This window comes from Pseudomonas sp. AP19, from assembly GCF_001728855.1.
Taxonomy (GTDB): domain Bacteria; phylum Pseudomonadota; class Gammaproteobacteria; order Pseudomonadales; family Pseudomonadaceae; genus Aquipseudomonas; species Aquipseudomonas fluorescens.
This window is the reverse complement of sequence record NZ_LXJP01000048.1, coordinates 1-56,464: the sequence shown is the minus strand read 5'-3', so window position 1 is coordinate 56,464 and position 56,464 is coordinate 1. Positions and strand designations below refer to the sequence as shown.

The following is a 56,464-nucleotide window of genomic DNA, read 5'->3' as shown; positions in this document are numbered from 1 at the left end:
TCCCGCGCCGACCCGGCCAGCCTGGTGCTGCCGCCGATCATGGACCCGCAGTACGGCTACCTGTCGGTAAACGTCGAAACCCAGGCCCAGGACCCGCATTCGCTGCTGAACTGGACGCGCCGCATGTTGGCGGTGCGCAAACAGTCCAAAGCCTTTGGCCGCGGCAGCTTGAAAATGCTCTCGCCGAGCAACCGCCGCATTCTGGCGTATACCCGCGAATACACCGGGCCAGACGGGCGCAACGAGCTCATCCTGTGTGTGGCCAATGTGTCGCGCAGTGCCCAGGCGGCTGAGCTGGACCTGTCAGCCTTTGCGGGCATGGTGCCGGTGGAAATGCTCGGCGGTAACGCGTTTCCGCCCATCGGTCAGCTGAATTTCTTGCTGACCCTGGCGCCGTACGGGTTCTACTGGTTCGTGCTCGCCGCGGAAAACCAGATGCCGAGTTGGCACGTCGCGCCTGCCCAGAGCATCCCTGACTTCACCACCCTGGTATTGAAACAACGTATGGAAGAGTTACTCGAAGAACCGTGCCGCACCACGCTGGAGCACACCTCGCTACCGGCCTGGCTGCCCAAGCGGCGCTGGTTCGCCGGCAAGGACACGGCCATCGACAGCGTGCGGATTGCCTACGGTGTGCGCTTTGGCGATCCACAGCATCCGGTGCTGCTCAGTGAACTGGAGGTGAGCAGTGGCGGCCAGGTCAGCCGCTATCAGCTGCCGTTCGGCTTCCTGGGTGAAGACCAGTTCACCAGCGCGTTGCCCCAGCAATTGGCCCTGGCCCGTGTACGGCGCGCCCGCGAGGTCGGCCTGGTGACCGATGCGTTCAGTCTTGAGCACTTTATCCGCGCCGTGATCAAGGCCCTGCAGGCGGGCACGGTCTTGACGACCGACGACGGCGATTTGCGCTTTGAGGCCACTTCGCACCTGGCCAACCTGCCATTGAACGACGAGTCGCAAGTGCGCTACCTGGCCGCTGAGCAGTCCAACAGTTCGGTGGTGGTCGGCGAGAGTCTGGTGCTCAAACTGATCCGTAAAGTCAGCGCCGGGGTGCATCCGGAACTGGAAATGAGCGCTTACCTGACCGCCGCCGGGTATCCGAACATTTCGCCGCTGTTGGGCTCGATGATTCGCCACGACAACGCAGGGCAGGACAACCTGCTGATGATTGCCCAGGGCTATCTGAGCAACCAGGGCGACGCCTGGAGCTGGACCCAGAACAACCTCGAACGCGCGATTCGCGACGAACTCGCAGAGGCGATTTCCGAACAGGAACAGCACTACAACGCGTTGGGTGAACTGGCCGACTTCGCCGCGTTGCTCGGCCGGCGCCTGGGTGAAATGCACGGGGTATTGGCAGCGAAAACTGCCAATACAGACTTCAAGCCTGAAGTCACGACGGCCAAGGATACCCAGGCCTGGGCCAAGGATGTCGGGGCACAGATCGAGCGTGCGCTGCAATTGCTCAAGCTTCATCAAAACCAATTGAACCCTGCCGATCAGGCGCTGGTCAGTGAGTTGCTGGCACACAAAAAAGCCATTGGCAGTCACGTGCAGGCCCTGGCGAAAGCCACGGCCGGCGGGCTGCGGATTCGTGTCCACGGTGACTTGCACCTGGGCCAGGTACTGGTGGTCAAGGGCGATGCTTACCTGATCGACTTTGAAGGGGAACCGGCGCGGCCGTTGCATGAACGACGTGGCAAGCACAGCCCCTATAAAGATGTGAGTGGCGTGCTGCGCTCGTTTGATTACGCCGCGGCGATGGCCCTGAATGTGCAAGGGGTGGATCATTCGCCCGAGGCGGACACTGCCCGCAAGCGTGTGACGGATCGATACCTGAGTGAAGCGCGTGCGGCTTTTACGCAGGCTTATCATCAGGCTACGTCTACACTGGCGCATGACTGGCAGGAGGCCGACGGCCAGAGTGCCGCGCTGACGTTGTTCAGCCTGGAGAAGGCCGCGTACGAAGTGGCTTACGAAGCGGAAAACCGCCCGACCTGGTTGCCGGTGCCGCTACAAGGTTTACACGGCCTGCTCAGCGGGCTTACACCTATATCGAAAACTGCACGCGGTGGGGAGACGTCATGAGTTTTACACATAGAGAACCGCTGCAACCGAAATTGACTGCCATGCCGGCACCCAAGGACATTGAAGCCCTGGTACGCGCCGAGCACCACGATCCATTCTCGATTCTCGGCCCGCACGACGATGAGCAAAATGGCCAGTTCATTCGCGCCTTTTTGCCGGAGGCCTTGAGCGTCCAGGTATTGGCACGCGACAGCGGTGAGCCGATCGGCAGCCTGGATGCGACCCAGGTGCCGGGCTTGTTTGTCGGGCACTTCAACACCCGCCAGGACTACCTGCTGAAAATCCAGTGGGCCGGCGGTGAACAGATCACCGAAGACCCTTACAGCTTCAACCAGTTGCTCCTGGGTGAAATGGACCTGTACCTGTTTGCCGAAGGCAATCACCGCGACCTCAGCAGCTGCCTGGGTGCTCAGGTGACCAGTGTCGATGGCATACCGGGCGTGCGCTTTGCCGTCTGGGCGCCGAATGCCCGGCGTGTGTCGGTGGTGGGCGATTTCAATATCTGGGATGGTCGTCGCCACCCGATGCGCTTGCGTCACCCCTCCGGCGTGTGGGAAATCTTTATCCCGCGCCTGCAACCAGGCGCGGCCTACAAGTACGAAATCCTTGGCGCCAACGGGATTTTGCCGCTGAAGGCCGACCCGATGGCGCTGGCGACTCAACTGCCGCCGGACACCGCTTCGAAAGTCGCCGCGCCGTTGCAGGTGGATTGGCAAGACCATGCGTGGATGCAGGCGCGGGCCGACAAGCAAAAGCCCACTGCGCCGTTGTCGATCTACGAGTTGCACGTAGGCTCCTGGCAGTGCGAGCTGGATGAGGCCGGTGAAGTGTCCCGTCAGTACGGCTGGCGCGAACTCGCTGAACGCTTGATTCCGTATGTACAGCAATTGGGTTTCACCCATATCGAGCTGATGCCGATCATGGAGCACCCCTTTGGTGGCTCCTGGGGCTACCAGGCGTTGTCGCAATTCGCACCGACTGCGCGTTTCGGTTCGCCGGAAGACTTCGGGTTTTTCGTCAATGCCCTGCACCAGGCCGACATCGGCGTGATCCTCGACTGGGTGCCGGCGCATTTCCCCACCGATACCCATGGTCTGGCGCAGTTCGACGGCACCGCGCTGTACGAATACGCCAACCCGCTGGAAGGCTTTCACCAGGATTGGGACACGCTGATTTACAACCTCGGCCGCACTGAAGTTCACGGGTTCATGCTGGCCTCGGCGTTGCATTGGCTTAAACACTTCCATATCGATGGTTTGCGTGTGGATGCGGTGGCGTCGATGCTGTACCGCGACTATTCGCGCAAAGCCGGCGAGTGGGTGCCCAATCGCTATGGCGGTCGTGAGAACCTCGAAGCCATCGACTTCCTGCGTCATCTGAACGATGTGGTCGCCCTCGAAGCGCCGGGTGCGTTGGTGATTGCCGAAGAATCCACGGCATGGCCCGGTGTCAGCCAGAGCACCCAGCAAGGCGGGTTGGGCTTCAACTACAAGTGGAACATGGGCTGGATGCACGATTCGCTGCATTACATCCAGCAAGACCCGGTGTACCGCGCCCATCATCACAATGAGCTGAGCTTCGGCCTGGTCTATGCCTGGTCCGAGCGTTTTATCCTGCCGATCTCTCACGATGAAGTGGTGCACGGCAAACACTCGTTGATCGACAAGATGCCCGGTGATCGCTGGCAGAAGTTTGCTAACCTGCGCGCCTACCTGAGCTTCATGTGGATGCATCCGGGTAAAAAACTGCTGTTCATGGGCTGCGAATTCGGCCAATGGCGCGAGTGGAACCACGACCAGCAATTGGACTGGTACCTGCTGCAGTACCCCGAGCACCGGGGCGTGCAAAAGCTGGTGGGCGACCTCAACCGCCTCTACCGTGAAGAGCCCGCGCTGCACGAACAGGATGATGCGCCTCAAGGTTTCCAATGGCTGATTGGCGACGACGCAATCAACAGCGTTTATGCCTGGTTGCGGTGGAGCAAGGACGGCAAACCGGTGCTGGTGGTCGCCAACTTCACCCCGGTGCCGCGTGAGGCGTATTCGGTAGGGGTGCCGTTTGCCGGGCGCTGGAGCGAGGTGATCAACAGCGATGCCGACACGTACGCCGGCTCCAATTACGGCAATGGGGGAGAGGTGTTTACCCAGGATGAACCGCAGCATGGGCAGCCGGTATCGCTGTCGCTGAATTTGCCGCCATTGGGTGTGCTGATTTTGCGCCCGGAAGCGCTTTAAAGGCTCTAGCAACCGGATTCTGTTGTCCGGGGTACTGGCAGGGTGCCACAATGGCACCTTTGTTGCGGCAGTTGAAGCAGGCGTATTTCATGAATGGCCTTGGGCTTGGGCAGGACCAGGATTGTTTTATCGAAGAGCAGGTGCGAACTGACCGTTTGCACCAGCTGTTTCGCCAGTCGTTCGCTGCCATTTTCGGCAGTTACCTGGGCGCCGGCATGCTCTGCTGGCTGTGCTGGGACCGGTTTGATCACACGGTCATGCGCACCTGGCTGGTGGTGCTGGGGGTGACGTCACTGCTACGGCTGAAGATGTTCATGGACTGGTTTCGTTGCGCGAACAGTCTGCGTACGCCGGCGCGTTGGGAGCGCCGCTACTGGGTGACGTTGATGCTCTCCGCCGCGACCTGGGGCATTGGCGCATTGGCTGTCATGCCGCCGGACGACCGTGTGTCCCAAGTGTTGGTGATTCTATTTGCCGTGGGTATGTCGGTCAGCGCGGTCTCCTGTTATTCGGCCTACCGTTATATGACGTTGGGCTCCATGTCTCTGGTGTTATTGCCGAGCACGCTGTGGTTACTGTTTCAGCCCTCGCCCATGCAAGTGGGCGTGGCGATTGCTGTGCTGGTGTTCTCGACTTTCGTGGTCAGCGCCACGCGCAAACTGTCGGATGCCCTCGAAAAAGCGTTTCGCCTGACCCGGCAAATGGAGCGCGCCCACACCATTTCCACACGCGCCGCTCAGACTGACGAGCTCACCGGGTTGATGAATCGTCGCGCGTTTTTTGAACATGCCCACCTGTTGTATGCGCAGTGTCGCCAACACCGACAGCCGCTGAGCGCGCTGATGCTGGACATGGACCACTTCAAGGCCATCAACGATACCTACGGCCACCAGGCCGGCGACCAGGTTTTGCGCCAGGTTGGCGGGGTGATCAGCGCGTCGTTTCGCCAGGCCGACGTGTATGGTCGGCTTGGCGGCGAGGAATTTGCCGTGTTGTTGCCCAATACGACACTGGAGACTGCACAGGGCATTGCCGAACAATTGATCACGGCGATTGCCGGCCTGGCCTCCGAGCCGGTACAGGGGCTGACCGCGAGCCTGGGGGTGGCCACCACCCGCAACCCCGATCAGGACCTGCACAGCCTGATGAACAGCGCCGACAAAGCGCTGTATCGCGCCAAAGCCATGGGCCGCAATCAGGTCGTGGTGGCGGAGTAGGCGGGCTGAGTAGGGTTCAGTCTCGCCGCATCGACCTGGCCAGTACGCGCGCCACCTGGTCGGCCGAGTAGGGCTTTGCCAGGAAGTCGACGCCCTCGTAGGCGCTGTCGGCCAGCTCTTCGCTGTAGCCCGAGGTCAGTACCACCGGCAGGTTGGGGCGCCGTTGGCGCAGCAGCCTGGTCATTGCCACGCCGGTCATGCCGGGCATTACCACGTCCGAGAAAATCGCGTCGAACCCGCTCACGTCCGGACCGGCCAGCGCCAGTGCCTGTTCGGCGTCGGTTGCCCACGTGGTCTGGTAACCCAGGTCCTGCAGGATCTGGTTGGCGAAACGGCCCACTTCGAGGTTGTCTTCCACGATCAGGATATGCCGCAGTGTGGTGTCAAGCGCCGGGCTGGGGGCTTCCTCGGCTGGGCCGAGCTGCCCGGCCACAGGCTGCGCCTCGGGCAAATACAGGGTGAACACGCTGCCCTGGCCGAGGGTGCTGGTGACATCGACGTTGCCTCCGGACTGCTTGGCAAACCCGAACACCTGTGACAGCCCCAGGCCAGTGCCTTTACCCACGGCCTTGGTGGTAAAGAATGGTTCGAAAATACGCTCGACGGCGTCGGCTTCAATGCCGCTGCCGGTGTCGGCCAGCGCAATGCTTACAAACGGCTGGTGTGCGTGTGCATCGCCACGGATGCGCGGTAGCGCCGCCACACTCGCCACGCGCAGGGTCAGGGTGCCTTGACCCTCCATGGCATCGCGGGCATTGAGCGCGATATTGATCAGTGCGGTTTCAAATTGGCTGGAGTCGACGCACACATAGCAAGCCCGTTCCGGCAATTGGACCTGCACCTGAATGCGCGCACCGGTCACGCTTTCGAGCATCTCACCGATGTTCTTGACCCGCTGGCCAACGTCAAAGACTTCCGGGTTGAGCGGTTGCCGGCGGGCGAAGGCGAGCAGTTGGCTGGTGAGCTTGCTGGCGCGTTCGACGGTGTCTGACACGGCGCCCATGTAGCGTTGGCGGCGTTCTTCGGACAACCCCGGCTGGCGCAGGAAGTCCACCGAAGAGCGAATGATCGTCAGCAGGTTGTTGAAATCGTGGGCCACACCGCCGGTCAGCTGGCCGATGGCTTCGAGCTTCTGGGACTGGTGCAACGCGGCTTCGGCCTGGGTCAAGGCGCTGGTGCGTTCTTCAACGCGTTGCTCCAGGGTGGCGTTCAGTTCGGTGATGGCGGCCAGGCCCTCGCGTACGGCGGCGTCGGCGCGCACCCGTTCGATATGGGCCCAGGAGCGCTCGGTGACTTCACCCACCAGTGCCAGGTCATACGGCGACCACACGCGTGCGAATTTGTGGTGCACGGCCATCAGCGCGGTCAGGCGGCCGTTCTTGATCAGCGGGAAGCACGCAGTCGCCGTGACGCCCAGTGCCTGAAAGACAGCGGACACCTCGGCGGGCATTTCCAGGCGGTTGTCGCCAATCACAAACGGCTCACCTGCGCGCAGGCGGCTTACGGCCAGCTCGCCGAACGCTGCCAGGCTGTAACGGCCGACGATACTGGGCGAGCCCGGCGCCGACCAATTGTCGCGAATGGTGAAGCCGTCTTCATCGGCCTCCATATCGGCATAGGCGCAAATCGACACCTGCAGGTGTTCGGCCAACAGACGCGTGGTGGTGGTCATGATGGCTTCGGCATCGCTGCAGTGGGTCACGGCGCTGCCAATTGCATCCAATACGGCCAGGCGGCGAGAGAGGAATACGGTCGCGGTGTTTCGGTGACGGTGTCGAGCATGCCCACGACCCGGCCTTGCGGGTCACGCACAGGGCTGTAGCAAAACGTGAAGTACGCTTGCTCCGGGCCATTGCCACGCTCAACCACCAACGGGTAGTTTTCGATGTAGGTCGGGTGCCCCTCAAAGGCGGCGTTGGCGATAGGGCCGATGTCATCCCACGCCTCACGCCAGATTTCGCTGAACGCCCGCCCAAGCGAATCAGGTTTATCGCCAAGAATAGGAATAAACGCATCGTTGTAGAGCGTGATCAGGTGGGGGCCCCAGATGATGGACTGGGGGAAGCTTGAGGCAAAACACAGCGCAACCGTGGTTTTGAGTACGTCGGGCCATTGCTCCAGCTCGCCGAGCGGCGTACTGGCCCAATCATGCTGACGGACGCGCTCAGCCATCTCGCTGCTGCCTTGCAGCCAATTCATCATTGGGTGGATACCTTATTGCCACGGTCTTCAGGGGGAGCGCTGATTATATCAGCGCATCCAGCTACAGACCGGAATCCCTGCGGCCAGTTCAGCGGAATCAGCGCGGGGATGGCAATTTGATGTTCCACCCCATTGTACCGATCGACCTACCCGGCGCAGAGGCGCCCCCGGCCGGCTATTGCGTGCCGAACACTGCGGTCCAATAAATCCCCGCGTCACTCTTCGGGTCCATGGCATAGGCTGCCCCCAACTCGCGAAATTGCGGGTTCATCAGGTTGGCGCAATGGCCCGGGCTGGCCAGCCAGCCGTCCACGACCTTGCGTGGGGTATCGAGGCCGGCGGCAATGTTTTCGCCGATGTTCTTCGCGATATAACCGGACAGTTCCGCACGGTCGCCGGGTGTGCGGCCGTCATGGTCCAAGTGGTCGAAGAAATTGCCGTTGGCCATATTGCGTGTGTGGCTGTTGGCGGCATTGGCCAGCGCGTCGTTCCACGACAGCGGTGTGGTCGCGGTAAATGCCTGGGTGCCGCACTGGCGTGGTTGTTCCCGGGCGGCGTTGACCAGGTTGAGGATTTGCTTGCCTTCGGTCTGCCAATCCCCGAGTCCGCTGGACAGCAGCGGGCGGGCCAGCACGATGCGCCAATCCTGGCCGCTGTTACTCACGCCGATGTCGACAAATTGCGGGTCGAGCACCACGCGACAGAAACTTTCGCGCACCGCTTTCATGGCCGCGTCGGCGTTTTTGGGGCCGGAGAGGCTGATGGCTTGCACATTCACCATCGGGTACGCGGCCCGCGCCAGCGCTTGCTGCAAGTCGCCGACATTGGTCGCCGGCAGCACCAGCCGCGTGTCGCTGGCCAACGGTGGCAGTTCCTGGGAACCCTGGTTACCACAGCGCTGTACCTGGCTGCGGTATTCGTTGATCTGTTGCACTAACTGACTTTCTTCATTCGCCATCGCGCTGGCGCAGAACGCCAGACTGGCGGCCAGCGTCGTAAGACCCATCATCAATGACAGCACGCGCATGGACGTTACCCTTGAGCTTGAAAGTGCCCATGATGCGCGATGTAACCCGGTCTGGCGCAACGCCTTTTTTGTTTTTTTGCCTCAACGGACGTTCTGCGGGCAGTTCTCGGCGCTATTGCGGCGCCAGGCAAAGGTGCTCGCAGTGACGATCAGCGCGAGTGCCACGCCGAAGGTTACGTGCAGGCCATTAGCCACGGTTTGCGCGGTCGCATGGGTCACGTCGGGGCTGGCCCAGGCAAAGACTGCGCCCAGCGCCCAGGCACCGAAAATCAGCCCGAGGTTGCGTGACAGGTTCAACAGGCCGGAGACCGTGCCACGGCGTGCGGGCTCGACATCACTCATCACCGCGGTGTTGTTCGCGGCCTGGAACAGGCTGTAGCCCAGGGTCAGTAGAATCAGTGAGCCAAGGTAGGCGATCAAGCCCGAAGCCACCGCCAGCAACAGCGCGCCGAGCCCCATGACGCCCAAGCCCGCGCGAGTCATGCGCTGGCTGCCCAGCCGGTCGGTAAGCTGGCCTGCCGGTAGGCCATTGAGCGCCGACACACAAGGCCCGACGGCCATTGCCAGGCCCATCCAGGCAGCATCCAGCCCCAGACCACGGGATAGATAGAACGGCCCGACCACGAAGGTGCTCATGATCACCGCCGACACCAACGCACTCATTGCCAACCCTGCGCGCAACGCCGGGTCCTTCAATGGCCGCCAGAACCCATCGCCCGAGGTGGCCGCGGGGGCCTGCCGATCAGCCGGCAAATAATGAAAGGCGAGGGCCGCGGCCAACATGCCCAACGGTGCTCCCACCAGAAACAGCGCACGCCAGCCCCACAGGCTGAGCAGCATCCCGCCGACGCTGGGACCCATGGCGGTGCCGACGGCCGACATCGTGCCCAGCCAGCCCATCACGCGGCCGGTGCGCTCTCGGGAGACGGTTTCGCCGACCATCGCCAGTGTCATCGCCATCATCACCGCTGCACCCAAGCCTTGCAGGACCCGTGCGCCAATCAGCCAGGGCAATGACGGTGCGACAGCGCACAGCGCGCACGCAGCGGCGAACAGCAGCAAACCGCTGAGCAACAACTGACGGCGGCCGAGCCGATCCCCCAGGCGGCCGGCGTTGACGATAACTGCGGTGATCGCGAACAGGTACGCGAGCACCACCCACTGCACCGCGTGGAAGGATGCATTGAAGACGTGCGCTAGCGCCGGTAAGCCGACGTTGGCGATGCTGGTCCCCAGCGAGGCCAGCAACATGGACAGGGACAGGCAGACAAGACCGCCGCGAGAAGAGGTGTGCATGGAGGAATCCTTGAGTGAACGGTGCTGTCACAAATCTACGTCGTCGCCTAACATGGCGGAAGACGCATGGGTTACAGCCAATACCTGCAGCGAACGCCTGATAAGGAGCGCCAATGCCCGACCTGAACTTGCTGATTACCCTGGATGTGTTGCTCACCGAAGGCAGTGTCGCGCGGGCCGCCAAACGCCTGCGCTTGAGCCCGTCGGCCATGAGCCGTGCGCTGGCACGGCTGCGTGAAACCACCGGCGACCCGTTGTTGGTGCGTGCCGGGCGGGGTCTCGTGCCGACCCCGCGTGCGCTGGCGCTGCGTGAACAGGTCAGCCGCTTGGTTCAAGACGCTCAAGCGGTGCTGCGGCCCGCGCAATCCCTGGACATGCGCCAGGTGGTGCGTACCTTCACGCTGCGCTCCAGTGAAGAATTTGTCGAAAATCTTGGCCCGGCGTTGCTGGCGCGCATTGCCCAGGAGGCGCCCGGCGTGCGGCTGCGCTTCGTCAACAAGACGGACAAGGACAATGCCTTGCTGCGCGATGCCAGCGTAGACCTGGCCATCGGCGTGGTCGACGCCACGGCCAGCCCCGAGGTGCTGACCCAGGCGTTGTTTCGCGATCGCCTGGTCGGCGTAGTGCGCAGCGGTCATCCGCTGAGCCACGGCGCGGTCAGCGCCGAGCGTTTTGCCGAGGGCCAGCACGTCTACGTGTCACGGCGCGGGTTAGACCGTGGCGAGGTCGACGACGCGCTCGACGCCCAAGGCCTCAAGCGCCACATCAGCACCATCGTCGCCGGGTTTGCCACGGCCATCGCCCTTGCGCGCGACACCGACCTGATCGCCAGCGTGCCCGAGCGCTACACCACCAATCAGCGCGCGGGTCTGTATAGCTTCGCGTTGCCGCTGGCACTATCGACATTTACCCTGTCCATGCTCTGGCATCCACGCCTGGATGGCGACCTCGCCCATCGCTGGCTGCGTGGTTGTTTGCGTGAGGTGTGCGGGCACTGAACCGGCCGCAGCAGGTACAATCGCGGCTGCCTTGACGCGAACCCCCAGGAATTTGCATGTTCAGCCTTACCCGCTATACCGCGCCGTGCCCCGAATCGATCAACAGCCAGATCCTGCAGAGGGTGGTGGACAACCTCACCGACATCAGCAGCGTTGCGCTGGCACCGAGTAACTTGCTCTACAACATCTATCAATACGCCATTGGTTTTGAGGTGCACCTGTACCTGGAGGCACTGGATGGGTCCAAAGGGGTTGCGGTTGAGTTAGTTGTGGCGATGGAGGAGGAGCAGCTGATCGGCTTTTGCCTGTACCTGCCCGTGAAGGATGATCCGCAGGCCTGCGGTATTGCCTTCATGGCCGTGCAGGCAGGTTTCCGGCGTCAGGGGGTGGCGCGCGCGATGATGCGCGAGGTATTGGCACGCTATCCCCATGCCGAGTTGGCGTGTGCCGTGGAAAAGGTGCCGGCCTTCGCCGCCATGGGCTTTCAGGTACGCGGCGCGCGGGGCACTCAGGTGTTGATGAACACACGCGATTACGGCACGGATGGCTTGATGGCGGTGCTGGACGTGGCAGCGATATACAGCTCGCTGGAGGTGCGGCAGATTCATACCTACCTGCTGCAAAAGCACGGCAAGCGTGCCATGGTCGACGCCGAGAAACAGCGCGATCGGCATCTTGATCAGCTGACACGCAAGGTTCAGCGGTTTGTAAGTGAACACCAGGCCTGAAGCAAAAAACCTCCCAAGGGAGGTTTTTTTATTGCTGCGTCAGATGGCCGGGCGTGGTCACGCGCCCGTTGCTGGCTGCCGTCATCGCGGGTCATCACGCTGTAGCCGTCGGCATCGGCGTCAAGAATGATTCAAGCGCGCGCCCGGTTGACCATCGCCAGAATCGTCGCCAGCAACTCCTGCTGCGCCTCTTCGCGGCTGATCTCGCCACTGGCCGCCGCATGGGACAAGGCCTCCGCCGCGCCGAGCATGGCGCGCATGGCCGCCTGGGAAACAGTGGCGCCGGCTGCAAACGGCGCCAGGGCGTCCCGGCATTTATCGAGGAAGATCGCCTCGTATTTGCGCTTGAGGGTTTCCAGCTCCGGCGAGCTGCTCAAGGCGGCAATCACGCCGGGGATTTCCCGGCCTTGCAATAACACGCAATCGACATAGGACGAGGCAATCACCCACGCCCGGTCCGCCAATGTTGCGGCGCTGGCGTCCAGGGCATCGGCCAGCACCTGGTTCTGGCGCCTGTCGAAGTCCTCGTAAAGCGCCGCCAGCAACCCGGCGCGGGTGACGAAATGGTCATAGACCACCGGTTTAGTCACGCCCGCCAGTTCCGCGAGGCGGCCAAGGGTCAGCGCTTCGGTGCCTTCGTCGCTGACCAGTTGCCAGGCCACGTCCAGCAATTGGCGAAGGCGATCTTCGCGTGCAAGGCGTCGACGAGGGGCAGGGGATTCATCGCTTGACATGCTTATATACCAAAAGTAACTTAAGGGTCGTAACTTACTAAAAGTAGCTTAAGCGCAGACTAAACTGAAACGGAGTCAATGTCATGCACGCACTGCTCGTTGTTGCCCATCACGACCCCAAATCCCTGACCCACAGCCTCGCCGTGCAAGTGGCGGCAGGGCTGACTGCGGCCGGCCATACGTACGAGATCGCCGACCTCGCCGCCGAAGGCTTCGACCCGCGCTACACCGCCGCCGACCATCGGGTTCACCGCACGCACGCCGAACCGCCCGCTGATGTGCTTGCCGAACAGGCCCGTATCGACCGCGCGGATGCCTTGGTGCTGGTATTTCCGATCTATTGGTGGTCGCTGCCGGGCCTGCTCAAAGGCTGGGTCGACCGGGTGTTCGTCAACGGCTGGGCGATTGATTACGGCCCGGACAGCCCCGTGGTGAAAAAACTGCGGCATGTGCAGGTGCATCTGCTGGCAGTTGGCGCAGCGGACGCAAGCGCGTTTGAACGACATGGTTATGCCAAAGCGATGCGCACGCAGATTGACTACGGGATTTTTGATTACTGCGGCGCGCAGGTGGTGACGTCCAAGTTGCTGCTGGAGTCGGAAAGCGGCACGGCGCAGGCGCATTTGCACACGGCGAAGGCGCTCGGGCAGGGCCTGTTTGCAAACGAGACGGTCGCCGGGTAGTCAGCCTTCGCGAAACAAATCGTGGGCGTCGAGCAGGCGGTAGGCAATTTCCGGGCGTTTTTCCATGCCTCTGCGAATCGCCGCCGGAATGGCTTGCCGGGTTTTACGGCACATACCGGGCAGCTCATCGAGGGTGATCAGAATCCCGCGCATGCTCTTGACCTCGGTGTGCCCCGGCGCGACATGCACGCGGATACCCAATAGCTCGTACATCCGCTGTTGCATGTGCTCCAGGTCCTGCAGGCTTTTGAGGTCTTCAAGGCGTTCGATCAGCTTTTTCTCTTCCTGACGCGTCAGGCTGAGGACGCGCAGGTCGGCGTCAGGGGTTTGCAGCAGTTGTTCGCGATCGCAGACACACACGCCGGGTGGGCAGGGTTGGCGAATTGTCATGATCACTCCCTCCCCATGCCGACGCGTTGGATCAGTAGCTCAGCGCAACCCCAAGACTGCCCAGGGCCTTCCAGTATTCAGGGTAGGTCTTGGCGACGCAGTCCGGGTCTTGAATACGCACCCCGGAGACCTTCAGGCCTGCCAGCGCAAAGCACATGGCAATGCGGTGGTCGGCGTGGGTGTCGATCAGCGCGGTGCACGAGGTGCCGGCCAACGCAGGATCGCTGGCGACGAGCAGGTCGTCACCTTCGATGCTCGCCAAACCTGGGCGGATTTGGTTAAGGCCGTCGTGCAGCGCCTGTACGCGGTCACATTCCTTCACGCGCAGGTTGGCCAGTTCGGTGAAGCGCACCGGAGTATTGTTGAATGCGGCCAGCACTGCGAGGGTCGGGATCGCGTCCTGCATTTGTGAGCCAACGACGCTGGCCGGCATGTGTGGGAACTGGGCAATCACGGCTTGCGCCTTGGCGTCCGGCTGGGTGAAGTCTTGCGCGGCGACGCCAATGTCGATGTGGCCGCCGGTCAACACTTCAGCGGCCCACAAGTAGGTGGCGGCGGAGGCGTCGGGTTCGATCAGGTAGTCATGGGCGGTGTAGCCGGTCGGGGCGACGCGCCAGCGGGCGTCGTCAACCACCTCCACTTGAGCGCCGAACGCGCGCATGCAGTCCAGGGTCAGGTCCACATAGCCACGGGCGCCAATGTCTTTGCCGGTCAACGCCACTTCAATCGGCGCTTCGCCGCATGCGGCAAGCATCAGCAGGGCCGATACGTACTGGCTGGACAAGCCGCCATCGATTTCAAAACGTTTGGCCTTGACCTTGCCCACGCCATGCACGGTCACTGGCGGGCAACCGGTTGGGCTGTCGACGCGGATACCGTTCTGGCCAAGGGTCGCCAGCAGCGGGCCAATCGGGCGTTTTTGCATGTAGTCATCGCCGTCCAGCACCACCGTGCCTTCGACCGTCGCCACCGCCGCGGTGAGAAAACGCATCGCGGTGCCAGCATTGCCGAGAAACAGCGGTTGCGTGGGCAATTGCAGTTTACCTGAGCCGGTGACCACGAAAGTGGTGTCGTCCGGCTCGTCGATGGTCACGCCCATCTGGCGCAGGGCCACCGACATGTGGCGGGTGTCATCACTCTTCAACGCGCCGCTCAGGCGGCTGGTGCCCTTGGCCAGGGCTGCCAGCAACAGGGCACGGTTGGTAATGGATTTGGAGCCGGGCGGCGCGACCTTGCCGTTCAGGGGGAAATTAGGCGGTGTAACGGTCACGGTTTTCTGCGAACTCAAGGTACAAGGCTCCTGATCAAGGCAAGGTGGTGCGCAGTGGCGCGACGGACGGACCGAATAATCAGCCAAACACGCCACGCTTGTCGAGCAGGGATCGTTGTACGGCGCGTATTACGGCGCCATCAGCCGATTCACCTGGCGGTGGGTAGCGCTGCAGTCGGCGACCTGGCGCGCCACTTCGATCTTGCGCGCCAACAGGCCGACACTCCCTGCATTGGCGTCGAGTTGGCGACTTATCCCTGCCTCAGCGTGTAGCCGTACCGCGCGTTACCGAGTAGGACAAGTGACAAAATTGATGCAGGACAAAGGCCTTTACTCCGCGAAACGCAGGCGAAGTATGACGTTTCCGAGAGAAGCGTCGGCTGGACAATAAAACGCAGCGAGGTAAGTTCGAAGCGTGCCCCATGACGGGGCTTATTCAATCAAGGAGTGAATGAAATGAACAAACCCGAGACTCAACTCAGACATGGTCGCGTCGTGACACCGGCCAGCCGTGGTTCCGTGGCAGTCGAACGCGGGCTGTTGGGCAACTGGCAAGTCAACGAGATGGAAGGTGGCAAGAACTTCCCGGCACTCACCGCCGGGCCGTTCCCTGCCCCCTATGAAACCGATGACCCCAGCGTCACGCCACCTGGCGATGGGCATATCCTGAGCGGCGGTAAAACCGACGACCGTGACTGTATTAACTTCACCGACGAGGAAATGAGCAAAAAGCTCAATACCCCGTTTAACTGGCCGTTGCTGAATGTCGAGGCGGGCCAGGTGTTCAAGGTGCAGTGGGAATACACCGCCGCCCACGTCACCCGTGGCTATCGTTGGTTGATCACCAAGGATGGCTGGGACCCCAAACAGCGCATCAGCCGCGCTCAACTGGAGGCCAAGCCATTCTTTGAAGACTTCTACACCCAAGTGCCTTACTACCAGCACTCCGGCGAAATGAAAGCCAAGGTCGAACACCAGGTCACCCTGCCTAAAGGCAAGAAGGGCCGGCACGTGGTGGTGTTGATGTGGATCGTGGCCAACACCGGCAACGCGTTTTATCAGGCGTTTGACCTGGACTTCAAGTAAGCCCGATTAACGTTGGCTCAACCAGTAATCATGTAACGCCCGCACGGCCGGTTCGATTTCGCTGACCCGCTGTTGATGGGCGTTTACATCCAGGTCCGCCGGCAGCTCGAAGTTATCCTGCTCGGCGCACCAGGAAATTTTCTCCCACTGCGCGGCCTGTTCGGCGGGCAGTTCCGGCCAGTTGCCAATCGCGGCACCGCGGATATAGCCAAAGCACCATTCTTCGGCAAGCGTGACGGCTTGGCCCTGATGTTCGGTGTCATCAAAGCGGGCCTTGAAGGTGTGCGCGTCGGTTGCCAGTTGCGCCGCCAGGCTATTCATATGGCGCACGCACAGTTCGAGGAAGCGCTGGGCCTCTTCAACCTGTTCCCAGGCCGGGTTCTGCCCACCCCAGATCGCCGGGAACCACTCAGCGACTTCCACTTGAGCCGGGCTGGACACCAGCGCGGTGAAGTAGCCGTCGAGTTCGGCCAGGTTCAGCACCGAGTGATCGTCGCCGTACTTGAGCAAGGTGTCGTCGATGAATTCGAAATCGGCAGGGGCGAGAGGTTGGGCGTGCATGGCATTTCCTTTGAGCGTCGAGCGCCGCTGCTGGGCGGCTTAAAGCGCGAAGAATGGCGCCTGGGCGAGCTTTTTTCCAGCGTTTTTACCGGGACTTACCCGCGACGTTGGCACAGCTTGCTCACGCACATTGCACCCACCACGGCGAGAATGATCGGCACCAGAAAGTCATGGTCGATGCGGGTAAATTCCGCCACCAGCACAATCGCGGTCAACGGCATACTCATGCTGGCCGCCAGGAACGCCGCCGCGCCGATGATCGCAAACGCACCCAGCGGCACGCCGGGCCACAGCAGGCTCCAACCACCGCCGAGGATGATCGCCAGCAATGCGCCGTTGGCCAGGCCCGGCGTCAGCAGGCCGCCTTCGGCCCCGGCGCGCAGGCTGCTGGCGGTAATCAGTACCTTGACCAGCAGCAGAATGGCGGCCAGGCCGATGCTCAGTTCATTGTCGAAACCCAATTGCGCCGGGCCTTTGCCATTGCCGAGTATCTGCGGCAGCAGCATCGCCAGCCCACCGATAATCGTGAAGTTGATTACCGACAACACCGGCAAACGCCAGCCGCGCGCGGCATTGGCCCTGGCGGCGCCGGTCAGGCGGGTAAAGCCATAGGCGGCCAGGCCAAACACCGGCCCGCAGACCAGCGCCCAGGCGATCAATGCCGGGCTCAGCACAAAATGCGGCACCTCATATTGCGATTGCGCGCCCAAACCGATCCACGCCACGGCCGCGCCCAGCGCCGAGGTCGTCAGGGCAATCACCGCCGCCGGCCAACTGAATGCCCCCACCAGCACTTCCAGCACAAATATCGCACCGCCCAACGGCACGTTATACACCGCCGCCAGCCCGGCGCCCGCACCGCACGCCACGATCAAACGGTGCATGTCCGGTTCAAGTCGCGCACGTTGCGACAACCACGTCGCCGCCAACGCGCCGACTTCACGCGGCGCCACTTCACGCCCGAGTGGCGAGCCAAGGCCCACGGTGATGATCTGCAGCACGCTGTGGGCGAGGGTGGTCTTGGGCGGCATGCTCGGCATACTGGGAGAGACCGCCTGCTTGATACTGACCAGCGGGCGACCGTAGCGATAAATCGTCCACCAGCCCAACCCGGCCACCACGCCGCACACCATCAGCACCCACAGCCGGCGTTCCGGCGGCGCAGCGGTTACGCCCCATAAAAAGGTTTCATGGCTGAGCAGGCTGTCGAGGCTGTAACCGTAGGCCAAATGCTGGATGGCATGCAGCAGCAACGCCAGGAGCATGCCGCCCAGGCCCGCGCCGATCCCGGTCAGCACGACCACCAGGGCCAGCATCAACGATGAACGCAACGTGGTCGGCATACACGGCTCCAGGCAAGGGCCCTGATTTATAGCCGATATGGCGCGCTTTCGGGATGAAATGTATCGGCGCTGCGTGAACCTGCCGCCCACACCCTTTCATTACCTTTGCCAGTCCCGTTTTTGGCCGATGCGCCGTCGCGCTCCCTTGTTATAGTTCGGTCCTTATCACTCGCCAGTCAGGGATCACTGCCATGTCCGAATACCAAGCCTTCCTCGTCGAACTTACCGGCAATGTTGCCCATGTGCAGATCAACCGCCCGGAAAAGATCAACGCGATGAACGCGGCGTTCTGGACCGAAATCATCGACATCTTCCAGTGGGTCGAAGACACCGACGCGGTGCGCGCCGTGGTGCTCAGCGGCGCAGGCAAGCATTTCTCGTCGGGCATCGACTTGATGATGCTCGCCTCGGTGGCCAATGCCTTCGGCAAGGACGTAGGCCGCAACGCACGCCTGCTGCGCCGCAAGATCCTGGAACTGCAAGCGTCGTTCAACGCCGTCGACAACTGCCGCAAACCGGTACTGGCGGCGATCCACGGCTACTGCATTGGCGGCGCTATCGACCTGATCAGCGCCTGCGACATGCGTTACGCCGCCGAGGATGCGCAGTTTTCCATCAAGGAAATCGACATCGGCATGGCCGCCGACGTCGGCACCTTGCAGCGTCTGCCGCGCATCATCGGCGACGGCATGTTGCGTGAACTGGCGTATACCGGCCGTCAGTTTGGCGCGGAGGAAGCGCGCAGCATCGGCCTGGTCAATCGGGTGTATGCCGATCAGGAAAGCCTGTTGGCCGGCGTGATGGATATCGCCCGGCAAATCGCCGCCAAGTCGCCGATCGCCGTGACCGGCACCAAGGCCATGATCAGCTACATGCGCGACCATACGGTCAATGATGGTTTGGAATACGTTGCCACCTGGAACTCGGCTATGTTGCAATCCAACGACCTGCGTGTGGCCATCGCGGCCCACATGAGCAAGCAGAAACCCGAATTCGTGGATTGACCGACATGACCCCAGGCTGGATTACCACAACGCTGCTCGACAACGACGCCCCTGGCGGCTGGGCCGTCGCCCGCAGCCGCGAAGGCTTTTTGCATGACACCAACGGCCCGCTATTCCCCAGGGAATGGCTCAAGCGCCAGGACCTTTCGGTATTCGCCGAACATGGCATCGGCCACCTCGATGGCGAACCGGTGTACTTGCTTGAACTCAACTCGGCCAGTGATGTGCCGGGTTGCAGTTGGCAGGGCTTGCGCGGCTTCATGCTGCAAGGCGACCACACGCTGTACAAAGTGTTGGGTTACGCCGCGCAGATTGGCACTTGGGCCCGGGAGCACCGGTTTTGCGGCAGTTGCGGCCAGGCCATGGTCCAGGTGCCACGGGAGCGGGCGATGTATTGCCAGGCGTGTGACCTGCGCAGCTACCCGAGGATTTCGCCGAGCATGATCGTGCTGGTGACCCGTGGCGACGAGATTCTGTTGGCCCGCTCGCCGCGCTTTGTCAGCGGTGTCTACAGCACCCTGGCCGGGTTTGCCGAGCCGGGTGAGTCCGCTGAAGACTGCCTGATTCGCGAAGTCCGCGAAGAAGTGCAGGTGGAGGTCAAGAATATCCAGTACATGGGCAGCCAATGCTGGCCGTTCCCACACTCGATGATGCTCGGGTTCCATGCCGAGTACGCCGGCGGTGACATCGTGCCCCAGGCCGATGAGATCGAAGACGCGCAATGGTTCAACATCCACGACCTGCCGCCGTTGCCGGCGTCACGCTCGATTGCGCGTTACCTGATCGACCTCTACCTGGCCCGACGCTTAGGCCACGCTGAACCAGTGCTGCCAGGCTAGGCGCACCGTCAGGCCGAGGACCACGGTGATAAACACCGGGCGAATGAATTTGGCGCCGCCGCTGATCGCGCTGCGTGCGCCAAAGAACGCGCCACCCATTACCGAGAAGCCCATCGCCAGGCCGACGATCCAGTCCACCGAACCGTTGAAGATGAACACCGACAGCGCTGCCGCGTTGCTGACGAAGTTCATGCTGCGCGCCACGCCGCTGGCTTTGACCAGGTCGATCGGGTGCAGCAGCATTGTGCTCACCGTCCAGAACGCGCCCGTGCCGGGGCCGGCCACGCCATCGTAGAAGCCCAGGCCGAAGCCTTGAGTGGACTGCCATTTCTTCTTGATGGGTGCATCGGCATCCAGCGGCGCCTTGGGCGTGCCGCCGAACAGCAGGTACACACCGCAGCCGAACACGATCACCGGAAGCATTTTGTTCAGGGTTTCGGCGGGCAGGTAGTGGGCGACCACCGCACCGGCCAGGGCCCCGATCAGGGTGCCGACGATGGCATGCACCCATTGGCGCGGGTGAAACAGTTTGCGCCGGTAGAAGGTGAAGCTCGCGGTGGCGGAGCCGAACGTCGAACTCAGCTTGTTGGTGCCCAGTACCAGGTGCGGCGGCATGCCGGCGGTCAGCAAGGCCGGCGTGGTGAGCAGGCCGCCGCCGCCGGCGATGGCGTCGATGAAACCGGCGATGAAGGCAACGACGGCGAGAATGGCGAGGGTGGTCAGGTCAACGCTGAGTTCGAAGGGCATGGGCAGGGCTTATTATTGGCAGGGCGCAGCGAAGGGGCTGTACCGAAGGCCAGTATCTTACCTGTCTGATCAAGGCAGAACCAAATGTGGGAGCGGGCTTGCTCGCGAAAACGGAGTATCAGTCAACACATCTGTAACTGATCCACCGCTTTCGCGAGCAAGCCCGCTCCCACCTTTTAAATCCTGCCCACTTTATTAACGGTGTGTGCCTAACCATTCCAGCGCGGTGCGCCACACACAAATCCCGAGGAAGTAAGCCGACATCAGCGACCACAACCCGAACGTCCACGGGTTGGTATTCGGATAATCCACGACCATCAGAAAGCTGCACAGCAACCAGATGGTGGTGACCGCGATGTTGATCGGCATGAACCGCTTGACCCGGAACGGGTGCAGGAACTTCATCGGTGTCACCGTCAACAGCGCCAGGCCGATCACGGTCAGCAAGGTGACCCAGGCTTGCGGCTGGATGATGTAGACGCACAGGGCAACCACGTTCCACGCGGCGGGGAAGCCGACAAAGTAGTTGTCCTTGCTCTTCATATTCACGTTGCAGAAGCAGAACAACGACGACACCAGAATCACCGATACCGTGAACAGGTGCGTAAAGTCCGGCAGGTCGATATAGCGGTAGATAAACAGTGCCGGAATAAACACGTAGGTCAGGTAATCAATCACCAGGTCGAGCACCGAGCCATCAAAGCTCGGTAATACCGTGCTGACATTCACTCGGCGCGCCAGCGAGCCGTCGACACCATCGACCACCAGCGCGAGGCCCAGCCACAGCAGGCAAGCCTTGGGTGAGTTTTCCAGCAGTGCCAGGGTGGCCAGGAAGGCCAATACCACACCGGTGGCGGTAAAGCCGTGGGCGCCCCAGGCTTTGAGTCTGGCTACATGCAGGGTCGATATCACGGGCGGTTCTCCAAAAGGTGAAACGGGGCAGCCGACAACGTAACGCCGTCGAGTCTGGCCAGGGAATGCAGGTATCGACCGGGAAGAGAGGGATAAGGTTCACCTGCCCGGCGTATCACTTAGCGTAGCAAGCGTAAGACGTTTCGGCATCAGCCCTGACGGAACACCAGTGCCTTCAGACCACTTTGTGGGTCGATATCCGCAAATTCCGGTGGGTTCTCCAGCCGCTCGATGAAGCGCAGGCCCGGTGCTTCGCGGGTGACGCCGTCAATCAGGAAGTCTTCGCCGAAGGCCGGGTCGTTCATACAAGCCAATACCGTGCCTTGCGCCGTGAGCAAATCCGGCAGGCGGCGCAGTACGCGCTGGTAGTCCTTGGTCAGTAGAAAGCTGCCTTTCTGGAAGGAGGGCGGGTCGATGATCACCAGGTCATAAGGGCCGCTGTTGGTGACTTTGGCCCAGGACTTGAACAAGTCGTGGCCCAGAAAGCTGACCTTGCTCAGGTCGTGACCGTTCAGGCGATGGTTGTCGCGCCCGCGGCTCAGGGCACCACGGGCCATGTCCAGGTTCACCACATGGTCCGCGCCGCCTTCGATGGCAGCGACCGAAAACCCACAGGTGTAGGCGAACAAGTTGAGCACGCGCTGCCCCTTGGCCTGCTCGCGGACCCAGTTGCGGCCGTAGCGCATGTCGAGGAACAGCCCGCTGTTCTGCTTTTTACCCAGGTCGATCAGGTAACGCAGGCCGCCTTCGGTGATGGTCAGCTCATCAATCGCAGCGCCCACCAGCCATTCGGTGGTGCTCTGCGGCAGGTAGCGGTGTTGCAGGGCGACCGTATGCACACCGAACTGCGCCCAATCAATTTGCAACAGGTGCTGCTTCAAACCCTCCAGATGCGCCGTTTCTTTGAACAGGGCAACCAGCACCACGCCTTGCAGCCAGTCCACCGTCAGTTGTTCCAGGCCCGGCCAGCAGCGGCCGCGGCCATGGAACAAGCGCCGGGTTTCAGCGGGTGCGCTGGCCAGGGCGGTGAGCAAATGGGCGTGCAAGGTAGCGAGTGCGTCTGGGTTCATCATTGAGCGTCGTTCTTTGAGCGGGCGGCATTTTAAACACAGTTACGGGTTTCAGGGGACTTCAGCACAACGTGCTGGAAAAAAGCGGATTGGCAGTGATTCATGCTCAAAGTGCGCAAGCGCACGGCGGATAACAGTCAAAAAAACCTCTGGCACCGACATAAACTGGAAAAAAAGCCCGGAGGTGCCCATGAACGGTTTCGCGCGTGCAGTCAGTCACACGGCTGTGGATCAAGTAGAACAGGACGAATGGCGTGACGCTCTGGCGTCGCTGGTGGCCAATGCCGGTCCGGCGCGGGCGCGGCAGATTCTCGACCTGCTGGCACGTGAAGGCAGCGCCCCGGCTATCGATTGGAAACCGCGCCACGGCACGCCGTATATCAACAGCATCAGCGTCGAGCAGCAGCCGGCCTTTCCCGGCGACCTCGCCACCGAAGAGCGCGTGGCCTCGCTGGTGCGTTGGAATGCCCTGGCCATGGTGGTACGGGCCAACCAGGCGTATGGCGAACTCGGTGGGCATATCGCCAGTTACGCCAGTGCGGCGGATTTGTTCGAAGTCGGCTTCAACCACTTCTTTCGCGCCCGCAACCATGGGTTCGGCGGCGACCTGGTGTTCTACCAACCGCATTCTGCGCCCGGTATTTACGCGCGTGCCTTTCTCGAAGGGCGCTTGAGCGAAAACGACCTGGCCCATTATCGGCAAGAGATCGGAGCACCAAAAGCCGGCGCGCGCGGGCTCTCCAGCTACCCACACCCGTGGTTGATGCCCGACTTCTGGCAGTTCCCCACCGGTTCCATGGGCATCGGCCCGATCAGTTCGATTTTCCAGGCGCGATTCATGCGTTACCTGCAGCATCGCGGCTTGCTGGACACCACCGACCGCCACGTGTGGGGCGTATTCGGTGACGGCGAAATGGATGAGCCGGAAAGCATGTCGGCCCTGACCCTGGCCGCCCGCGAAGGCCTGGACAATCTCACTTGGGTGGTCAACTGCAACCTGCAACGCCTCGACGGCCCGGTGCGCGGCAATGGTCGCATCATCGACGAGCTGGAGGCGTTATTTGCCGGTGCCGGCTGGAACGTGATCAAACTGGTGTGGGGTTCCGACTGGGATGCCTTGCTCGCCAAGGACAGCGACGGCTCACTGGTCAATACCCTGTCGCAAACGGTCGACGGGCAATTCCAGACGTTCGCCGCGAAAGACGGCGCCTATAACCGCGAACATTTTTTCGGCCAAAGTGCGTCTCTGGCCAAACTGGTCAAGGGCATGAGCGACGAACAGATCGACCGCCTGAAGCGCGGTGGCCACGACATGGTCAAGATCCACGCCGCCTACCACGCCGCGCGCCGCGTCAAAGGCCAGCCGACGGTCATCCTGGCCCAGACCAAAAAGGGCTTCGGCATGGGCGAAGCCGGGCAGGGCAAGATGACCACTCACCAGCAGAAGAAGCTGGATCGCGAGGCGCTGCTGGCCTTTCGCAATCGCTTCCAGCTGCCGCTGTCGGATGCGCAGACCGAATCGCTGAGTTTCTTTAAACCGTCGGATGACAGCCTTGAATTGCGCTACCTGCGTGAGCGTCGCCATGCGCTGGGCGGTTATGTGCCCAGCCGCAGCCAACGCGCAGCGCCGGTAAACGTACCCCCGGTGATGGCATACGCCGGTTTCGCCACGTTGGCGGCGGGCAAGGAAATGTCCACCACCATGGCCTTCGTGCGCATGCTCACCAACCTGCTCAAGGACAAGGCCCTGGGCCCGCGTATTGTGCCGATCGTCGCCGATGAGGCGCGCACCTTTGGCATGGCCAACCTGTTCAAGCAGATTGGCATCTATTCCAGTGTCGGCCAGTGTTACGAGCCAGAAGACATCGGCTCGATCCTCAGCTACCGCGAAGCCACCGACGGGCAGATTCTGGAGGAGGGTATCAGCGAAGCCAGCGCCATCAGTTCCTGGGTGGCGGCGGCCACCAGTTATTCGGTGCATGGCCTGCGCATGTTGCCGTTCTACATCTATTACTCGATGTTCGGATTCCAGCGCGTCGGCGATCTGATCTGGGCCGCCGCCGATCAACGTGCCCGTGGCTTCCTGCTCGGTGCCACCGCCGGGCGCACCACCTTGGGTGGCGAAGGGTTGCAGCATCAGGACGGCAGCAGCCATCTCAGCGCCGCCGCCGTGCCCAACTGCCGCGCCTACGATCCGGCGTTTGCCGGCGAGTTCGCGGTGATTCTCGACCACGGCATGCGCCAGATGCTCGAACACGACGTGGACGAGTTCTACTACGTCACCCTGATGAACGAAAACTACCCGCAACCAAGCCTGCCCGCAGGGGTAGAGGCGGCGATTATCAAGGGCATGTATCGCCTGGAGGGCGGTGTCGACGCTCAGGTGCGCCTGCTCGGTTCCGGCACCCTGGTGCGTGAGGCGCAGGCAGCCGCGCAGTTGTTGGCCGAGGATTGGCAAGTGGCTAGCGAGGTGTTCAGCGTCACCAGTTTTAGCGAGCTGGCGCGCGAAGCGCGCGACGTCGAGCGCTGGAATCGCCTGCACCCGCAGGCCGCCAAGCGTTGCAGCCATGTCCAGGACTGCTTGCCCCACGGCGCACCGGTGATTGCGGTGTCCGACTATGTACGCGCGGTGCCGCAGATGATCGCTTCGTACCTGGACGCCAGCTACACCGTGCTCGGCACCGATGGGTTCGGTCGCAGTGATACTCGGGCGGCGTTGCGTGATTTCTTTGAGGTCGATCGGCACCACATTGTGCTGGCGGCGCTGACGGCGCTGGTGGAGCAGGGAAGCCTGGAGGCGCGGGTGTGCCAGGAAGCGATTGCACGCTATGGCTTGCAGACGGAGCGGGATGCGTCCTGGGTTGGCTGATTGGCGCACACCAAAGTGGGTACGGGCTTGCTCGCGAATGCGCTGAATCCGTCAGCTGATTTATTGACTGACAGACTGCATTCGCGAGCAATGTTGCGGACTTTCAACCTTCAAGTGTACGGCTTGGCTGTTCTCCTCAGTGCTGCAGGTAAATGAAGGGCCTGAATTATCAGCCAGCTTATTTCCAGATCTGTCTGTCAGCTCATCGTGACAACGCGTAAATGCTGTGTGACAAGTTGGGCCAGCCCCCACATTTCACTTTAGGGAATCCAAAGGTGGCTGTCTTGAAAGCGCTTCTCAAAATGACCTGAGTACCTACTGAACAACCTAGATTGAGTTTTTATAGGGGGAAAAAAGAGCGGCAGCCGGCCGCTGTTTGAAACGTCGGTGACTCACGCCTCACCAAATCCAATGATAGCTTTGGTTTCAAGGTACTCTTCAAAGCCGTGTACACCGTACTCTCGACCATTGCCCGAGCGCTTGTAGCCACCGAAGGGCGCCATTGGATTCCACGCGGGGTAGTTCAGGTGCACTTGACCTGCACGAATGCGAGAGGCAACAGCCCGTACAAGATCAAGGTTCTGCCCCTGAACATGGGCGCCCAGCCCATAGATCGTATCGTTTGCGATAGCGACCGCCTCATCGACCGTCTCATACGCAATGATGCACAACACGGGACCAAAAATTTCCTCTTGAGCGATCCGCATTGCAGAGTCCACCTCGGAGAAAACAGTCGGTCGGGTAAAAAAGCCTTTCTCAAAACCCGGCACGCGTCCTGGCCCACCGCAAACCAGTTTTGCACCCTCGTCCAGGCCCAGCTTGATCATGGCTTGAACGCGATTGAATTGTGCCTCGTTGGCAATGGGGCCCAGTATCGTGTCTTCCGATTGCGGGTCACCCACGATGATTGCATTGGCGGTTGCCGCAGCCAGCGACTCAACTTCTGCCAGGCGGTTTTTTGGAACGATCATTCTTGTCGGCGCGCTGCAGGATTGCCCTACGTTGCGAAATGCAGACATCACCCCCAAGGGCACGGCTTTGGCGAAATCGGCGTCGGGCAGCAGAAGGTTTGGGGACTTGCCTCCCAACTCCTGTGTAACGCGTTTCACCGTGGGCGCCGCCGCTTGCGCAACCAGTGCGCCAGCGCGGTTAGAGCCGGTGATTGAAATCATATCGATATCGGCATGCGCCGCCATGGCCGCGCCGACCTCGGAGCCGCTTCCGTTCACCAAGTTGAAGACACCGGGCGGGAGGCCTGCGTCGTGTACCAGTTGGGCAAAAAGAAGGGCGCTCAGGGGGGGCAGTTCGCTGGGTTTCAACACCACTGTGCAACCGGCAGCTATCGCCGGGGCGACTTTCGCGGTGATTTGATAAAGCGGCCAGTTCCACGGCGTGATGAGGCCGCAGACACCGATGGGTTCGCGTTCAATCGCGGTGCCGCCTTCAACCGTTTGGAAACGATAGCTGGACAGCAGGTCACGCGCGACACGCACGTGTTCGGCCGCCAGTGGAACTTGCATCGCCCGGGCGAAACCGATGGCTGCGCCCATTTCGAGAGAGAGGGCCTGGGCAAGCAGCTCTTTTCGTTCGAGGATCAGCTCGTAGAGCTTGCCAAGCACACGCGCACGCGCTGCTGTCGAGGAAGCAGACCAACCAGGAAATGCCGCACGCGCCGCGGCCACTGCCCGATCGACATCTTCGGTAGATCCGCGGGCGACCTGTGCAACAACCTCTTCACTTGCAGGATTGACCACCGGCAAACTAGCTGGGATCGCCGGGCAACACCAACGGCCGTTGATATAAAACATGAGAGAGGTTTGCGGATCAACGCCATGGCTATTCGAAGATTGCGTGGTCATCCAACTAGCTCCTTAGAGCGGTAATAGGCGCTGCGAACAAGCGCGTCGCTGTAGCGCCCCGTAAATGCTTGGGGCCGTGTCGTCTTAATAAGCTAACAAAACGGCCCTGCAAAATATGCCGTTGTTCGCGTCTGCAAGGGATATTCTGCTGTATCTGGCGGGCTTACTTTGCATTAATGCAACGGAGCCTTTTGCACCGTATAAAACGCTTGCGGCCCGCCGGGATCGCTAGCCGATTGCTTGGGTAACCAGAGCAAACTGGCTGACCCCGTCGATTGATTTCGGGGGCGCGCCCAGAACCATCCGCGGCGCTCTATCAACGCATGGCAGCCCCAGACGCTCCAGCCAGACGGCCAACCCACAATCGGCAAGAATGTCGAAGCGCACGAAGGCGCCAGGTATCAACCGCAGCAGGTGGGTAATCAGGTGTTGGGCTTGCTCCTGGCTCTTTGCAACAACCGGTCCAATGATATGGCCACGGCCAAAGCGACGCAGGAGGGCAATGCCTTGTAGTTCCCCATCCACGTCAATACCGACCACAGACTCGGCCATCGGGAGCAAATCATTGAGCACCGCTGTGCGGTCCAGGCCACTGCCCGCATTGGCCAATTCAATCAGCCGAGGGTAATCCGCAGGATGCAATGCACGACACTGCGAGCCCTTGATCAAAGGCATCTGCTCAGGCGCCTGTGGCACCCCTTGATGCTGCTGGATACGCGCGAAGTCGACGAACCCCATGCTTGCGTAGAGCGGTGCGCCCGACTCGGTGGCATTGAGAATCGGCGTGCGTGGTGCAGTGGCTGCCAAGCACAGGTTCATCAGTTGACGCCCGATCCCCTTTCCTTGGTGCTCATCACTCACGATCACCAGGCCGATGGACGAGTAAGCGCCTTGATGGCAAGTGAACGCGACACCCACCAACTGCCCTTTATGCTCGGCGACAAAGCCTTGCGATGTGCGCTGCACCATGGCCCAGTCTGCTTCTCGATGAGGCCATTTCAGGTGGGCCGAGAGCGCGTGTGCTGCGGGCATATCCGCCGCGGTAACAGCACGGTACCGATAGGTAGAGCCTGACGTTACGGACATGCAACCTCCTTGAAGTTGAGGATTTTGGGTCGGGCAGTCAGGGCGTTGTGGCACGCGACTCATATAAGTTTGCCTGTGTTGAGGAGGCTTGCCGATAACGGCATTTCAATCGCGCTGGGGTTCGTGAACCGGCGGATATCGAATGGGCTGATCAAGGTGCTGGTACTGCCGGTGCTGATCAGTTCGGCCATCACATCGCCGACGCCCGGGCCAAGCTGGAAACCATGACCACAGAAGCCGAACGCATAAAATAAGCCATCGACGGCCCCGCTGCGGCCGATGACCGGCAGAGAGTCCGGCGTGTAGCTTTCGATGCCGCTCCATACCCGGATGATGTTCAGCTTCTCGGCGCCCGGTAGCAGGCGGCGCATTTGTCGCATCTGGTTGAGCAGGCTTTCGGGCTTGAAGAAGGCGCGCCGGTTGAGCATGTCCGGGGTGCAGCGGTTGCCGCCGCCGATGATGATGTTGCCGCGCGGGATCTGGCGGAAGTAGATCACCTCTTCCTTGATCTTGGTAAATACGCCGATCACCGTCGGCAAGGCGTAAGGAACCGGTTCGGTCACCGACATCTGCGGGCCATTGGGTTCCAGCGGTACGGGTTCTCCGAATTGCTCAGCCAGTTTGGCGGCCCACGCGCCCGCGGTGATCAGCAGTTGCTCGGCGACGAAGCGTTGGCCATCGGTGGTCGTGACGTGGAAGTGACCGCCCACTTTCTGCACCTCGATGACTTCGATACGCTCTTCGATCCGCGCACCCAGGCGCCTGGCCGCCCGGGCAAACGCCGGCGCCGCCAGGCGTGGGTTCGCGTGGCCATCGTGAGGGGCGTAGGAGCCACCTTTGACTTCCGGGCCCAGGAACGGAAAGCGGGTATGCAAGGCTTTGCCGGTCAGGATCTGCAAACCCAGCTCACGGGCCTCGGGAGCCTCGGCGTAGGCTTGCAGCTCAGCGATCTCGTCCTCGCGGTAACACACGCGCATATGGCCACTGGCGATGAACTCAAGGTCGTCGTCGATCAGCTCCGGCAGGCGCTTCCACAAGGCAAAGGAGCGGTTAGCCAGTTGCAACTGCCCCAGGTAACGCCCCTGGCGCCGCACGTTGCCGAAGTTCACGCCGCTGGCGTACTGGCCAATCTGATCACGCTCCAGCAGGGTGACGGAGTGTCCACGCCGGCTGAGAAAAAACGCTGACGCCGACCCCATGATGCCGCCGCCGATAATCAATACATCGCTTTTTTGCGGTTTCATGAGGGCGCCTCACTGTGGTCGAGAGCAATACGCATCACCTTAAGACTACCAACCATGAAGGCGACTCCATGTGTGTACGGCGCCCTCGACGTCAAGGGCGTGATAATCCGGAAACTGCGCGCCGGTGGCGCAGGCATGATTGGGCAGAATGCGCAGACGACTGCCAATAGGGAAGCGCCCGACCATGTCAGCACTCGGGGTGCCGAGGGTGATGATGCCATGTTCCTGATTGGCCCCTGTGACCAGCGCGCCTTCGATCCAGTCGCCCGCTTCGGTACACACTTGTCCATAACCAAAGTCCTGGCGCTGACGTTGTGTGCCACGGTCGCGACTCATGGCCATCCAGCCTGCGTCGGTGATGATCCAGCCTTTATCCTGCTGATGGCCAATAACGGTGGTCAGGACGCTCAACGCCAACTCGTCTGCCCGGCACACGCCAATGTTGTGCATGACCAGATCGAAGAACACATAGACGCCTGCCCGCACTTCAGTAACGCCGTCCAGGTTCAGTGCCGAGAGGGCTGTGGGGGTGGAGCCGATGCTGACCTCGGGGCATGCCAAGCCGGCTTCGCGGATTATTTCGGCGGCGCGTACACAGAGTAAGCGTTCCTGTTCCGCCAGCGCTTGCAGGGCTTCGAGGCGGTCCAGCTCGTAACTGGACCCCGCGTGGGTCATCACGCCGCGCAGTTGCATGCCGCCTTCGCTCAGGGCGCGTGCGACGGCTACCAGCGCATTGTCTTCAACGGCCAGGCCTGAGCGATGGCCGTCGCAATCGATTTCAATCCACACCTCGAAGCGTTCGTCGTGCTGCTGTGCAAAGTCGACGATCGCTTGAGCGCCTGCGACGCTGTCGGTGAGTACGCTCAGGTTGCAGCCTTTGCGCCGGAGGGCTAGTGCCGCGGGTAATTTGCCCGGGGCTATTGCAACGGCATAGAACACGTCACTGATGCCTTGCGCGAAACAGTGCTCAGCTTCCTTCAAGGTAGAAACCGTGACACCGCGGGCGCCAGCAGCCATCTGTGCCGTGATGACGGGCAGGCACTTGCTGGTTTTGATGTGCGGGCGCAAACGTACGCCGAGGGTGTCCATACGTTGCTGCATACGCTGGATATTGCGCTGCATTTGCGCGACATCGACTAGCGCAACGGGCGTGTCGAGAGAGGCAATCGGCGTTGACATGGCAGAACTCAAGTGGCTGGGTACAGGCTGCACTCTACTCAGCTATCGTTAACCTGTGGTTCAATGAGAAATCATCAATCATTAAGTAAAATTGAATGATTTCCATCGAAGACCTGCGCCTGGCAGTTACGCTTGCCCGCTCTGAGTCGCTGAGTGCCGCTGCCAGAGCCCTGAATGTTTCACCTCCGGCGCTTTCCATGCGCCTGCGTAAACTGGAGGCGCTGCTGGGGCTGACCCTGGCTAACCGCGACGCACGGCGGCTCAGCCTGACGGCCGATGGTGAGCGGTTCTCGCGCGAGAGTGCGGTCTTGCTGGAACAACTGGAGTCGCTTCCAGAGTCTTTCAAGCAAAAGGACGAAAGGCTGGTTGGCACATTGAGGTTGGCGGCCCCGTTTGGCTATGGTCGACAGCGCATTGCACCATTGTTGGCACGTTTTGCAAGGCTGCATCCGCAGCTTTGCCTGCACCTGGATTTGCGCGAGACACCCTGGCCTGATCGCCATGACAGCGACGCAGTCATTCACATCGGCCACCTCAACGACAGCCTGTGGACGGCCAGGCAGCTCACGCAAAACGAGCGATGGTTATGCGCCAGCGAAGCCTATCTGCACGAACAGGGTGTGCCGGTGTCGCCAGACCAGCTCGCTGCCCATCGCTGCATTTGCATCCGTGAAAATGATGAGGATGTCACGCTCTGGCATATGCGTAAGGGGCAGGCGCGTAAAACCCTACGCATCGAACCGGTATTGTTGAGCAATGATGGAAGCGTTGCCCGGCGTTGGGCCGAGCAAGGCTTGGGGTTGGTGCTGCGTTCGCAGTGGGATGTCAGTGATGCAATCGCCAGCGGCAGCCTGATACGGGTACTGCCGGAGTGGAGCTTCGACAGCGCACCGGTCAACTTGCTGGTGCCTTCGCGCAAACTGCGCAGTTCGCGTGTGCAGGCTTTGGTGGCTTTTCTGGAAGACGCGTTGAAAACCTGACAACCGACTGAACATGCCGGCTCACTTCACTGCATAGACCTTGCGTACATAGACTGTGCTGGTCCAAGCGCACGGCGCGCCTTTTGCCACAAACACCGTGTCACCGGTGTTGATCGTCACCTCGCCACCCTCGGCATCTTGCAGGGTGACGCTACCTTCAAGCAGATACATCAACTCATGCAGTTTGTGCGGGCGGCCGTGCCGGGCGTAGGGCGTCGAGTCCCAAATGCCGACGCGCAGTTCTGTGCTGGCATCATCAAACAGATTAAGCGCCCGGCACTGTGGGGGAGGGCCGATCAGGATTTGCGGTTCCGGTGCGGCAGAGGGGTTGAGCAGGGCGCGCGGGTCGAGCCACGTCAAGCCGTGCTGCCGGGGGGCATCGGCCAGGTCGACAGCGCAGAACGCCCATCGGCTGCCCGCGCTCGCCTGCACCGAGAGGCGTGTGCCACGGCCGATCACGGCACTGTCGCCGACCTTCAGGTCTACGTGCTGGTCTGCCGTGTGCAGCACTACATGGCCGGCGTGAACCACCAGCGTCTCGCTGTGGGGGAAGTCTTCGATCGCGGCGTCGCCGCTGAACTGCACCAAGCCGGCGGACACCCCATCGTCGCCCAGCCAGGCGAGTTGGCGCGCATCGCCGAATGGATCGAGCGCGCTCAGGGCAGCCGTGTTCAACGGCGTGGTAACGCGGCTACCGTCGGCGCGCGCCAACAGCAGGATACGGGGAGATGACATGGGCACTACTCCATAAGGAAAATCAGCCGATCGCTTGGGTGATCAGCGCAAAAGGGTGTACGCCTTGGCTGGCCTGGGGCGGTTTGCCCTTGGCCATCTGGGTGACGGTGTCGATGTGCTTCAAACCGGCTTGTTCGAGCCAGTCACTGAGGCCGCAATCGGCGGGGATATCGATGCGTACGAAGGCGTCCGGTACCCGCGCCAGTAATTCGCTGATCAGGTGTTTTGCCTGCTCGAGGTTTTCTGCCACCACCGGGCCGATGCAGCGTCCACGACCAAAGGGGCGCAGCAGGGCAAAGCCGCGCAACTTGCCCTCGCGATCAATCCCCATGGCGTGCTCTACCTGCAGTTCCGGCAACACTTCACGGCGGTCCAGGCCGCTGCCGGCATTGGCGAGGGCCAACAGCGTGGCATGGTCATCGGCGCGTAACGCACGGCAGGTTTCGCCAGCGTCCAGGCCCTCCAGGGCGGGCACGCGCACTTGGCCTTGATGCTGCTGCACCTGCCCAAACTCGACAAACCCCTGGCTTGCATAAAGTGGCGCACCCGCGAGGGTGGCGTTGAGAATCGGCGTGCGCGCCTGGCAGGCGTCGAGCGCCTTTTCCATCAAGCGGCGTCCAATGCCCTGGCCTTGGTAGTCATTACTGACGATCACCAGGCCAATGGTTGCGTAATCACCCTGAGGGCAGGTGAAGGCGCTGCCGATCAGGCGCTCGCCGTCCAGCACCACGAAGCCGTCGCTGACCCGTTGCAACATCGCCCAGTCTTCCAGGCGGTGGGGCCATTTGAGCATGACCGATAAGGCATGGGCGGCCGGCAGGTCGGCGACCGTCATCGGACGGTAGACATAAGCAGGGTGTGGCAGGGCGGACATGGCGAGTCTCCATGGAAGGTTGTTTTTTGCATCATGAGCGCGTCTGTATCCCACCTGCCATACAGGCTGGCAAGAGGGCCTGGAATATTCGGCAGATTCCGTGTGCGGCACCCCACATCACCACAGTTACTACTTAATTGCGTCGCGAGGTCAGCAGCAAATGCCAGGGGTTTTTCCAGGCGCGGCCGGCCGGAATTCAGGGGCGAAGCGGCTGGTATCGGCGCAGGCTTGCGCTCTTCTCTATAGCGCACTGTCCATTCGCTGACGCGCGTGATCGGCCAACCGCACAAAATACTGCTTGCAGCACAGTGACTGCTGCCCGCCATGCCCTTTCTTGAGCCTCGCTACCTCCAAAGGCCCATAAAAGCGCATAAAAGCGGGGCCTGCCCAAGCCTGGCGCGCACCGCAAACTCTGCTGAGGCCAGCCACCAAAACGGTGGTTTGTATTGAGCGCAGGTCGTTTTAGACGTCATATGCTGATTTCACAGTGGTGTAATGAAGCTGTGCTGCAACGAGGCCGACGTGCCACCAGGGCAGCGAACGCTTGTCACAATCAACGAACTTCAGGACCGCACTCAATGAGCTTTCTTCGCCCCAAATTCATTACGTTCGACTGCTACGGTACGCTGACCAACTTTCATATGGGCACCATGACCCGCGAAATTTTCGCCGACCGCATCACCCCAGAGCAGATGGACCAGTTCGTCAAGGATTTCTCGGCCTACCGCCTCGATCAGGTGATGGGCGACTGGAGGCCGTATGACGAAATCCTCAAGACGGCCCTGGCCCGTACCTGCAAGCGCTGGGGTATCGAGTATCGCGAGGAAGGCCAACTGTATTACGACGCCGTGCCGACCTGGGGCCCTCATGCGGACGTGCCGGCCGGCCTGTCGAAGATCGCCGACAAGATCCCCCTGGTGATCTTTTCCAATGCCAGCAACAGCCAGATCATGTCCAACGTCGACAAGCTCGGCGCGCCGTTCCACAAAGTATTCACTGCCGAACAGGCCCAGGCTTATAAGCCGCGCCTGGCCGCTTTCGAATTCATGCTCGACAACCTTGGCTGCGGCCCGGAAGACATCTTGCATGTGTCTTCGAGCTTCCGTTATGACCTGATGCCGGCCCATGACATGAAGATCAAAAACAAGGCGTTCGTTGCCCGTGGCCATGAAGTGCCCGGCAATGCGTTCTACGGTTACCAGCAGATCCCCGATATCGGCGGGCTGCCAGCGTTGGTCGGTCTGTAACAGCACACCAAGGGGTAAGACATGGGCAGTGAATCCTATTGGCTCGACACCGCACCGGCGTTTACCGGGGCCCGGCTGGGCGACTTGCCCAAGCAGGTCGATGTAGCCGTGGTCGGTGGAGGGTTCACCGGCCTGGCGGCGGCGCGGGCGTTGGCGCGTAATGGCGCCAGTGTGGTCGTGCTGGACGCCGGCCGGGTGATCGGCGAAGCCTCGGGGCGCAACGGTGGGCAGTGCAATACCGGCGTGGCCCAGGACTATGCCGGGTTGCACGCCAGCCTCGGTGCCGCCAAGGCGCGTGCTTATTACCAGGCCTATGAAAGTGCGGTGCAGACGGTGGTTTCGCTGGTCGAGCAGGAAGGGATCGCCTGTGACCTGGTGCGCAACGGGAAGCTCAAGTTGGCGGCCAAGCCCCTGCATTACGAAGGACTTGCACGCACCTGTGAGCTGATTCGCCAGGAGGTCGACGCCGATGTTGAGTTGCTCAGCGCCGAACAGACGCACGCTGAAGTCAACTCGGCGCAGTTCCATGGCGGTTTGCTGCAACGCAACGGTGTGCAAATGCATGTCGGCCGTTTTGGTGTCGGCTTGGCCGAAGCGGCCGTGCGGCGTGGCGCAATGATTTATGAGCACACCCAGGTCAACCACTGGAAGGCCCAGGCGGGCGGCTATCAAGTCACTAACGCCAAGGGCTCGCTGCATGCCGGGCAAGTCTTGCTGGCCACCGGTGCTTGCCAGCATGGCGACCTCGGCTGGTACCGCCGGCGGATTGTCCCGGTAGGCAGTTTTGTCATCGCCACTGAAGTCTTGTCCCAGGCCCTGATCGACCAGTTGCTGCCACAGCATCGGGCCTATGTGACCAGCCGCATGATCGGTAACTATTTTCGCCTGACGCCGGACAACCGCTTGCTGTTTGACGGTCGGGCACGGTTCGCCATGTCGGACAGCGTCTCCGATGCCAAGAGCGGCAAGGTGCTGCACGCCGCGATGTTGAACATGTTCCCGCAGTTGGCGGGCGTGAAGATCGACTACTGCTGGGGCGGTTTGGTGGACATGACGTCCGATCGCCTGCCCCGCGCAGGCCAGCATGGCGGGGTGTTCCATTCGATGGGCTACAGCGGCCATGGCGTGCAGATGTCGGTGCACATGGGCCAGGTGATGGCAGAGGTGATGGCTGGCAACGCAGCCGCCAACCCCTGGCGTGAGCTCGAATGGCCGGCGATTCCCGGGCACTTCGGCAAACCCTGGTTCCTGCCGTTCGTGGGTGCCTATTACCGCTTCCAGGATTATTTGCACTGAGTTGCCGTTGTTGCGTCACCGTCGTTTGTTTTTTCAGGACGCTCCGGACATCCGTGAGCACTCGATTCTTCCGATTATCGACAGGTAGCTTTGATATGACTGACAACAAAAACACCCCCGAGCTGATCTCCGGCCAGGAGAGCCTGCGGGTATTCGAAAGTCTCAACCGTGGTATGTCGCGCCGCAATGCCCTGCAAATGCTCGGTGTTGCGGGTGTGGCCGCCGCCGGTGCCGGCAGTCTGTTCAGCGCCGCCGGTAAGGTGTTTGCCGATGACGCGCCTGTCGCAGGTAAAGGCAAGCCGGGGGGCAAGATTCGTGTCGCCGGTATGTCCACGTCTACCGCCGATACCCTTGACCCCGCCAAGGGCGCGCTGTCTACCGACTATGCGCGCCACTACATGTTCTATAACGGCCTGACCCGATTCGATAAACACCTGGTGCCGCAATTGGAGTTGGCCGAGCGTATCGAGAATACCGACGCCACCCTGTGGACCATCACCCTGCGCAAAGACGTGACCTTCCACAACGGCAAGACGCTGAGCGCTGCCGACGTGGTGTTCACCCTGAACCGGCACAAGGACCCGCTCACTGGTTCCAAGGTCATGCCGTTGATGGAGCAGTTCGCAGAGATCAAGGCCAGCGGCCCGAGCGAAGTGCAGATTCGCCTCAGCGCGCCAAACGCCGAGTTGCCGTCGATCCTGGCGGTGTCGCACCTGTTGATCGTCCCTGAGGGCACCACCGACTTCAATAAAGGCATCGGTACCGGGCCGTTCACCGTGGGTGAATTCAAACCGGGGGTGCGTTCGATTGCCGTGCGCAACAAGAACTACTGGAAACCGGGCTTGCCGTACCTGGACGAAATCGAATTCATCGCTATCGCCGACGAGCCGTCGCGGGTCAACGCGCTGCTGTCGGGCGACGTACACATGATCAACGAGGTCAACCCACGTTCCACCACACGTATCGCTGCCAGTGCCAAACACCGGGTCGTGGATGCGCCGTCCGGCAACTACACTGACTTGATCATCCGCCAGGATCAGTTGCCCGGCAAAAGCCCGGAATTCACCCAGGCGATGAAGCTGCTGCTGGACCGTGAGCAAGTCAAGTCCGCAGTGTTCCGTGGCTTTGCCGTGGTCGGCAACGATCACCCGATTGCACCGGGCTCGCGCTACTTCAACAGCGACTTGCCGCAGACGGTCTACGACCCGGAAAAAGCCAAGTTCCTGCTGAAGAAAGCCGGTATGGAAAGCATCACCATGCCCGTGATGGCGTCACCCGCTGCGACCGGTTCGGTGGACATCGCCGTGCTGTTGCAGCAGTCGGCGAAACAGGCCGGGCTCAAGCTTGACGTCAACCGCCTGCCCAGTGACGGCTACTGGTCAAACCACTGGATGAAGCACCCTTTGAGCTTCGGCAACATCAACCCTCGGCCGAATGCCGACGTGATGTTTTCGCAATTCTTCCAGTCCAAGGCGCCGTGGAACGAGTCCGGCTGGCAGAACGATCAATTCGACCAGTTACTGATGTTGGCACGTGGCGAGACCGACGACGCCAAGCGCGCCAAAATGTATGGCGACATGCAGACCCTGGTTCACGACCACTGTGGCATCGGCGTGCCGGTATTTATCAGCAACATCGACGGCGTCGACCAGCGCATCAAAGGCTACGACACCAACCCGCTGGGTGGTTTCATGGGTTACATGTTCGCCGAGCAGGTGTGGTTGGACGCTTGAGGAGGGCAGTGCGATGAATAGCCATACACTGTGGTTGATCTGCCGGCGCTTTGGTGCCGGTGCGGTGACCTTGTTGATCGTGTCCATGGTCGTTTTTGCGATCACGGCAGTACTGCCGGGGGATGCTGCACAACAATCCCTTGGCCAGTTCGCGACCCCTGAACAGGTGGCGGCGCTGCGCCTGAAACTGGGGTTGGACCAGCCTGGTGTGTTGCGGTACTTGCACTGGTTGATGAGCCTGCTCACCGGCGACATGGGGGTGTCGGTGTCCAATGCGATGCCGGTGGGTGAATTGATGGCGGGACGAGTGCCCAACACCCTGATGTTGGCGGGTGTCACGGCGCTGGTTTCGGTGCCGTTGGCGCTGGTGCTGGGCATCGGCTCGGCGATGGGCCGGGGTGGGCGCATCGACAGCTGCCTGAGCTTTGTCACCCTGGCGATGGTTGCGGTGCCGGAGTTTCTGGTGGCAACCCTGGCCGTGCTGATTTTCGCGGTCAACCTCGGTTGGTTATCGGCACTGTCGTATGCCAGCGACATTACCTCACCCCTGCAATTCATGCGTACCTATGCCTTGCCGGTGATGACGCTGTGTTGCGTCATCATCGCGCAAATGGCGCGCATGACGCGCGCTGCGGTGATCGATCAGCTCGACAGCCCCTACGTCGAAATGGCGCGCCTCAAAGGCGTCAGCCCCATACGTATTGTGCTGCGCCATGCCTTGCCCAACGCCATCGGCCCGATTGCCAATGCCATCGCCCTGAGCCTGTCGTACCTGTTGGGCGGGGTGGTGATCGTCGAAACCATCTTCAACTACCCCGGCATTGCCAGCTTGATGGTCGACGCCGTGACCAACCGCGACATGGCGCTGGTGCAGGCTTGCACCATGTTGTTCTGCGTGGCCTACCTGGGCCTGGTGCTGCTCGCCGACCTCTGCGCAATCCTGTCCAACCCGAGGCTGAGAAACCAATGAACAATCTCATTGCCAAGTCAAAGCCTGTGTCCTCAGCCCTGGCACTCGCCAAAGTCTCCAGCGCTCCGTCGTGGTTGGGGCTGGTGGGAGCATTGGTGTGCGTGGCCTGGTTGCTGGTGGCGCTGTTTGGCCCCTGGCTGGCGCCACACCCTGTGGGTGAAGTGGTGTCCGATAACATTTTCGAAGGCTTTAGCCTCGCCCACCCGTTTGGCACCGATTACCTGGGCCGCGACATGCTTAGCCGGGTGTTGGTGGGCGCCCGGTTCACAGTCGGGCTGGCGCTGGTCGCGGCGTTACTGGCCAGCGCCCTGGGCACCGGTTCTGCGTTGTTGTCGGTGGTCGCACCCAAGTGGCTGGACGAAGTCATCAGCCGCATCATGGACGCGTTCATTTCGATCCCCAGCAAAATGCTTGCACTGATCATGGTCTCGGCCTTTGGGTCGTCAGTGACGCTGCTGATCTGCACCGCCGTTATCAGCTATATCCCGGGTGCGTTTCGCGTCGCCCGCAGCATGGCGGTCAACATTGAAGCCCTTGAGTACGTGCAAGTCGCCCGTACCCGAGGCGAGCGCCGGTTATACGTGGCGTGCATGGAAATCCTGCCGAATATGCTCAACCCCGTATTGACCGATCTGGGGTTGCGCTTCGGCTACATCGTGCTGTTGCTCAGCGGCATGAGCTTTCTGGGCCTGGGCGTGCAACCGCCAGACGCGGACCTTGGCTCCCTGGTACGGGAAAACATCGGCGGCCTCAACCAGGGCGCGCTGGCCATCATCATTCCAGCGCTCGCCATTGGTACGTTGACCATTGGTGTGAATTTGCTGATCGACCATCTGTCGTCCCGGCGTAGTCGACGTATGGGAGGCCATTGAAATGAGTGAATTGATTCGCGTTGAAGACCTGCGGGTGGTCGCCTGTGGCGAGCGTGGCGAGGTTGAAATCGTCAAAGGCGTGAGTTTTTCCCTGAAAAAAGGTGAAGTGCTGGCGTTGATCGGTGAGTCCGGCTCGGGCAAGACCACCATCGCCCTGGCGCTGCTCGGTTACGCGCGGCGGGGCTGTCGCTTATCCGGCGGAGTGGTGCAAGTCGGTGAGCACGACATGCGTGCCCTGAGCGAAAAGCAGCTGCAAGGCCTGCGTGGCAACCGGGTGTCCTACATCGCGCAAAGCGCTGCGGCGGCGTTCAATCCGGCGAAAAGACTCATCGACCAAGTCGTGGAGGGCGCGTTGATCCATGGCCTGGGCACTCGGGCCGAACTGCAAGCCAAAGCCATCGGGCTGTTCCGCGACTTGGCGCTGCCCGACCCGGAGCGCATCGGCCGACGCTATCCGCATCAGGTCTCTGGTGGGCAACTGCAACGGGTGATGGCGGCGATGGCGCTGATCAGCGACCCGCTTCTGGTGGTGCTCGACGAGCCCACTACGGCGCTCGATGTGACCACCCAGATTGACGTGCTGCGCGCCTTCAAGCGGGTGGTGCGCGAGCGGGGTACCACGGCCGTGTATGTCTCTCACGACCTGGCCGTGGTGGCGCAAATGGCTGACCAGATCGTGGTACTCAATGGTGGGCAGATCTTCGAACAGAGCGCCACGGCGCCGCTGCTCAAAGCCCCGACCCATGAGTACACGCGCAGCTTGCTGGCAGCCGCGCGCCCTGACACCACCATCCGTCCGCCGTGCGGGATTGCCGAAGATGTACCGCTGCTGACCATCCGCGGCCTCACCGCTGGCTACGGCAACAAGAACCTGCAAGGCATGCCGTCGATCCGGGTACTCGAAGACATCGACCTTACCGTGCGACGCGGCCAGGCCATTGGGGTGATCGGCGAGTCGGGCTCCGGCAAGTCCACCTTGGCCCGCGTGGTTGCGGGGCTGCTGACCCCGGCCCTCGGCGGGCTGACATTCGATGGCCAGCCCTTGGGTGGCAGCCTGTCCGAGCGCAGCCCCGAGCAGTTTCGACGGATTCAAATGGTGTTTCAAAATGCCGACACCGCACTGAACCCCATGCACAGCGTGGCGACCATACTCAGTCGGCCGCTGAAGATGTATTTCGGCCTCAAAGGCGCGGCGTTGCAAACGCGGATTGGCGAACTGCTCGATCTGGTGCGCCTGCCCCGCGCAATGGCCGAGCGGCGCCCCAATGAGCTGTCTGGAGGGCAGAAGCAGCGGGTCAACCTGGCGCGGGCGCTGGCCGCCAAGCCCGACCTGATCCTTTGCGATGAAGTGACCTCGGCCCTCGACACCGTGGTGGGCGCGGCGATTCTCGAACTGCTGCGCGACTTGCGTCAGGAGCTTGGCGTTTCCTACCTGTTTATCAGCCATGACATCTCCACGGTACGTGCGCTGTGCGACGACATTGTGGTGATGTACAGCGGCCATAAGGTTCAGGCCGGCAGCCGCCAGTCGTTTGCCGAGCCGCCGTTTCATCCCTACACCGACGTGTTGATCCACTCGGTACCTGAGCTGCGCCAAGGTTGGCTGGAAACCTGCGGCGCCTCCGGTGGCGCGTTGCCCCCCATTGGCGCGCGCGCCAATGTGCCGGAACTCTGTACGTTCCTCAATCGCTGCCCGGTGCGGGTCGACGGCTTGTGCAACCTCACCGCGCCGAGCCGCCGCAGCCTGGAGAACGGTGGTGAAATTCTCTGCCATCACGACACGGCCCAATTGCTGAACACTCAGCAGGGTATTAACACCATGACGTTGGGAGCCTATGCATGAAAGGGCGTTTTGTGAGGTTGGCCGAACAGGCGCGGCCGACGGTCAGCCTGACCGTGGATGGCGCACCCATCGAGGCTTTGCAGGGCGACACGTTGATGGTCGCCTTGCTGACGCAGGGCAGCACGTTGCGGCAGTCGGAGTTCGACACCGGCCGTCGCGCAGGCTTCTGCCTGATGGGGGCGTGCCAGGACTGCTGGGTGTGGACCCGCAGCGGCGAACGCTTGCGTGCCTGCTCTAATGAGGTCCGCGAGGGCCTGGATATTGTCACCACACAACCGGAGGCGAAATGGCCACTGCACGGGTAGTCATCGTGGGCGCGGGTCCGGCGGGCATTCGTTGCGCCGAGACGCTGGTGAACGCCGGCATTACACCGATCCTGATCGATGAAAATCGCCGCGACGGCGGGCAAATCTATCGCCGCCAACCCGAAGAGTTTACTCGCGACTATACGACGTTGTACGGCAGCGAAGCCGCCAAGGCCCAGGACTTGCACCAGAGTTTCGATCGCCTGCGCGGCGCGATTGATTACCGCCCCGACACGTTGGTGTGGAACCTCACGCCGGGGCAATTGTGCTGCGTCAGCCAGGGCCGCCATAGTACGGTGGATTACGACGCGTTGATCCTCTGCACTGGCGCTACCGACCGCTTGATGCCCATTGAGGGCTGGCAACTGGCGGGTACCTATAGCCTCGGAGGTTCGCAGATCGCGCTGAAAAACCAGGCGGTATCGATTGGCCACAACGTGGTGTTCATGGGCAGCGGGCCTTTGCTGTACCTGGTCGCCAGCCAGTACGTAAAGGCGGGCGCGACGGTGGCGGCGGTGTTGGATACGTCGCCGATGCGCCTGCGTATCAAGGCTCTGCCCAAGCTGCTGGCGCGCCCCGGCTTGCTGTTCACGGGAATCAAGCTGCTGGCGCAACTGTACCGGGCCAAGGTCACGGTGCACCTGGGTATCAAGCCGTTGCAGGTCCTGGGCGATGCCGCAAGCGGCGTCAGTGGTGTGCGGTTCAACACCGCCAACGGGCGAACCCTGACCGTGGAGGCCGACGCTGTGGCGCTCGGTTATCACTTGCGCCCGGAAACCCAACTGGGCGACCTGGCCGGCTGCAAGATGGCGTTCGATGAGCCTTCAAGCCAATGGTGGCTGTCGGTGGATGAAGCCGGACGCACTTCCGTAAAGGGTGTGTACGCGGCCGGCGACGGTTCGAAAATTCGCGGCGCCGATGCGGCCGAGCACGCCGGGCGACTGGTGGCGCTGACCTTGCTGGAGGATTTTAAACACCCTTTCGATACAGGGCTGCGCGACGCGCAACGCCTGGCGCTGGATGTGATGGACCAGTTTCGCCTTGGGTTGGCGCAGGCGTTCCCCTGGCCCAGCGAACAGGCCAAGGCCCTGCCCGACAGTGCGATTGTGTGTCGCTGCGAGATGATCAGCGCCGGCGATTTACGTCGCGTAGTCAGTGAAAAAGGCGCCTGTGAAGTGAACCGCGCCAAGGCGTTCAGTCGGGTTGGCATGGGCCGTTGCCAGGGCCGTTATTGCTCCCAGGCGGGGGCGGAAGTGATCGCGGCCGCTGCTGGCGTACAGGTTCGGGAGGTGGGCCGCCAGCGTGGCCAGGCACCCGTCAAACCGTTGTCGATGCTCACCGAGGAGGTCGCTCCATGAGCGTGCAAAAAGCAGACGTGGTGATTGTGGGTGGTGGCCTGATGGGCGCGGCGAGCGCCTTCTTTTTGCGCTGTCGTGGCCAATCGGTAATCCTGCTGGAGCGCGATCAGATCGGCCAATACGCCAGCGGCGTCAACTTCGGCAACGTGCGGCGGCAAGGGCGCTTCCTCGGCCAATTGGCCCTGGCCAACCGTTCCTGGGCGCTGTGGAAACGTTTGCCCGAACTGATCGACGACGACCTGGAATTCATCGCCAGCGGGCACATGCGCGTGTGTTATCGAGAAGATGAAATTGCTGAACTTGAGGCCTACGCTGCCGCACCTGAAGCGGCGCAACTGGACCTGAAAATCTATCGCGGCGCCGAACTGCGCCAACGCTTCGGCTTTCTTGGCGCGCAGGTCAAGGGCGGCTCCTACGCGCCCCACGACGGTCATGCGAACCCGCGTTTGGCCGCACCGGCGTTTGCCCGCGCGGCGAGGCGCCTGGGTGCGCAGATTGAGGAGCGCACTGAGGTCGCCGAGGTCCAGAAGGTAGGCGGCGATTTTCACGTCACCACCACCGACGGCCGCCAGTTCCATGCCGCGCAGTTGTTGATCACTGCCGGTGCCTGGGGCCAGAAACTCTCGGCGCAGTTCGGCGAACCGGTGCCGCTGGATACCCATGGCCCGCAAATGGCCGTTACCGAGCCGGTGCCGTATGCGTTGCCGACCGTGATCGGCGTGTACACCAAGATCCCTGAGGAAGTGATTTACTTCCGCCAGATTCCCCGTGGCAATATCGTTATCGGCGGCGGTTACCGCAGCAAGCCGGACATGCTCAACCGTCGTGCTCAGGTCGAGCCGCGCAGTATTCTCAACCAGGTCAACCAGATGCGCCGGCTGCTGCCCGGTGTCGGCAACCTCAACATCATCCGCGTATGGAGCGGCATTGAAGGCTACCTGCCAGACGCGTTGCCGGTGATGGGCCCCAGCGGAACCGTCGATGGGCTGTTCTACGCCTTTGGTTTTTGTGGCCACGGGTTCCAATTGGGCCCAGGGGTCGGCGATGTGATGGCCGAATTGCTCAGTACCGGCAGCACCAGCACCCCGATCGAGCCATTCTCCATCACCCGCTTTGCCCACCTTGCCGCACAACGGAGCCAGGCCTCATGAAACCGCGCGTTCTCGAGATTCTCACACAGCTGATGGCGTTCGACACCGTGTCGTCGGTGTCGAACATGGCCCTGATCGACTACGTACGCGAGCTGTTGGCGACCAAGGGCATCGAGTCGTTGATCGTACGCGACGAAAGCGGCAAGAAGGCCAACCTGTTTGCCAGCACCGGCCCCAAAGACCAGCCCGGCGTGCTGCTGTCCGGGCACACTGACGTAGTGCCGGCGGCGGGGCAGGCCTGGACCTTTCCCGCCTTCGCCGCCACTGTGCAGGACGGGCGTATCTACGGCCGCGGCAGTTGTGACATGAAAGGTTTTATCGCCCTGGCCATCGACGCGATGCTCGATGCAGCGGATCATCGCCTGAGCCGCCCGTTACAACTGGCGTTGTCCCATGATGAAGAGATTGGTTGTGTGGGCGTGCGACGCTTGCTTGACGTGTTGCACCTGGCGCCGGTGCGCCCGTTTCTGTGCATGATCGGTGAGCCGACCAATATGCAGTTTGTGCTGGGCCACAAGGGCAAAGGCTCTTACCGCACTTACTGCCGCGGCCTGGAAGCCCATTCATCGCTGGCGCCGCGATCAGTGAATGCGATCCACGTCGCCTGTGACTTCATCGGCGCCCTGCGCGAGAGCCAGCAGCAGTTGCAACGCCACGGCGCCCAGGACAACGACTACGACGTGCCCTACAGCACCGTGCATGTCGGGCAGATTGTCGGCGGCAAGGCGCTCAATATCGTGCCCAACCTGTGCACCCTGGATTTTGAGGTGCGCAACCTGCCGGCAGACGACCTCGATCAGTTCCTGGACCAGATGCACGAGCGCGCTGAAGTGATCGTGCGTGAGGCGCAGAAGCTCTCCAGCGTGGCGGCCATCGAAATTGAAACCGTCAACGTCTACCCGGGTCTCGACACGCACCCCAGTGTCGAAGCAGTGCGCTTCCTCAAGCAATTTGCGGCGCCGGACACGGGCACCTCGAAAGTTTCGTTCGGCACTGAAGGCGGCCTGTTCAAGCAGCGTCTGGATGTGCCGGTGGTGGTGTGCGGGCCGGGCTCCATCGAGCAGGCGCACAAGCCGGATGAGTTTGTCGAGATCAGCCAGATGGAAGCCGGCGAGCGCTTTTTACAAGGGTTGCTGGGTTCGTTGAAAGGCTAGGCGCGTGCTGGTAGAGCCTGCCGTCGCGGGTTGATTTTCAGCACGCGACACTGCTGGAAGCACGCTTTCAGCATCCTCACCCGCGACACCTGCCTAGACTGGAGACTGTCTCGGATCAGGACTCGACCATGCTCAAGAATCGTTTGAAAGACCCCAGCCTTCTGGCAGAACTCGCCTATGTGAACGGGCAGTGGATTGGCGCCGACAATGCCGCGACCCTGGACGTCATCGACCCGGCCAGCGGCCGATTGCTCGCCCGGGTCCCGGCCATGCAGGGCGCGGAAACCCGCCGGGCCGTCGAGGCTGCCGACAAGGCCTGGCCCGCCTGGCGCGCACGCCCGGCGGCCGAACGTGCCGCGTTGCTGGAGCGCTGGTACCAAGCCATGATCGACAACCTCGACGACCTGGCGCTGATCATGACCTGTGAGCAGGGCAAACCGCTGAACGAAGCCCAGGGTGAAATCCGCTATGGTGCCGGCTTCGTCAAATGGTTCGCCGAAGAGGCACGGCGGGTCTACGGCGAAACCATACCGGCCCCCAGCGGCGACCGTCGCTTGCTGACCCTCAAGCAACCGGTGGGCGTCTGCGCGGCGATCACACCGTGGAATTTTCCGAACGCAATGATCACCCGCAAGTGCGCGCCAGCCCTGGCTGCCGGTTGCCCGATCATCGTCAAACCGTCCGACCTCACCCCTTTGTCGGCATTGGCCCTGGCGGTGTTGGCCGAGCGCGTCGGCATCCCGGCCGGTGTGTTCAACGTCTTGACCGGAATGCCTGCTGGCATTGGCGAAGAGCTGACCAGCAACCCGACGGTACGCAAGATTTCCTTTACCGGTTCAACTGCCGTCGGCCGCCTGTTGATGCGCCAGAGTGCCGAACACATCAAGCGCCTGAGCCTGGAATTGGGCGGCAATGCCCCGTTCATTGTGTTTGACGATGCGGACCTGGAGCAGGCCGTGGCCGGTATTATGCTCAGCAAGTTCCGCAACGCCGGCCAAACTTGTGTCTGTGCCAACCGGATTCTGGTGCAAAACGGCATTTACGAACGCTTTGCTCAACGGCTGGTTGAAGAGGTGGGCAAGCTCAAGGTGGGCAATGGTCTCGACACCGGCGTCACCATCGGCCCGCTGATCAACCTGGCAGCCGTCAACAAAGTCACTCGGCACATCGATGATGCGCTGAGCCAGGGCGCGCAGTTGCTTTGCGGCGGGATTCCCGAGGGCAGCAGCCTATTCGTCCAGCCCACAGTCCTTGGCGACACCCACGCCAGCATGTTGTTGGCCAACGAAGAAACCTTTGGCCCGGTCGCGCCGTTGATGCGGTTCACCGATGAAGCCGAAGCCCTGGCGCTGGCCAACGCTACACCTTACGGCTTGGGCGCTTACTATTTCACTCAGGACCTTCGCCGGTCATGGCGGTTCGGTGAGGCACTGGAGTTCGGCATGGTCGGGCTCAACACCGGCATCATTTCCATGGAAGTCGCGCCGTTCGGCGGCATCAAGCAGTCAGGCCTGGGCCGAGAAGGCAGCAAGTACGGCCTGGATGAATACCTTGAAGTCAAAGCCTTCCACATCGGCGGGCTGTCATTCACAGACAGCGGGAGCCACGTTAGATGAGCAAGGTATTCAGAATTGCCGCGATTGCCGGCGATGGTATTGGCAAGGAAGTCCTGCCGGAAGGCTTGCGGGTGCTGGAGCAGGCCGCGAAGACATGGCAGCTGGATTTAAGCATCGAAGTGCTCGATTGGGCGCACTGCGATTACTACTTGGAACACGGTCAGATGATGCCCGACGACTGGTTCGAACAGCTCAAGGGTTTCGACGCGATCTATTTCGGCGCCGTGGGCTGGCCGGACAAAGTGCCGGACCACATTTCCCTTTGGGGCTCATTGCTCAAGTTCCGCCGCGACTTCGACCAGTACGTGAATATCCGCCCGGTTCGGCTGTTTCCAGGCGTACCGTGCCCATTGGCCGGGCGCAAACCGGGAGACATCGATTTTGTGGTGATCCGCGAGAACACCGAAGGTGAGTACTCCTCGGTTGGCGGCAAAATGTTCGAAGGCACCGAGCATGAGTTCGTGCTGCAAGAGTCGGTGTTCACCCGTCGCGGGGTGGACCGGATTCTGAAGTTCGCTTTCGACCTGGCACAGACCCGGCCGCGCAAACGGCTGACCGCAGCGACCAAATCCAACGGGATTTCCATCAGCATGCCGTACTGGGACGAGCGCACGGCGTTGATGGCCACGAAGTACCCAGAGGTGACTTGGGACAAGCAGCACATCGACATCCTGTGCGCACGGTTTGTGCTGCAGCCGGACCGGTTTGATGTGGTGGTGGCATCGAACCTGTTTGGCGACATTCTTTCCGACCTGGGGCCAGCCTGTGCCGGCACCATCGGAATCGCGCCTTCGGCCAATCTCGATCCGCAGCGGCGGTTTCCGTCGTTGTTTGAGCCCGTGCATGGCTCGGCACCGGATATCTACGGGCAGAACATTGCCAACCCGATTGCGATGATCTGGTCCGGCGCGCTGATGCTGGACTTCCTGGGTAACGGGGATGAACGTTATCGCGCGGCACACGACGGGATTCTGCAGGCGATCGAAGAGGTGATTGGGCAGGGGCCGATTACCCCGGACCTGGGCGGGAAGGGCTCGACTCAGGATGTGGGGCTGGCGATTGCGGCGAAGCTGCGCTAAGTACCCACAAACCGGCGATGCCCTGCATTGCCGGGTCCCTTAATACCCTTGGCGCCGATCTACCTCACCCAGCATCGGCTCGCCGCGCTGGTGGCGCCGGATATTTTCCAACAACACCCCAAAAGCCGTTTGTGGTTGGGTCATCGCTGCAATATGCGGTGTCAGTGCGATCTGCGGGTGGCCCCAAAAAGGATGATCTGCCGGTGCCGGCTCTTGCTGCAGCACATCCAGCACCGCGCCGCTGAGCTGCCCGCTGGCCAGCGCCTCAAGCAAGTCGTTTTCCACCAGGTGCCCGCCACGGCCCATGTTGATCAGGGCCGCGCCCCGTGGCAGTTGGGCGAATAACTGCGCGTCGAGAATGCCTTGGGTCTGTTCCGTCAGCGGCAGCACGCACAGCAGAATATCGCACTGGCTGAGGAAGGCGGACAGTTGCTGTTCACCGGCGTAGCAGTCCACGCCTGGCACTTTGTGGGCACTACGGGCCCAGCCAGACAAGGCAAAACCGAGCGGCTTGAGGGTGGCCAGAATTTGCTGCGCCTGGGTGCCCAGCCCCATCACGCCGACACGCCGGCTCACCGCGGGTTGCAGTAAATGCGCCTGCCAGCAGCGTGCTGTCTGCTGCTGGCGGTAAAGCAGCATATCCCGGTGCAGGCTGAGCACGGCCCAACTGGCGTACTCGCACATGCCTTGGGTGATGCCCGGGTCCAGCAGGCGCACCACCGGCAGGTGCGCCGGTAAGCGGTCGAGGTCCAGTTGATCGACCCCGGCCGACAGGGCAAACAACACTTTTAGATTGGGCAACAGCTGTTCGAGATCATCCGGGGCCTGCCAGGCGGCCAGGTATTCGATCTCATCAGGGGCGCCGATCTCTGGCCAGGCGCGCCACTGAATATCCGCTGCGTGTTCGGCAAACAGTGCCTGCCAGTGTTGGCCGCGCACCGGGTCAGCTTTGTAGAGCAAGGCCATGGGCATTTCCTGTCGGGTAAAGAGAGTGTTCATCATCGCTCAAGCCCGGCGCAGGATCTGTTGAAAGGAAGGGGCAAAACAGTCGATCCGAATTTCTCACGGGGCAAGTTCGGCTTAGTTGGTTTCGTACACGTCGTAACCTGAACACCATCGCAACCACCTTCCGGTTGCCGGACTCACGATGGGAAATGCCATGAATAGCAAAGTCGACGAAACCCCTCATTTGCTCCGCCAGCGCGATCAATTCGTGCCTCGTGGGCTGGTCACTGCTCACCCCTTGGTGATCGATCGCGCCCAAGGTGCCGAGTTGTGGGATGTGGACGGCAAGCGCTACCTGGATTTCGTCGGCGGCATCGGCGTGCTGAACATCGGCCACAACCACCCGAAAGTGGTCGCGGCAGTGCAGGCGCAACTGCAGAAAGTCTCCCACGCCTGTTTCCAGGTGGTCGCCTACACACCTTATCTGGACCTGGCCCAGCGCCTGTGCGAAATGATCGGTGGCAAGGAGGCCTATAAAGCGGCGTTTTTCACTTCTGGGGCCGAGGCCGTGGAAAACGCAGTGAAGATTGCGCGTGCCCACACCAACCGTTCGGCTGTGATTGCCTTTCGTGGCGGTTTCCATGGGCGCACCTTGCTCGGTACGACGCTGACGGGGATGAGCCAGCCGTACAAACAGAATTTCGGGCCGTTCGCACCGGAGGTGTTCCATACACCCTATCCGAATGCCTATCGCGGCGTTACCAGTGACATGGCCCTCGCGGCACTCGACGAGTTGCTCGCCACCCAGGTGGCACCAGAGCGGGTCGCGGCGATCATTATTGAACCGGTGCAGGGCGACGGTGGTTTCCTGTCGGCGCCGGTGGCGTTCCTCAAAGGGCTGCGCGCGTTGACCGAAAAACACGGCATTGTGCTGATCCTCGATGAAATCCAGACTGGTTTCGGCCGCACGGGCAAGTGGTTCGGCTTCCAGCATGCCGGCATCCAGCCCGACCTGGTGACTGTGGCCAAGAGCCTGGCCGGCGGCTTGCCGTTGTCGGGTGTGGTCGGCAAGGCCGCGATCATGGACGCGCCGTTGCCCGGTGGCCTGGGCGGTACCTATGGCGGTAACGCCTTGTCTTGTGCGGCGGCTCTGGCGGTGATCGATGCCTTCGAGGAAGAACACTTGCTGGCGCGCGCTGAAACGCTGGGCGAGCGTTTGCGTCAGGGTTTGCTGAGCTTGCGCAGCCGTCATCCGCAAATCGGTGACGTGCGTGGCACCGGGTTCATGCTGGCCATCGAGCTGATCAAGAACGACGAGGCGCGCACACCAGACGCTGACCTCAATCAGCGGCTGATTGATGAAGCGCGCAAAGGTGGTTTGCTGGTGATCAAGTGCGGCGTGTACCGCAACGTATTGCGCTTCCTGGCGCCCCTGGTCACCACCGAGGCTCAGGTCGACGAAGCCTTGCAGATTCTTCAGGGCGCTTTGGCACGGGTCTTGAACTGAGCCAGTACCCGCGCGAGCCGTTATGGAGCACGAGTGAATAAAATGCATCATTGGAGGCTTGACCCACCATGGGGCTGACAACGTATCGAGCGTTGCTGATTGATTGCGACGAAGTGCTGGTGGACCGGGATTCGGGCGTCTGGACGGCCTTGCAGCCGTTGCTCGACAGCCGTGGCGGCCAGCCGCAAAAAGAACAGGTGTTGGCCGAATACAATACGGTGGTGGCGGCGCTCTACCCACGCTTTGCTGAGCTAGGCTTCAGTGGTGTGCTGTGCTTTGCCCATCGCCAACTGGCGGCGGGCTGGGGCTTGCAGGCCAGTTGGGAGGAGGGCATGAGTTTTGCGCGTTCAGCCGGCAACTGGTCACTTTTCGAGGACGCGCCAGGCGCTATGCTGTACCTGCGCAAGTTCTACCGGTTGCTGGTACGCGGCGACCGCGATGCGGAAGATCGCGCCCTGTTATGTGAGCGCCTGGGAATCGCGCTGGAGGATTTCATCTCCCTGGCCGAAGACCCTGAATGGCTTAATCACCCAGCGCTGCAAGCAGAGCCTGTGCTGCATGTGACGCGAGCGTCTGTCGGCGCAGTCGGGGGGGCGGACCGCTGTTTGATTGGCCGTCAGCGTGCCAGACAGCCCACGCCGTGTGCGGCGGATTACTGCATCAACAGCATGGCGGATCTGGTGGCTCAGCATCAGCTGTCTTTACGGCGCTGATTTTGCTAGAAGATTGTCTTACAAATGGCAGTCAAGAGGTACGCAATGGAAGGACTAGTGAAACTGGACCGGATTGACATCAGCATTCTGGTCGAGCTGCAAAAGGACGGCCGGATGACCAACGTCAGCCTCGCCGATGCCGTTGGCTTATCGGCCAGTCCCTGCCTTCAACGCGTCAAGCGGCTGGAGTCGGCCGGGTATATTTCCAGCTACAAGGCACACTTGAACCTGGCAAAGATTACCGATTCGGTCACGGTATTTACCGAGATCACCCTCAGCGATCACAAGCGGGAAGACTTCGCCAAGTTCGAGTCCAACATTCGTCTGGTGGATGAAGTGCTCGAATGCCATTTGATCAGCGGTGGCTACGATTACCTGGTGCGCTTCATGACGCGCAGCATTCAGCATTATCAGGAAGTGGTCGAAAGCCTGCTGGACAAGAACATCGGCATTTCCAAGTACTTCAGCTACATCGTCATCAAGTCGCCCGTGCTTAAAGACGGCGTCCCTCTGCGCAAACTGCTGCGGCACTGAGACACACCCACCGCATAACGCACCCGGAGCTGCCTGCAAAGAGGCCGTCCGGGTGGTCTTGTCTCGGCAATACCTTGGTGTTGCACGCTCATGCATGGGCGCCGCTAAACGCCTCGTTTCGACGAGAGGCTCGGTTTAGAAACGCCCTATTTCGAGCACCCGCAGTCAGCTCATGGGTACGCGCGTCAATGGGTTGTGACAACTGCGGATCCGCATTGATCAGTCCCAGCTTAATGCACCGCCGGTCTGGTACTCAATCACACGGGTCTCAAAGAAATTCTTCTCTTTCTTCAAGTCCATAATCTCGCTCATCCACGGGAACGGGTTAGTCGTGCCTGGGTACTCTTCCTTCAACCCAATCTGCGACAGGCGACGATTCGCGATGAACTTCAAATAGTCCTCCATCATCGCCGCATTCATACCCAACACGCCGCGCGGCATGGTGTCGCGTGCGTACTCGATCTCCAGCTGCGTCCCTTGCAGGATCATCTGGGTCGCTTCTTCCTTCATCTCGGCATCCCACAAGTGTGGGTTTTCGATTTTGATCTGGTTGATCACGTCGATACCGAAGTTCAGGTGCATCGACTCGTCGCGCAGGATGTACTGGAACTGCTCGGCGACACCGGTCATTTTGTTGCGGCGGCCCATGGACAGGATCTGGGTGAAGCCGCAGTAGAAGAAAATGCCTTCGAGGACGCAGTAGTAGGCGACCAGGTTGCGCAGCAGTTCTTTGTCGGTTTCGACGGTGCCGGTTTCGAACTTCGGATCGGAGATCGAACGGGTGTACTTCAGGCCCCACGCGGCTTTTTTAGCCACCGATGGGATCTCGTGGTACATGTTGAAGATCTCGCCTTCATCCATGGCCAGCGATTCGATGCAGTACTGGTAGGCGTGGGTGTGGATCGCTTCTTCGAAGGCCTGGCGCAGGATGTACTGGCGGCACTCCGGGTTGGTGATCAGGCGGTACACGGCCAGCACCAGGTTGTTCGCGACCAGGGAGTCGGCGGTGGAGAAGAAGCCGAGGTTGCGCATGACGATGCGGCGTTCGTCGTCGGTGAGGCCTTCGGGGTTTTTCCACAGCGCGATGTCGGCGGTCATGTTGACCTCTTGCGGCATCCAGTGGTTGGCGCACCCGTCGAGGTACTTCTGCCAGGCCCAGTCGTACTTGAAGGGCACGAGTTGGTTGAGGTCGGCGCGGCAGTTGATCATGCGCTTTTCGTCAACGGCGACGCGGGCGGCGGAGCCTTCGAGCTCAGCGAGGCCTTCGGCGACGTCGAGTTTGTCCAGGGCGGCCTTGGCGCGCACGATGGCGGCGGAGTCGTTGGCTGTCACGTTGCGCGCTTCCAGGGCGGCAGCGGCGCCGGCACCGTCGAGACGGTCCATGTTCGCTTCGCTGGCATGGCCGGCGTTGGCGCCTTTGATCACCGCTGCACCGGTGTCTTCGTTGTCGACTTCGTCCCAACTCAGCATTGAAATACTCCTTCCTGGTCTGTTCTGACGGCGTTTGAGGCCGTCCAAAAATAGGCGATTTGCAGGCTACTCGGCATTGAAATACTGCGCGTAGTGTGGTCGGTAATTACCGATGCTGCACACTATGTAGTGGTCTGTTCTGTTTGTGGGCACACTATATGGTGTGTGATACAGCAGGTCAACGGCGCAAACGGGCATCGATCGTCGCAGGGGCCATGAGCAAAACTCACAGCCCTATGACTTTTAATGGTTACGGCCGCCTCAACGGCCAGTGCTAAAACTCGCCAACAAGCTCCCCATAACAACAACGAGCGTTTGCGAAAATGAAAGCACTTGATCTGTACATCGGCGAAGGCTTCGAAGGCCCAGGCGTCAATGCTGCCCACATCAATATCCTGATCGGCCCACGCAATGGTCCTGCCGGCCAAGCGTTTGCCAACAGCCTCGCCTCTCCAAGCCAGGGCCATTGCCCGTTCATGGTGATTGCCCAGCCGAACATCCCGGTCAAACCCATGACTCTCTACGTCAACAAGGCCGCCATCGACAGTGACCTGCACGGTAATGCCACCTGGGGCGCGTCCCAGGCCGGGATCGCCAAGGCGGTGCTCGAAGCCTTGCTCGACGGTACGTTGCCGCCGGAAGCCGAAGACGAGTGGGCCATCGTTACCGCCAACTGGGTCAACCCGGCCTGCGATGACCTGGACGCCGTCTACCTGAATAACTACAACGCCTGCCGCACCGCGATCCGTGCCGCCTTGACCGGCACACCGTACACCGCGCAGTTGGCCGACGTGGTCAACCACATCAGCAACCCTTTCTACACGCCCAAGGCCTGAGGAGACTGCCATGCACTACATCCGTTTGGGCAACTCCGGCCTGCAAGTCTCGCGCCTGTGCCTGGGCACCATGAACATGGGCACCCCGGATTGGAAACCGTGGATCTTTGATGAGAAGCAAAGCGAGCCGATCGTCGCGCATGCTCTGGACAACGGCGTCAACTTCATCGACCTGGCTGACTTTTATTCGGCGGGCGTCGGTGAAGAAGTGGTTGGGCGCATCCTCAAGCGCGTGGCACGGCGTGAAGACATTGTGGTCACCACCAAAGTCGGTTACGGCACCCGCCATGGCATCAACGCCAGCGGCCACTCGCGCAAGCACATCCTGGACAGCATCGACGCGTCCCTCAGCCGGCTGGGCATGGATTACGTCGACGTGTTCATGTTGCATTACTTCGATGTGAACACGCCGGTCGAAGAAACCATGGCTGCGATGAACGACATTGTGCGTGCCGGCAAGGCGCGTTATATCGGCGTATCGACCATGCTCACCGGCCAGTTGGCCAAGATCCTCATGGCCTGCGAGCGCAATGGCTGGGTCAAGCCGATCAATATGCAGCTGCAATTGAACTGCGCCTACCGTGAAGAAGAGCGCGAGATGATCCCGTTCTGCCGCGACCAGGGCCTGGGTGTCTCGGTGTTCAGCCCGCTGGCCCGTGGCTTGCTCACCGGCGAAGTGCAGTCGACCCGCAACCAGACCGACTTCTTCACCCAGCAGATGTACAGCGACCAGGCGTCGTTCGACATTGCCCATTCGGTGCAACGCGTGGCACGCGCCCGCGGTGTATCGAATGCGCAGATCGCCCAGGCCTGGGTCGCCAATCATCCCGGTGTCGATGTGATGCTGGTAGGCGCCGACACCACCGCGCAATTTGACAGCGCACTCGCGGCCCTCGACACCCAGCTGGATGCCGAAGAGTTGCACGAACTGGAACGCAACTACACCCCGTGCGATGTGATCAACGACTACACCGCCGGCAAGCGCATCCTGCGCGAGGCCCGCCCAGGCCTGGACCGTTTCAACCTGATTGAGGCCGTGGCATGAACCCGCTGATCCGTACTGGCAACTACATAGATGGCCAATGGTCCAGCGGTGGACCGACCTACCCGGTGCTCAACCCGGCCAATGGCGCCTTGATTGCAGACGTCCAGCGCGCCGGCGCGCAAGCCACCGACCTGGCCATCCATGCCGCCAACCGGGCTTTGCCGGCCTGGCGCAAGCTCACCGCCAAGGAGCGCAGCCAGCGCCTCAAGCGCTGGAGCGACCTGATGCTCAGCCACCAGAAGGACCTGGCCCAACTGCTGAGCCTGGAACAGGGCAAACCCTTGGCCGAAGCGATGGGCGAAGTGGTCTATGCCGCGAGTTTTCTGGAGTGGTTCGGCGAAGAAGCCAAGCGCGCCTATGGCGACGTGATCCCGAGCCACAAAGCGGATGCACGCATCATCGTGACCAAGGAAGCGATTGGTGTGGTGGCGGCCATCACCCCGTGGAACTTCCCGCTGGCAATGGTCACCCGCAAAGTCGGTCCGGCGCTCGCGGCCGGTTGCACCATGATCCTTAAACCCTCGGAAGAAACCCCGCTGTCGGCATTTGCCCTCGCGGTGCTGGCTGAGCAGGCGGGCATTCCGGCGGGTGTGTTCAACATCGTCTCCGGTGACGCCGTGGCCATTGGCGGTGCCCTGCAAGCCTCCAGTGTGGTGCGCAAACTGTCATTCACCGGCTCCACCCGCACCGGCAAGCTGCTGATGCGCCAGGCCGCCGACACGTTGAAAAAAGTCTCGCTGGAACTGGGCGGCAACGCGCCATTCATTGTGTTCGACGATGCCGACCTGGAGGCCGCCGTCAAAGGTGCCATGGCGTCCAAGTTCCGCAACACCGGGCAGACCTGTGTGTGCGTCAACCGCTTCTTTATCCAGGACGGGGTGTACGAGGCCTTCACCGGCAAACTGGCAGAGGCGGTCAGCGCGATGCGCGTGGGCAGCGCGTTGGACGGCGAAACCGAACAAGGCCCGCTGATCAACGCGGCGGCACTGGCCAAGGTTGAAGCCCATGTCGGCGATGCGCTGGAGAAGGGCGCCAAACTGCTGTGCGGTGGTCGCCGCCATGCGTTGGGCGGCACTTTCTTCGAACCCACTGTCCTCACTGAAGCCCATGGCGATATGTTGATCGCCCAGGAAGAAACCTTTGGCCCGGTGGCGGCGTGCTTCCGTTTCAAGGATGAGGCCGAGGTGCTGCAGCGCGCCAATGACACGCCGTTTGGGTTGTCTGCGTACTTCTACAGTCGTGATATCGGCCGGGTGTGGCGCATGGCTGAGGGCCTGGAGGCCGGCATGGTGGGTATCAACGAAGGGATTATCTCTACTGAAGTCGCGCCGTTTGGCGGTATCAAGGAGTCCGGGCTGGGTCGTGAAGGTTCCAGGTATGGGCTGGATGATTATCTGGAGATCAAATACTTGTTGATGGGGGGCTTGTAAGACAACGTCGCTCTAAGATGGGCGCTGGCTTGGCTGCGATAGCGGGGTGTTGGGGGTGTCGGGGGTGTTGGGGTGTTGGTGTGCATATCCGTTGCTGCGGTAACGGCG

47 protein-coding genes and 1 pseudogene are annotated in these 56,464 nt (G+C 61.4%); 29 read left to right on the top strand and 19 right to left on the bottom strand.

Annotated features, from left to right (window positions below; all coding sequences use genetic code 11):
• The 3 genes from A7D21_RS26220 to A7D21_RS26210 all read left to right on the top strand — a co-directional run.
• Positions 1-2,085: putative maltokinase (locus A7D21_RS26220; protein ID WP_171902643.1), on the top strand; the 2,085-nt coding region annotated here is incomplete at its 5' end.
• On the top strand, positions 2,082-4,319 hold the full coding sequence (gene glgB / locus A7D21_RS26215) for a 1,4-alpha-glucan branching protein GlgB (protein ID WP_069553053.1): 2,238 nt from the start codon (positions 2,082-2,084) through the stop codon (positions 4,317-4,319). The genes A7D21_RS26220 and glgB, both read left to right, overlap by 4 nt.
• A gap of 50 nt (positions 4,320-4,369) precedes the next feature.
• Complete coding sequence (locus A7D21_RS26210) at positions 4,370-5,536, top strand: diguanylate cyclase (RefSeq protein WP_053256315.1); 1,167 nt, start codon at positions 4,370-4,372, stop codon at positions 5,534-5,536.
• A gap of 16 nt (positions 5,537-5,552) precedes the next feature.
• Here the strand turns inward: A7D21_RS26210 and A7D21_RS26205 are convergent.
• From A7D21_RS26205 to A7D21_RS26195, 3 genes and pseudogenes are all read right to left on the bottom strand, one after another.
• Positions 5,553-7,738, bottom strand: a pseudogene (locus A7D21_RS26205) (response regulator).
• Positions 7,739-7,913: 175 nt separating this feature from the next.
• Positions 7,914-8,765: a CAP domain-containing protein gene (locus A7D21_RS26200; RefSeq protein WP_053256313.1), complete on the bottom strand. Its 852-nt coding sequence runs from the start codon at positions 8,763-8,765 to the stop codon at positions 7,914-7,916.
• Positions 8,766-8,846: 81 nt separating this feature from the next.
• Entirely contained in the window at positions 8,847-10,061 is a 1,215-nt protein-coding gene (locus A7D21_RS26195; protein WP_069553052.1) for an MFS transporter, read from the bottom strand.
• A gap of 113 nt (positions 10,062-10,174) precedes the next feature.
• On the opposite strand from A7D21_RS26195, the gene A7D21_RS26190 reads away from it, so the two are divergent.
• Positions 10,175-11,059 (top strand): LysR family transcriptional regulator, encoded by an 885-nt coding sequence (locus A7D21_RS26190; RefSeq protein ID WP_069553051.1) that lies wholly within the window; start codon positions 10,175-10,177, stop codon positions 11,057-11,059.
• A gap of 56 nt (positions 11,060-11,115) precedes the next feature.
• The gene (locus tag A7D21_RS26185; RefSeq protein WP_069553050.1) at positions 11,116-11,787 is read left to right on the top strand and encodes a GNAT family N-acetyltransferase; all 672 of its coding nucleotides are present in this window, start codon (positions 11,116-11,118) and stop codon (positions 11,785-11,787) included.
• Between the two features lie 131 nt (positions 11,788-11,918).
• Here A7D21_RS26185 and A7D21_RS26180 read toward each other — a convergent pair whose 3' ends face one another.
• The gene (locus A7D21_RS26180; RefSeq protein WP_053256309.1) at positions 11,919-12,521 is read right to left on the bottom strand and encodes a TetR/AcrR family transcriptional regulator; all 603 of its coding nucleotides are present in this window, start codon (positions 12,519-12,521) and stop codon (positions 11,919-11,921) included.
• Positions 12,522-12,604: 83 nt separating this feature from the next.
• Here A7D21_RS26180 and A7D21_RS26175 point away from each other — a divergent pair, with 83 nt between their 5' ends.
• Positions 12,605-13,204: an NAD(P)H-dependent oxidoreductase gene (locus tag A7D21_RS26175; protein WP_069553049.1), complete on the top strand. Its 600-nt coding sequence runs from the start codon at positions 12,605-12,607 to the stop codon at positions 13,202-13,204.
• Here A7D21_RS26175 and A7D21_RS26170 read toward each other — a convergent pair whose 3' ends face one another.
• Positions 13,205-13,594, bottom strand: a complete 390-nt coding sequence (locus A7D21_RS26170; protein WP_069553048.1) for a hypothetical protein — start codon at positions 13,592-13,594, stop codon at positions 13,205-13,207.
• Between the two features lie 31 nt (positions 13,595-13,625).
• Positions 13,626-14,882, bottom strand: coding sequence for a 3-phosphoshikimate 1-carboxyvinyltransferase (locus A7D21_RS26165; RefSeq protein ID WP_069553047.1), 1,257 nt, complete (start codon positions 14,880-14,882; stop codon positions 13,626-13,628).
• Between the two features lie 438 nt (positions 14,883-15,320).
• Between A7D21_RS26165 and A7D21_RS26160 the strand changes: the two genes are divergently transcribed.
• Entirely contained in the window at positions 15,321-15,950 is a 630-nt protein-coding gene (locus A7D21_RS26160; protein WP_069553046.1) for a lytic polysaccharide monooxygenase auxiliary activity family 9 protein, read from the top strand.
• Positions 15,951-15,956: 6 nt separating this feature from the next.
• Here the strand turns inward: A7D21_RS26160 and A7D21_RS26155 are convergent, their stop codons facing one another.
• Positions 15,957-16,511, bottom strand: coding sequence for a UPF0149 family protein (locus tag A7D21_RS26155; RefSeq protein WP_053256304.1), 555 nt, complete (start codon positions 16,509-16,511; stop codon positions 15,957-15,959).
• A gap of 95 nt (positions 16,512-16,606) precedes the next feature.
• Positions 16,607-17,854, bottom strand: a complete 1,248-nt coding sequence (locus tag A7D21_RS26150; RefSeq protein WP_069553045.1) for a chloride channel protein — start codon at positions 17,852-17,854, stop codon at positions 16,607-16,609.
• Positions 17,855-18,045: 191 nt separating this feature from the next.
• Here A7D21_RS26150 and A7D21_RS26145 point away from each other — a divergent pair, with 191 nt between their 5' ends.
• Both A7D21_RS26145 and nudC read left to right on the top strand, forming a co-directional pair.
• The gene (locus tag A7D21_RS26145; RefSeq protein WP_053256302.1) at positions 18,046-18,858 is read left to right on the top strand and encodes a crotonase/enoyl-CoA hydratase family protein; all 813 of its coding nucleotides are present in this window, start codon (positions 18,046-18,048) and stop codon (positions 18,856-18,858) included.
• Positions 18,859-18,863: 5 nt separating this feature from the next.
• Positions 18,864-19,697, top strand: coding sequence for an NAD(+) diphosphatase (gene nudC, locus A7D21_RS26140; RefSeq protein ID WP_064452210.1), 834 nt, complete (start codon positions 18,864-18,866; stop codon positions 19,695-19,697).
• Here the strand turns inward: nudC and A7D21_RS26135 are convergent.
• From A7D21_RS26135 to A7D21_RS26125, 3 genes are all read right to left on the bottom strand, one after another.
• Positions 19,665-20,444 carry a TSUP family transporter gene (locus A7D21_RS26135; protein WP_053256300.1) on the bottom strand — a complete coding sequence of 260 codons (780 nt, stop codon included), beginning with the start codon at positions 20,442-20,444 and terminating at the stop codon, positions 19,665-19,667. The two genes, nudC and A7D21_RS26135, sit on opposite strands and share 33 nt — an antisense overlap.
• A gap of 195 nt (positions 20,445-20,639) precedes the next feature.
• Entirely contained in the window at positions 20,640-21,356 is a 717-nt protein-coding gene (pcsA, locus tag A7D21_RS26130; RefSeq protein ID WP_053256299.1) for a phosphatidylcholine synthase, read from the bottom strand.
• Between the two features lie 149 nt (positions 21,357-21,505).
• Positions 21,506-22,426: a class I SAM-dependent methyltransferase gene (locus A7D21_RS26125; RefSeq protein WP_069553054.1), complete on the bottom strand. Its 921-nt coding sequence runs from the start codon at positions 22,424-22,426 to the stop codon at positions 21,506-21,508.
• 190 nt (positions 22,427-22,616) lie between these two features.
• Here A7D21_RS26125 and mdeB point away from each other — a divergent pair, with 190 nt between their 5' ends.
• On the top strand, positions 22,617-25,295 hold the full coding sequence (gene mdeB / locus A7D21_RS26120; protein WP_069553044.1) for an alpha-ketoglutarate dehydrogenase: 2,679 nt from the start codon (positions 22,617-22,619) through the stop codon (positions 25,293-25,295).
• A 392-nt stretch (positions 25,296-25,687) separates the two neighbouring features.
• On the opposite strand, the gene A7D21_RS26115 is transcribed toward mdeB, so the two are convergent.
• From A7D21_RS26115 to A7D21_RS26100, 4 genes are all read right to left on the bottom strand, one after another.
• Entirely contained in the window at positions 25,688-27,154 is a 1,467-nt protein-coding gene (locus A7D21_RS26115; RefSeq protein ID WP_069553043.1) for an aldehyde dehydrogenase family protein, read from the bottom strand.
• A 228-nt stretch (positions 27,155-27,382) separates the two neighbouring features.
• A complete protein-coding gene (locus A7D21_RS26110; protein WP_053256296.1) occupies positions 27,383-28,240 on the bottom strand; it encodes a GNAT family N-acetyltransferase in 858 nt (285 codons plus the stop codon).
• Positions 28,241-28,299: 59 nt separating this feature from the next.
• A complete protein-coding gene (locus A7D21_RS26105) occupies positions 28,300-29,484 on the bottom strand; it encodes an FAD-binding oxidoreductase (protein WP_053256295.1) in 1,185 nt (394 codons plus the stop codon).
• 45 nt (positions 29,485-29,529) lie between these two features.
• Positions 29,530-30,663, bottom strand: coding sequence for a DSD1 family PLP-dependent enzyme (locus tag A7D21_RS26100; protein ID WP_053256294.1), 1,134 nt, complete (start codon positions 30,661-30,663; stop codon positions 29,530-29,532).
• Positions 30,664-30,758: 95 nt separating this feature from the next.
• Between A7D21_RS26100 and A7D21_RS26095 the strand changes: the two genes are divergently transcribed.
• Positions 30,759-31,643, top strand: coding sequence for a LysR family transcriptional regulator (locus A7D21_RS26095; RefSeq protein WP_053256293.1), 885 nt, complete (start codon positions 30,759-30,761; stop codon positions 31,641-31,643).
• A gap of 21 nt (positions 31,644-31,664) precedes the next feature.
• Here the strand turns inward: A7D21_RS26095 and A7D21_RS26090 are convergent, their stop codons facing one another.
• A complete protein-coding gene (locus tag A7D21_RS26090; protein WP_053256292.1) occupies positions 31,665-32,378 on the bottom strand; it encodes a cupin domain-containing protein in 714 nt (237 codons plus the stop codon).
• A 22-nt stretch (positions 32,379-32,400) separates the two neighbouring features.
• Positions 32,401-33,252: a GNAT family N-acetyltransferase gene (locus A7D21_RS26085; RefSeq protein WP_069553042.1), complete on the bottom strand. Its 852-nt coding sequence runs from the start codon at positions 33,250-33,252 to the stop codon at positions 32,401-32,403.
• A 578-nt stretch (positions 33,253-33,830) separates the two neighbouring features.
• On the opposite strand from A7D21_RS26085, the gene A7D21_RS26080 reads away from it, so the two are divergent.
• The 12 genes from A7D21_RS26080 (at position 33,831) to A7D21_RS26025 (ending at position 47,876) form a co-directional block, all read left to right on the top strand.
• The gene (locus A7D21_RS26080) at positions 33,831-34,499 is read left to right on the top strand and encodes a haloacid dehalogenase type II (protein WP_053256290.1); all 669 of its coding nucleotides are present in this window, start codon (positions 33,831-33,833) and stop codon (positions 34,497-34,499) included.
• A gap of 21 nt (positions 34,500-34,520) precedes the next feature.
• Positions 34,521-35,795: an FAD-binding oxidoreductase gene (locus A7D21_RS26075; protein WP_069553041.1), complete on the top strand. Its 1,275-nt coding sequence runs from the start codon at positions 34,521-34,523 to the stop codon at positions 35,793-35,795.
• 95 nt (positions 35,796-35,890) lie between these two features.
• Positions 35,891-37,528, top strand: a complete 1,638-nt coding sequence (locus tag A7D21_RS26070; protein WP_053256288.1) for an ABC transporter substrate-binding protein — start codon at positions 35,891-35,893, stop codon at positions 37,526-37,528.
• A 13-nt stretch (positions 37,529-37,541) separates the two neighbouring features.
• On the top strand, positions 37,542-38,498 hold the full coding sequence (locus A7D21_RS26065) for an ABC transporter permease (protein WP_069553040.1): 957 nt from the start codon (positions 37,542-37,544) through the stop codon (positions 38,496-38,498).
• The gene (locus tag A7D21_RS26060) at positions 38,495-39,370 is read left to right on the top strand and encodes an ABC transporter permease (RefSeq protein ID WP_053256286.1); all 876 of its coding nucleotides are present in this window, start codon (positions 38,495-38,497) and stop codon (positions 39,368-39,370) included. The genes A7D21_RS26065 and A7D21_RS26060 overlap by 4 nt, the downstream gene beginning before the upstream one ends.
• Position 39,371: 1 nt before the next feature.
• Complete coding sequence (locus A7D21_RS26055) at positions 39,372-41,213, top strand: ABC transporter ATP-binding protein (RefSeq protein ID WP_053256285.1); 1,842 nt, start codon at positions 39,372-39,374, stop codon at positions 41,211-41,213.
• On the top strand, positions 41,210-41,518 hold the full coding sequence (locus A7D21_RS26050; RefSeq protein WP_053256284.1) for a (2Fe-2S)-binding protein: 309 nt from the start codon (positions 41,210-41,212) through the stop codon (positions 41,516-41,518). The genes A7D21_RS26055 and A7D21_RS26050 overlap by 4 nt, the downstream gene beginning before the upstream one ends.
• Positions 41,500-42,876 (top strand): NAD(P)/FAD-dependent oxidoreductase, encoded by a 1,377-nt coding sequence (locus A7D21_RS26045; protein WP_069553039.1) that lies wholly within the window; start codon positions 41,500-41,502, stop codon positions 42,874-42,876. Before A7D21_RS26050 ends, A7D21_RS26045 begins: the two co-directional genes overlap by 19 nt.
• Entirely contained in the window at positions 42,873-44,027 is a 1,155-nt protein-coding gene (locus A7D21_RS26040; protein WP_053256282.1) for an FAD-binding oxidoreductase, read from the top strand. Before A7D21_RS26045 ends, A7D21_RS26040 begins: the two co-directional genes overlap by 4 nt.
• Positions 44,024-45,181, top strand: a complete 1,158-nt coding sequence (argE, locus tag A7D21_RS26035; protein WP_053256281.1) for an acetylornithine deacetylase — start codon at positions 44,024-44,026, stop codon at positions 45,179-45,181. The genes A7D21_RS26040 and argE overlap by 4 nt, the downstream gene beginning before the upstream one ends.
• A gap of 128 nt (positions 45,182-45,309) precedes the next feature.
• Entirely contained in the window at positions 45,310-46,797 is a 1,488-nt protein-coding gene (locus A7D21_RS26030; protein ID WP_069553038.1) for an NAD-dependent succinate-semialdehyde dehydrogenase, read from the top strand.
• Complete coding sequence (locus A7D21_RS26025) at positions 46,794-47,876, top strand: tartrate dehydrogenase (RefSeq protein WP_053256279.1); 1,083 nt, start codon at positions 46,794-46,796, stop codon at positions 47,874-47,876. Before A7D21_RS26030 ends, A7D21_RS26025 begins: the two co-directional genes overlap by 4 nt.
• A gap of 39 nt (positions 47,877-47,915) precedes the next feature.
• Here A7D21_RS26025 and A7D21_RS26020 read toward each other — a convergent pair whose 3' ends face one another.
• Complete coding sequence (locus A7D21_RS26020) at positions 47,916-48,842, bottom strand: glyoxylate/hydroxypyruvate reductase A (RefSeq protein WP_053256278.1); 927 nt, start codon at positions 48,840-48,842, stop codon at positions 47,916-47,918.
• 193 nt (positions 48,843-49,035) lie between these two features.
• Here A7D21_RS26020 and gabT point away from each other — a divergent pair, with 193 nt between their 5' ends.
• The 3 genes from gabT to A7D21_RS26005 all read left to right on the top strand — a co-directional run bounded on the left by gabT (position 49,036) and on the right by A7D21_RS26005 (position 51,575).
• Entirely contained in the window at positions 49,036-50,328 is a 1,293-nt protein-coding gene (gene gabT / locus A7D21_RS26015; RefSeq protein WP_069553037.1) for a 4-aminobutyrate--2-oxoglutarate transaminase, read from the top strand.
• A 68-nt stretch (positions 50,329-50,396) separates the two neighbouring features.
• On the top strand, positions 50,397-51,041 hold the full coding sequence (locus A7D21_RS26010; RefSeq protein ID WP_053256276.1) for a 2-haloalkanoic acid dehalogenase: 645 nt from the start codon (positions 50,397-50,399) through the stop codon (positions 51,039-51,041).
• Between the two features lie 45 nt (positions 51,042-51,086).
• Positions 51,087-51,575: an Lrp/AsnC family transcriptional regulator gene (locus tag A7D21_RS26005; RefSeq protein ID WP_003174918.1), complete on the top strand. Its 489-nt coding sequence runs from the start codon at positions 51,087-51,089 to the stop codon at positions 51,573-51,575.
• Positions 51,576-51,794: 219 nt separating this feature from the next.
• On the opposite strand, the gene A7D21_RS26000 is transcribed toward A7D21_RS26005, so the two are convergent.
• On the bottom strand, positions 51,795-53,045 hold the full coding sequence (locus A7D21_RS26000; protein ID WP_034108883.1) for a ribonucleotide-diphosphate reductase subunit beta: 1,251 nt from the start codon (positions 53,043-53,045) through the stop codon (positions 51,795-51,797).
• A 323-nt stretch (positions 53,046-53,368) separates the two neighbouring features.
• Here A7D21_RS26000 and fae point away from each other — a divergent pair, with 323 nt between their 5' ends.
• From fae to A7D21_RS25985, 3 genes are read left to right on the top strand one after another with little or no spacing between them, the layout of a single operon-like run.
• A complete protein-coding gene (gene fae, locus A7D21_RS25995; RefSeq protein ID WP_053256275.1) occupies positions 53,369-53,881 on the top strand; it encodes a formaldehyde-activating enzyme in 513 nt (170 codons plus the stop codon).
• 10 nt (positions 53,882-53,891) lie between these two features.
• Entirely contained in the window at positions 53,892-54,926 is a 1,035-nt protein-coding gene (locus A7D21_RS25990) for an aldo/keto reductase (protein WP_053256274.1), read from the top strand.
• Positions 54,923-56,356 (top strand): NAD-dependent succinate-semialdehyde dehydrogenase, encoded by a 1,434-nt coding sequence (locus A7D21_RS25985; protein ID WP_053256273.1) that lies wholly within the window; start codon positions 54,923-54,925, stop codon positions 56,354-56,356. Before A7D21_RS25990 ends, A7D21_RS25985 begins: the two co-directional genes overlap by 4 nt.
• Positions 56,357-56,464: the final 108 nt, after the last annotated feature.

What these genes read in the sequence shown, in the direction of transcription:
- glgB (WP_069553053.1), top strand. Translation starts at nt 2,082, where the DNA reads ATGAGTTTTACACATAGAGAACCGCTGCAACCGAAATTGACTGCCATG.
- A7D21_RS26210 (WP_053256315.1), top strand. Translation starts at nt 4,370, where the DNA reads ATGGCACCTTTGTTGCGGCAGTTGAAGCAGGCGTATTTCATGAATGGC.
- A7D21_RS26200 (WP_053256313.1), bottom strand. Translation starts at nt 8,765, where the DNA reads ATGCGCGTGCTGTCATTGATGATGGGTCTTACGACGCTGGCCGCCAGT.
- A7D21_RS26195 (WP_069553052.1), bottom strand. Translation starts at nt 10,061, where the DNA reads ATGCACACCTCTTCTCGCGGCGGTCTTGTCTGCCTGTCCCTGTCCATG.
- A7D21_RS26190 (WP_069553051.1), top strand. Translation starts at nt 10,175, where the DNA reads ATGCCCGACCTGAACTTGCTGATTACCCTGGATGTGTTGCTCACCGAA.
- A7D21_RS26185 (WP_069553050.1), top strand. Translation starts at nt 11,116, where the DNA reads ATGTTCAGCCTTACCCGCTATACCGCGCCGTGCCCCGAATCGATCAAC.
- A7D21_RS26180 (WP_053256309.1), bottom strand. Translation starts at nt 12,521, where the DNA reads ATGTCAAGCGATGAATCCCCTGCCCCTCGTCGACGCCTTGCACGCGAA.
- A7D21_RS26175 (WP_069553049.1), top strand. Translation starts at nt 12,605, where the DNA reads ATGCACGCACTGCTCGTTGTTGCCCATCACGACCCCAAATCCCTGACC.
- A7D21_RS26170 (WP_069553048.1), bottom strand. Translation starts at nt 13,594, where the DNA reads ATGACAATTCGCCAACCCTGCCCACCCGGCGTGTGTGTCTGCGATCGC.
- A7D21_RS26160 (WP_069553046.1), top strand. Translation starts at nt 15,321, where the DNA reads ATGAACAAACCCGAGACTCAACTCAGACATGGTCGCGTCGTGACACCG.
- A7D21_RS26155 (WP_053256304.1), bottom strand. Translation starts at nt 16,511, where the DNA reads ATGCACGCCCAACCTCTCGCCCCTGCCGATTTCGAATTCATCGACGAC.
- A7D21_RS26150 (WP_069553045.1), bottom strand. Translation starts at nt 17,854, where the DNA reads ATGCCGACCACGTTGCGTTCATCGTTGATGCTGGCCCTGGTGGTCGTG.
- A7D21_RS26145 (WP_053256302.1), top strand. Translation starts at nt 18,046, where the DNA reads ATGTCCGAATACCAAGCCTTCCTCGTCGAACTTACCGGCAATGTTGCC.
- nudC (WP_064452210.1), top strand. Translation starts at nt 18,864, where the DNA reads ATGACCCCAGGCTGGATTACCACAACGCTGCTCGACAACGACGCCCCT.
- A7D21_RS26135 (WP_053256300.1), bottom strand. Translation starts at nt 20,444, where the DNA reads ATGCCCTTCGAACTCAGCGTTGACCTGACCACCCTCGCCATTCTCGCC.
- A7D21_RS26125 (WP_069553054.1), bottom strand. Translation starts at nt 22,426, where the DNA reads ATGAACCCAGACGCACTCGCTACCTTGCACGCCCATTTGCTCACCGCC.
- mdeB (WP_069553044.1), top strand. Translation starts at nt 22,617, where the DNA reads ATGAACGGTTTCGCGCGTGCAGTCAGTCACACGGCTGTGGATCAAGTA.
- A7D21_RS26115 (WP_069553043.1), bottom strand. Translation starts at nt 27,154, where the DNA reads ATGACCACGCAATCTTCGAATAGCCATGGCGTTGATCCGCAAACCTCT.
- A7D21_RS26110 (WP_053256296.1), bottom strand. Translation starts at nt 28,240, where the DNA reads ATGTCCGTAACGTCAGGCTCTACCTATCGGTACCGTGCTGTTACCGCG.
- A7D21_RS26105 (WP_053256295.1), bottom strand. Translation starts at nt 29,484, where the DNA reads ATGAAACCGCAAAAAAGCGATGTATTGATTATCGGCGGCGGCATCATG.
- A7D21_RS26100 (WP_053256294.1), bottom strand. Translation starts at nt 30,663, where the DNA reads ATGTCAACGCCGATTGCCTCTCTCGACACGCCCGTTGCGCTAGTCGAT.
- A7D21_RS26095 (WP_053256293.1), top strand. Translation starts at nt 30,759, where the DNA reads ATGATTTCCATCGAAGACCTGCGCCTGGCAGTTACGCTTGCCCGCTCT.
- A7D21_RS26090 (WP_053256292.1), bottom strand. Translation starts at nt 32,378, where the DNA reads ATGTCATCTCCCCGTATCCTGCTGTTGGCGCGCGCCGACGGTAGCCGC.
- A7D21_RS26085 (WP_069553042.1), bottom strand. Translation starts at nt 33,252, where the DNA reads ATGTCCGCCCTGCCACACCCTGCTTATGTCTACCGTCCGATGACGGTC.
- A7D21_RS26080 (WP_053256290.1), top strand. Translation starts at nt 33,831, where the DNA reads ATGAGCTTTCTTCGCCCCAAATTCATTACGTTCGACTGCTACGGTACG.
- A7D21_RS26075 (WP_069553041.1), top strand. Translation starts at nt 34,521, where the DNA reads ATGGGCAGTGAATCCTATTGGCTCGACACCGCACCGGCGTTTACCGGG.
- A7D21_RS26070 (WP_053256288.1), top strand. Translation starts at nt 35,891, where the DNA reads ATGACTGACAACAAAAACACCCCCGAGCTGATCTCCGGCCAGGAGAGC.
- A7D21_RS26065 (WP_069553040.1), top strand. Translation starts at nt 37,542, where the DNA reads ATGAATAGCCATACACTGTGGTTGATCTGCCGGCGCTTTGGTGCCGGT.
- A7D21_RS26060 (WP_053256286.1), top strand. Translation starts at nt 38,495, where the DNA reads ATGAACAATCTCATTGCCAAGTCAAAGCCTGTGTCCTCAGCCCTGGCA.
- A7D21_RS26055 (WP_053256285.1), top strand. Translation starts at nt 39,372, where the DNA reads ATGAGTGAATTGATTCGCGTTGAAGACCTGCGGGTGGTCGCCTGTGGC.
- A7D21_RS26050 (WP_053256284.1), top strand. Translation starts at nt 41,210, where the DNA reads ATGAAAGGGCGTTTTGTGAGGTTGGCCGAACAGGCGCGGCCGACGGTC.
- A7D21_RS26045 (WP_069553039.1), top strand. Translation starts at nt 41,500, where the DNA reads ATGGCCACTGCACGGGTAGTCATCGTGGGCGCGGGTCCGGCGGGCATT.
- A7D21_RS26040 (WP_053256282.1), top strand. Translation starts at nt 42,873, where the DNA reads ATGAGCGTGCAAAAAGCAGACGTGGTGATTGTGGGTGGTGGCCTGATG.
- argE (WP_053256281.1), top strand. Translation starts at nt 44,024, where the DNA reads ATGAAACCGCGCGTTCTCGAGATTCTCACACAGCTGATGGCGTTCGAC.
- A7D21_RS26030 (WP_069553038.1), top strand. Translation starts at nt 45,310, where the DNA reads ATGCTCAAGAATCGTTTGAAAGACCCCAGCCTTCTGGCAGAACTCGCC.
- A7D21_RS26025 (WP_053256279.1), top strand. Translation starts at nt 46,794, where the DNA reads ATGAGCAAGGTATTCAGAATTGCCGCGATTGCCGGCGATGGTATTGGC.
- A7D21_RS26020 (WP_053256278.1), bottom strand. Translation starts at nt 48,842, where the DNA reads ATGGCCTTGCTCTACAAAGCTGACCCGGTGCGCGGCCAACACTGGCAG.
- gabT (WP_069553037.1), top strand. Translation starts at nt 49,036, where the DNA reads ATGAATAGCAAAGTCGACGAAACCCCTCATTTGCTCCGCCAGCGCGAT.
- A7D21_RS26010 (WP_053256276.1), top strand. Translation starts at nt 50,397, where the DNA reads ATGGGGCTGACAACGTATCGAGCGTTGCTGATTGATTGCGACGAAGTG.
- A7D21_RS26005 (WP_003174918.1), top strand. Translation starts at nt 51,087, where the DNA reads ATGGAAGGACTAGTGAAACTGGACCGGATTGACATCAGCATTCTGGTC.
- A7D21_RS26000 (WP_034108883.1), bottom strand. Translation starts at nt 53,045, where the DNA reads ATGCTGAGTTGGGACGAAGTCGACAACGAAGACACCGGTGCAGCGGTG.
- fae (WP_053256275.1), top strand. Translation starts at nt 53,369, where the DNA reads ATGAAAGCACTTGATCTGTACATCGGCGAAGGCTTCGAAGGCCCAGGC.
- A7D21_RS25990 (WP_053256274.1), top strand. Translation starts at nt 53,892, where the DNA reads ATGCACTACATCCGTTTGGGCAACTCCGGCCTGCAAGTCTCGCGCCTG.
- A7D21_RS25985 (WP_053256273.1), top strand. Translation starts at nt 54,923, where the DNA reads ATGAACCCGCTGATCCGTACTGGCAACTACATAGATGGCCAATGGTCC.